Genomic DNA, 57,671 nt, shown 5'->3' on the forward strand with positions numbered 1-57,671 from the left:
TCGGCAGCGCCTCGGCGGTGAGGACCATCGACAGCGTGGTGGGGGTCGCTCCCGGCAGCGCGAGCACGCCGAAGGCGAGGGCGACGGGGGCGAAGCCGGTGCCGAGCACCGAGATCGTACGCGCGGCGAGCAGCAGGGCGAAGCGCCGATCCCGGAGCATGCCGAGATCGCGACGGACGTTGTGCACTGCTGCTCCTCGTTCAAGACCCCCGACCCGGGGTCCATAGTGCCGTCCGCACCCCTGAGCTGTCGCTTCATTTAAAGCTCGGGCCATCCCACGCTCGGGACCGCGTGTTCCGCTGAGCCGGTCCGGCGGGAGCGGGACGGCCGGGCCCGGAGCGAGCCGGGGGAAGAGGTCGCGGCCGGCCGGGGCGATCCATATCTCGGCGCTATGGATTTTTGGAGGGTACCCGCCCTCCCGGCTCTCGGTGTCAGCTTTACGCAGCCCACGTCGTGGGCTCCCCTCACCCCCCTGTAGAGGAGTCACGAGAGTGAATCCCAAGATCAGGCCCGGTGTCGTCGCCGTGCTGGCGACGGCGGTGGCCGCCGCCTCGCTGGCCGCGGCACCGGGCGCATCAGCCGCACGGGCGTCGTCCGTGCCGGCCGGATCGAGTCCGGTCGGATCCGCGCTCGCGGGTTCGGCACTGGCGGCGTCCGCCGCCGACCCCTCCCCGGCCTTCAGCCCGCCGGGCTCGGACGAGCGCAAGCGGGCGATCAGCAGCGCGGGCAGCGCGCTCCTCACCGACGCGGACGAGCTGCACGCGTCCGGCGACGACGCGTTCGAGCTCGAACGGACCGTCGCCGGCACCCAGGGCCTCCAGTACCTGACCTACCGGAGGACCCACCGCGGCCTTCCCGTGTACGGCGGCGACGTCGTGGTCGCCACCGACAAGTCGGGCCAGGTCGTCGAGTCGGTCACGACGGGCCAGCGGGCCGATCTCAAGATCGACCCGAGGACCTCGGTCACCGCCGGCGAGGCCGCGTCCAAGGCCAGGGCCAAGCTGGCCGCCGTCGAGAGCGTCGGCGAGCCCACCCTCCTCGTGCACGCCGTGGGCGAGAAACCCCGCCTCGCCTGGGAGGTCGTCGTCACGGGCACGACGGAGAAGAAGGCTCCGAGCGTGCTGCACGTCTACGTGGACGCCAGGGACGGCTCGGTCTTCGACGCCTGGGACGAGGTCAAGGGCGGCACCGGCAACAGCCACTACAACGGCACGGTGTCGTTCAACACCTCCGGGTCCGGCGCGTCGTACTCGATGACCGACACGACGCGTCCCGGACTGCGCTGCGGCGGCCAGAACGGCACCGCGTACACCAAGACCAGCGACACCTGGGGCAACGGGTCGGGCACCAACCTGGAGACCGCCTGCGTCGACGCGATGTTCGCCGCGCAGAAGGAATGGGACATGCTGCGCGACTGGCTCGGGCGCAGCGGTTTCAACGGCTCCGGCGGCGCCTTCCCCGCGCGGGTCGGCCTGAACGACGTCAACGCGTACTGGAACGGCAGCTACACCAACTTCGGCCACAACTCGTCGAACAGCAAGCAGGCGACCCCGATCGACGTGGTGGCCCACGAGTACGGCCACGCCGTCTTCCAGTACTCCGGAAGCGCGCAGCAGAGCAGCGGCAACGAGGAAGGCGGCCTGAACGAGTCGACCGGCGACATCTTCGGCGCGCTGACCGAGCACTACGCCAACGAGCCCGCGCCGTACGACACGCCGGACTACCTGGTCGGCGAGGGGGTCAACCTCACCGGCAACGGCCCGATCCGCAACATGTACAACCCGGGCGCCCTCAATGACCCGAACTGCTACAGCACCGCGATCCCGAACACCGAGGTGCACGCGGCGGCCGGCCCGCAGAACCACTGGTTCTACCTGCTGGCCGAGGGCAGCAACCCCGGCGGCGGCAAGCCGTCCAGCCCGACCTGCAACAGCACCACGGTGACGGGCATCGGCATCCAGAAGGCGGGCAGGATCTTCCTGTCCGGCCTGCAGACCAAGACGGCCCCCTGGACGCACGCCAAGGCGCGGCGGGCCACGCTGAACGCGGCCAAGTCGCTCTTCCCGAACAGCTGCGTCGAGTTCAACGCGACCAAGGCCGCGTGGGCCGCGGTGAGCGTGCCCGCCCAGTCGGGCGAGCCCACCTGCACGGACCTGCCCGGCAACGACTTCTCGGTCTCGCTCAACCCCTCGTCGGGATCGGTGCGGCCGGGTCAGTCGGTGACCACGACCGTGAACACCGCGGTGACCGGCGGCAGCGCGCAGTCGATCACGCTCAGCACACGCTCGCTGCCGAGCGGCGTGAGCGCCTCCTTCTCGCCCTCGACGATCACCGCCGGGCAGACCTCGACGCTGACGATCAACGCGTCGTCGAACATCGGGAACGGCACCTACCCGGTGACGGTCGTCGGCACCGCCGCGAGCGGCACCAAGGAGGCGGCGTACTCGCTGGTGGTCGGCACTCCCCCGACCGGGGCGCCGGACATCGCGGTCGCCAACGTCACCGCGCACCTGAACCAGTTCCAGTCGATCGCGACCTCCAACGGCGGCACCCGCGCCTCCGGGTCGGCCGGCTACACCGCCTCGCTGAACTACATCAAGGGCAAGCTGGACGCGGCGGGGTACACCACGCGGATCCAGAACTTCACCTACGGCGGCGGCACCCACGCGAACCTGATCGCCGACTGGCCGGCCGGTCCCACCGGCCCGACGGTGATGCTGGGCGGCCATCTCGACAGCGTCAGCGCCGGTCCCGGCATCAATGACAACGGCTCCGGCTCCGCGGCGCTGCTCGAGGTCGCGCTGACCCTGGCCTCCCGCAACCCGACGCTCACCAAGCACGTGCGGTTCGCCTGGTGGGGCGCCGAGGAGCAGGGCATGCGCGGCTCCACCTACTACGTGCAGAACGGCGGCGCCAGCGGCGTCGAGTCGTACCTGAACTTCGACATGGTGGGCTCGCCGAACCCGGGCTACTTCGTCTACCACGACGACGCCGCCCTGGAGAAGGTGTTCACCGACTACTTCGCCTCGATCAACGTCCCGACCGAGCCGGAGACCGGCGCGGACGGACGGAGCGACCACGCGCCGTTCAAGAACGCCGGCGTGCGGGTCGGCGGCCTGTTCAGCGGGGCCGAGGGCGCGAAGACCTCCGCCCAGGCGCAGAAGTGGGGCGGCACGGCCGGCCAGGCGTACGACGCGTGCTACCACTCGTCGTGCGACCGGTACCCGGCCAACGTCAACACGACCGCGCTCGACCGCAACAGTGACGCCATCGCCGCGGCGCTGTGGAAGCTCGCGGCCAGTGGCACGCAGGTCCCGAACGACGACTTCGCGCTCTCGCTGAGCCCGTCGTCGGCCTCCGTCCAGGCCGGCCAGTCGGTCACGGCGACCGCCGGCACCCAGGTCATCAGCGGCAACGCGCAGAGCGTCACGCTGTCGGCCACCGCACCGGCGGGGATCACCGTCACGTTCAGCCCGTCCACCGTCACGGCGGGGCAGACCTCGACCATGACGGTCGCCACCTCGGCCACCACCACGGCGAGCACCTACACGATCACCGTGAACGGCCACGGCACCGCGGCCGACCACTCGGCGACGTTCACGCTGACCGTCGGCGGTGGCGGTCAGGGCGACACCTGGGCGCCGTACACCAACTACAACGTGGGCGACGTGGTGACGTACGGCGGGGAGCGCTACCGGTGCCTCCAGTCGCACATGTCGCTGCCCGGCTGGGAGCCGGCGATCGTCCCGGCCCTCTGGCAGAAGATCTGATCACTGAGCGGTGGGCGGTCACGGGGGACCGCCCACCGCTTCACTCTCCGAATCTGAAATGTCACGCTCCAAACGAAACAGATCGTTATTTCGTGACGTGGCTTGATTGCACAGACAACACAAGCGCCGTACTTTCCGGCTATGGATCTGGAGCTGCGTCACCTGAAAATCGTGACCGCGGTAGCGGAGGCGGGAAGCATCACCAAGGCCGCGACGCTGCTCGGCCTCGCCCAGCCCGCACTGACCGCGCAGCTCAAGCGGATCGAGCGCACGCTCGGCGGCGCTCTCTTCGAGCGCGACCGTTACGGCGCCCGCCCCACGCCCCTCGGCGAACTGGTCCTCAGCCGCGCCCGCGTGGTCCTGCCCGCGGTGCGGGAGCTCCAGGAAGAGGCGGTTCGGTTCGCCAACACGTACGACGGCATCACCTGCTTCCGCATGGGCGCCACCAACGGACCGATCCTCGGCGGCCTCGTCGCCCGGCTGACCACGAGCTGCCCCGAGACCCCGGTGAACACCTACACCTCGTGGTCCGCGCGGGAGCTGACCGGGATGCTGGCCACCGGCCGCCTGGACTTCGCGCTCGTCGGCACCTGCGGGGAGAGTCCGCCCCCTTCAGGCGACCCCGTGTTGTGGAGCACCGTCGGCACCGTCCCGGTCTTCGTCCTGCTCGGCGAGGACCATCCGCTCGCCGGCGCGGACGAGATCGAGCTCGCCCAGCTCGCCGACGAGAGCTGGGCGGTCACCCCCGGGGACGGCTGCTTCGGCGACTGCTTCGCCGCCGCCTGCGCCCGCGTGGGCTTCACCCCGTCCACCATGTACGAGACCGACCTGGCCACCTGCATCTACCTCGCCCAGCTCGGCCGCGCCGTGGTGCTCTGCCAGGCCACCTTCCAGCTCGTGCCCGGGATCGTCATGGTCCCCCTGGCCGGCGCGCCCCTGCACTGGCGGCAGCGCATCGGCTGGCACGCCGACGCCCCCGCCGCCCGGGCCGCGCCCATGATGATCGACCTCGCGATGGCCGCGCACGCCGACGCGATACAACGCAGCCCGCGATGCGCCGAATGGTTCAGGGCGAACCCGCAGTTCCACGCCATTCCATAACACCGAGACAGGGGAAAATCGGTAGATACCCCGGATATGTGATGGCCGTTACCTTGAGGGCATCCCCCACCCCCCTCAAGGAGAAAACGGCATGCTCCGCAGACACTCCGTCATCGCGGGCTGCGCGCTCACCGTCGCCGCACTGGCCTTCCCCGCCACCACGGCGCTCGCACAGCCCTCGACCCCCAGCCAGGAAACGTACGCCGCCCAGCCCGCCCCGCAGCCGCCGCCCGGCGTCGCCGAGGCGATGCAGCGCGACCTCGGCCTCAGCGCCGAACAGGCGCGGACCCGCCTCGCCAACGAGCAGCGGGCCGGCCAGACCGAGGCGGCGCTGCGCGCGGGCCTCGCCGACAACTTCGGCGGCTCCTGGCTGAGCGGGCCCACCGCCTCCCTCGTGGTCGCAACCACCGACGCGAACGCGGTGTCCGGCATCGTGGCGACGGGAGCCGAGGCCAAGGTCGTCAAGCACTCCCTCGCCTCGCTGAACGCCACCAAGGAGGCCCTCGACCGGGCCTCGGCCAAGGCCCCCGGCACCGCACCCGTCTGGTATGTGGACGTGCGGACCAACAGCGTCGTCGTGCTGTCCTCCGAGCCCGCCAAGGCCGAGGCGTTCGTCGCCGCCAGCGGCGCCGACCGCTCCCTCGTACGGGTCGAGAAGTCGGCCGAGCAGCCGCGGCCGCTCTACGACCTGCGCGGCGGCGACGCGTACTACATCGGCAGCGGCACCCGCTGCTCGATCGGCTTCCCGGTGACCCGCGGCGCCACGCAGGGATTCGTCACCGCCGGGCACTGCGGCACCACCGGCAGCTCCACCAGCGGCTACAACCGCGTCGCCCAGGGCACCTTCCAGGGCTCGTCCTTCCCGGGCAACGACTACGCCTGGGTCGCGGCCAACAGCAACTGGACCGCCCGGCCGTGGGTGTACAGCAACGGCGCCAACCTCCCCGTGCGCGGCGCGAACGTGGCGATCGAGGGCGCGTCCGTCTGCCGCTCCGGCTCGACCACCGGCTGGCACTGCGGCACGGTGCTGCAGCGCAACAGCAGCGTCACCTACCAGCAGGGCACCGTCTACGAGGTGACCCGCACCAACGTCTGCGCCGAGCCCGGCGACTCCGGCGGGTCGTTCATCTCCGGCGACCAGGCCCAGGGCGTCACCTCCGGCGGCACCGGCAACTGCGGCAGCGGCGGTGTCACCTACTTCCAGCCGGTCGGCGAGATCCTCGCGACCTACGGCCTCACGCTGACGGTCGAGGGCGGCGGCGGCAACCCCAGCCCGAGCCCCAGCATCCCGCCCGGCGGCACCACCTGGCAGGCCGGCACGTCGTACGCGGCGGGCGCCACGGTGACCTACGGCGGCGTCTCCTACCGGTGCCTCCAGGGGCACACGTCGATTACCGGGTGGGAGCCCCCGAACGTGCCCGCCCTCTGGCAGCGGATCTGATCACACGAAACGGCTCGCGCCGGCCGCCGTCTCCACCGCGGCGGCCGGCCCGCCCACCTGGTACCACCAACGGTTCGAACAGTGAGGACCATCATGACGATCGACGCCGTCGGCCACCTGGAGCGACTCGGCACGGAGCTGGAGCAGCGGCGCTTCGCCGTACGCGTCCGGGCCCGCGAGGGCCACGCCATGCTGAACGTCACCAACGTCGCCGCCCCCGCCCTGGCGGAGAGCGTGTTCACCGCACCGGACGAGGACGGCGACCTCTGGTTCTGGTTCCCCTGGCAGACTCCCATCGGCCCGGTGGCCGACATCACCGCGGCGGCCGACCGCATCGAGCGGGTCCTCGCCGAGGTCGGGCGTCCCGGCCGCGCCCCCGCGACTCCCTGACATCAACGCCGGCGGCGCGCGCATGACACGTCACACCCGGGGTAGGCGGGGGCGACCCCGGTTGCGACGAGTCGAGGAGATGCCGTGGCCACCGCTGATCCCGTACATGTGAGCGAGACCCTCTCGGCCTTCCCCTATCCGGGGACCCGGGAGGACCTCGTCCGCTTCGCGAGGCGCACGGGTGCGGACGAGAGCGTCGTGACGGCGCTGACCAAGCTGCCCGCCGGGCGGTACGCGAACTCCGCCGAGGTCATGCGGGCGGTCGCCGGCGACGACACCGGCCCCGGCCGCTGAGCACCGGCGGACCCGGAGTCCGGCCGGCGGGCCTGGCCGGACCGCGGGCCTGGCCGGACGCGCGGGCCTGGCCGGACGCGCGGGCCTGGCCGGACGCGCGGGCCTGAACCGGGCGGCATGATCAGGTGGTCAGGCGGGCGAGGCCGCCACGGCCACCGGCAGGCGCAGCGTCTCACCTCGGTGGATGTAGCGCACACGGTCCGAGAGACCCGCCCGATCCACTCGGCGGCGGAAGTCGTCGAGCGGCGAGGTGAACGCCTCGTAGTCGTCGTAGTGAATCGGAACGGCGATCCCGGGAGCGATCAGGCGCAGCCAGTCGACACCTTCCCGCCCGTCCATGGTCACGAGCACCCCGAGAATCTTCGTCCCGCCGAGGTGGACGATCCCGAGATCGATGTCGGGATACCGCCGCGGGATGGCCGCCAGCTCGGGGATCATCATGGTGTCCCCGCTGATGTACAGCCGCAGGTTCACCCGGCCGCCGTGGCCGAACTCCACCATGCTGCCCATGACCGGAGGCAGCACCGCCCCCATCGGCCCCCGCGCGTGCCGGCCCGGCATCGCCGTGACCGACAACGTCCGGCCCCCGTCCCCCCGGATCAGGTGCCGCTGCCAGGTGTCCATGCCCCGCGCCCGTCCGAACCCCTGCCGGACGAGACGCCGCGCGGCCTGCCGGGTCGTGATGATCGGCACGTCCCTGTCCAGTCCCCGGCGGGCCACCCGGTCCCAGTGGTCGCCATGCATGTGCGACAGCACCACCGCGTCCAGCGCGGGCAGGTCGCCGACGTCGATCGCCGGTTCCGTACGCCGACGCGAGCTCAGGCCGTAGCCGAGATAGGCCCGCTGACCGCGATGGAGGAAGTTGGGATCGGTCAGCACCGTGAAGCCGCCACACCGGATCACGGTGGTGGCGTTGCCGACGAAGAACACGCTCACATCGTCCAGATCGGTCATGGTCCCCCCGATTTCCGCGTTCCCGCTCTCCTGCTGCGTCTGACCCGGGCCCAGATGACGACCAGGTCGATGGCCGCGACCAGGGCGATGAAGGCGGCGATGCCGGACTCCACGGCCCAGACCCTCTCTCCCGTCGCGGCCGCGACGTACCCGAAGAAGACGGCTGCCGTGAGCGCGATGGGCAGCGCGATCCCGGAGAGGAGCGCCCGGGCGCGGATCGCACTTCGGGCCTCGATCGGTTCGGTGCCCCGTCGCTTGCCCCACATGAAGTCGTCCCCTTCCCCCGGAAGCGGGGGAGACACCCGGCCCGCCGCCGCGCCCCTCGGCCCGCGCCGCAGGCTCCGCTCGTACGGCCTCCTACGGGCACCCACCAACGTCGGCCCTTTAACCGCGCCAGCCCTTGAACCGCGCCGCCCCTTGAACCGCGCCGCCCCTTGAACCGCGCCGCCCTCGAACCGCGTCAGCCCTTGGACCGCGTCAGCCCTTGGACCACATCGGCTTTGGACGGCGTCGGCTTGCGGACCGCGTCGGCTTTTGGACCACGTCAGGATTCTGCGGATGGGGTGGGTCCGAGGGGATCGTGGCCCACCGACATCAGCGTGTGCCGCCACTGGTCGTCCCTGGCCGCCGCGGCCGGAGCCGCCGCCACCTTCTCCCGCACGAAGTCGACGACACGGCGCATCACCACGACGTCCTCGTCGGTCAGGTCGACCTTGCGCTTGCCGAGCACGTGCAGGACGCCACGCCCCAACTCCTGGACGCCCAGGTCCGGTTCGGCCGGAAAGGCGTTCTCACCCGACGCGGAGGTGAGCAGCCAGGAGCGCAGCTCCGCCGACGTCATGTTGACCACCTCGTGGAACTCCTCCCAGAGCAGGTCCACCTCGGGGTCGGAGCGATCGGTCATGAGTCCCCCCTTCGACCAGGCTCGTCTACCCGCGAGCGCCCCACCGATGCCGGGGGCCGGGAGACCGGCGAAGAGGGTCCGGGGAAGGGGTCCGGGGGAGGGGGTCCGGGGCCGGGAGACCGGCGGAGGGGCCCGGAGGAATGGTGCGGGCGCGGAGAAAGACGAGACCCCGCCAGGATGCTCCTGACGGGGTCTCGACGTGTGCGTAACCGGTGCCGGGTCGCCTCTCGGCGAAAGGCACAACGCGGCTCCAGCCGAACGGTAGTCCGCGAAGGCTGAATTAGGTGAGGCCCGGGGACACCTGCACACCGGCCACGATGGATGTAACCACCGGCCATCCGGCTTTGTTCCCCGGCCTCCGAAATTCAGAGGGATGCGGGGTGCCGGCCGAAGCGGCCGCGCCACCCGGTACCACCAGGTCGCCTTCTCCCGCCAGGCTGGGACATGCAGCCACCGCACCACCCGGTCCCCTGCCAGGCAGGGACATACAGCCACCGCGCCCTCCAGTCCCCATCCCTTGCCCGACCAGGACACGCAGCCACCGCGGCACCCGGTCGCCTTCCCTTGCCCAGTTAGGCGCCGCGGCCGTGCGGGTCTTCACCTGAGTCAAGCGGCTCCTGCTCAGCTCCGGTTCTCAGCCGACACGGCCCGTTCGATCGGTGCAAGCGATCAAGCAGCCGTGCCGGGGCCCGAAGGAGCCCGCGCCCTTCCTGCAACCGCCCGCGCGACAGCGGCAGGACCCGCCCCTGCCGTAAGGAGCCGGCGCCCTTCCCACAACCCGGCCGCGCGACAGCGGCAGGCCCCCGCCGCGACGAGCGGGGGACACGTGCCATGTGCCGCACGGCGGGTAGGGCAGACGCATGGTGCACACGATCGACCGCGACGCCGTACAGAACCTGCTGGCCCGCCATGAGGCCCAGCTCGTCGAGGTGCTGCCCCTGGAAGAGTACGAGTGGGCGCATCTCCCCGGCGCCGCGCATCTGCCGCTCGCGGACCTCGACGAGGAGACGGCCGCCAGGCTGGACGCCAGCCGGCCCGTGATCGTCTACTGCCACGACCGGATGTGCGACATGAGCCCGCGCGCCGCCCGCCGGCTCGAACGCCTCGGCTTCGACCGGGTCCACGACTACGCCGAGGGCAAGATGGACTGGATCGCCGCCGGGCTGCCCTTCGACGGGCACGCCGTTATGGTCGCCCAGGCCGTACGGCGTGACCCGGTGATCGCCTATCTCGACGACCCGGTGGACGAGGTGGCCGAGCGGATCATCGCCGACCCGGCCGGGCTCGCCGTGGTGGTCGACAGGGACCGCCTCGTCCAGGGCGTGATCGGCCCGGCCGAGCTGAAGGACGTGCCGGCCGGTGCGACCGCCGAACAGGCCATGCGCGTCGGCGTCACCACCGTACGGCTCAGCGAGGACATGGAGCCCCTGGTCCGGCGCATGGACCGGCACAAGGTTCACCAGATGGTGGTGACCCATCCCGACGGCACCCTGGTCGGCCTGTTCGTCCTCGACGCCGTCCGAGCCCCCGAGTCCGAACCCGACCAGGGATAGCGCTCAGGTGCACTTCGTGATCGTGGTGGTCGCTATGAGGACGGCCGGCGCTGCATCATCACGCCCACGTTCCCCTTGACGCGCCCTGCCCAGGGGCAAGACGCCGCTCATCCCCACTCCGGCCCCGCCGCCCGGCTCACACGGACGGCGGTGCCGGGCAGACCGCGGTCAACCGGCCTGGAGCACTATCCGGGCGATCCGTTCGACGGTGGTGAAGTCGCCCGCGGAGGCGCGGTTCTTCATCACGCCGACGCTGAGACCCGTGGCGGTGTCGGCGAAGGCGGCGGTGCCGCCGCTGCCGGCCATGCCGAACAGGCTGGGGTCCGCGAGTGCCTCGGTCAGGCCGATCGTGTAGCCGAGCCCCCAGGTGGCCGGCGCGCCGGTGACCTCGTCCACGCCTGTGACCGCCGCCGAGGACAGCTCCGCCAGCCGGGCGGGGGAGACCAGCGTCCCGTTCAGGAGCGCGTCGTACAGGCGGGCCACCGCGCGGGCCGTCATCGTCGCCCCCGCCGGGATGTCCGAGGTCAGCACGTCCGAGCGGTTGCTGAACGCCGCGTCCGGAAGCGCCGCCATCGGAGCCGCCGTGTAGCCGTCCACGACGCGGAAGAACGGGATCTCCGCCATCATCTCAGCGGCCATCTCAGTGACCCCCTCCTCCTGCGCTCCCTCCGGGGTCTCGGCGGACGGCTCCATCATGGGGAACGGGGCGTCCTCGATCCTGGCCAATCTGTGGAGCTCCGACGCCGGGACCCCGAAGAAGAGTTCGTCCGCCACTCCGAGCGGCCCGGCGACCTCCTCCCGGAGAACCTGCGAGATCGCCTTTCCGGTCACCCGGCGCACGACCTCGCCCAGGATGTAGCCGTACGTCTGGGGGTGGTAACCGGAGCGGGTGCCCGGCTCCCACCACGGCACGGCGTTCGCGATGACCGCGCACGTCGCGTCCCAGTCGCACAGGTCCTCGGGTGTGGTGCCGACGGGAAGCCCGGGCACACCGGTCGCGTGCGTCAGGGCATGCCGTACGGTCGCCTTGCCCTTGCCACGAGCCGCGAACTCGGGCCAGACGTCCGCGATGGGCGTGTCGTAGTCGAGGGCGCCGCGCTCGGCCAGCACGTGGACGACGGCCGCCGTCACCCCCTTGCCCGTCGAGGTGGCGTAGACCGGGGTGTCGGAGGTGAAGACGCGAGCCGCCTCCGGATCGGCGACACCCGCGACCGCGTCGACCACGAGCACCCCGCGCCGACAGACCGCGACCTGCACCCCGCGCTCGGCTCCCGACGCGACCAGTTCGTCGATCGCGTCCTGCACGTCCCGCTGAAGATCCGCCATTGTGGTTCCTCTCTCTCGTTGGCTCCCTCATGAGACGAGAGCGGCGCGAAAAAGGAATCGGTCATCAGAGCGCGGCAGGCAGGCCGAACCGCGGGAACACCTCGCCTCCGTACGTCGTGACCTGTGTGACCAGGCCGTCCTCGACGCGCAGCACGCCCAGCCAGGACGGCGAGAAGCCGGACTCGCCGCGCCTGCGGAGGTACGCCGCCGCGGCCGGCTGCCGGTTGGCACGAGCGGGCAGCATCCGCCACTCGCCCCACGCCTCGGGACCCACCATCGCCGGTGTCCACGACGCCACGAACGACTCACGTCCGAGGATCCAGATCGGCTCGGGCGGCATGGACTGCCACACGTCCGCCCGGAGGATGCCCGGCAGGATGGACGGATCGGCCCGTTCGACCGCGTCCATGTAGCGCCGCAGGACCGCGCGCTCCTCGGCGGTGGGCTCGGCCGTCGCGGCCCACTCCAGCCGCCGCTCCGGCAGGTGCTCCTTGATGGCCGGTCTGGCCCGCTGCAGGGCGCTCTTCACGGCGGCGACGGTGAGATCGAGCGACTCGGCGGTCTCCTGCGCCGACCAGCCGAGCACGTCGCGCAGGATCAGCACGGCACGCTGCCGGGGCGGCAGGTGCTGGATCGCCACCAGGAAGGCCAGCTCGATCGTCTCGCGGTCGATCACCTCGTCGGCCGCGTCCAGCAGCACGTCCGGGTACGGCTGGAGCCAGGGGACCGCACCGGAGGCGGGCGCCTCGATCCCCGGATCGGCCGCGGCCGGGGCGGAGCGCGGCTGCGGAGTGCGGGGATGCGCCCTGAGATGGTCCAGGCACGCGTTGGTGGCGATCCGGTACAGCCAGGCGCGCAGGCCGGACTCGTCCCGCAGCGCCTCCCGGCGCCGCCAGGCCCGCAGGAACACCTCCTGCACCAGGTCCTCGGCCTCGTCGAAGGAGCCGAGCATCCGATAGCAGTGAATGTGCAGCTCGCGCCGGTGCTCCTCGACCCGCGCCCCGAAACCCTCCATCACCGTCATCCGATCCGCTCCCATCCCGCCCGGCATGCCGTCGAGTCATCCAGGTAAGCACGCGTACGCACCGCATGGGGTGGGAAGCGCGCCGCCCGCGCACGCCGCGCGGTTGTGGAAAGCATGCCGCACGCGCGGCACGTCGTTCCCGGTCGATGCACAGCCTGTGGACAACTCGCGACGGGACCGCGATCAGGTGGCGGCGGCCGCCCTTCGCCGGTCCTCCGGGACGACCATCGGCGTCCCCGTCTGCGGGTCGGGGACGATCTCGCACCGCAGGTCGAAGACCTCCTCGACCAGGGCCGGGGTGACGATCTCGGCGGGGGCGCCCTCGGCGACGATCCTTCCCGCCCGCATGGCGACCAGATGCGTGGCGTAGCGGCACGCCTGGTTCAGGTCGTGCAGCACGGCGACGATCGTCTTGCCTTCGTCGCGCAGTTCCCGGCAGAGCTCCAGCAGCTCGTACTGGTGCGCGATGTCGAGAAAGGTGGTCGGCTCGTCGAGGAGCAGCAGGTCCGTCTGCTGCGCGAGCACCATGGCGATCCACGCGCGCTGCCGCTGACCGCCGGAGAGTTCGCCGACCTGCGCCTCCGCGAGGTCGTTCAGGCCGGTGCGTTCGAGGGCGAAACCGATCGCCGCGTCGTCGTCGGGGGACCACTGGCGGAGCAGGGTGTGGTGCGGGTAGCGGCCGCGCCGCAGCAGTCCGCGAACACTGATCCCGTCCGGGGCGATCGGATTCTGCGGCAGGAGGGCGACCCGGCGGGCCGCCTCCCTGCCCCGGTACGACCAGATGTCCCTGCCGTGCAGCATGACGCGCCCGCCGGCCGGCCGCAGCCCGCGGGCGAACGCTTTGATCATGGTCGACTTGCCGCACCCGTTCGGCCCGATGATCATCGTGAACCCGCCGTCCGGGATCCTGAGGCTGACGTCGCGCACGACCGGGACGGCCCCGTACGAGATCGTGACACCCTCGGCGACCAGACCACTCGCACCTGACGGGGTGTTCATAGGCTTCCCTTCCTCCATTCGCGGGTCAGCAGATAGCCGAGGTAGAGGCCGCCCACGGCCAGCGTGTAGATGCCGACCGGCAGGTTCCCGGGGACGGGCGACTGCTGCGCGGCGAGATCGGCGAGCACCAGCAGAAGCGCGCCGACCAGCGCGGCCGACACCAGATGAGGGCCGGGCCCGCCGGTCAGCCGCCGGGCGATCTGCGGAGCCGTCAGGGCGATGAAGGCGACGGGGCCGGCGACGGACACGGCCCCCGCGGAGAGCACCACCGACAGCACGACGGACACGGCTCTGGTGCGCGCCGGTTCGGCCCCGAGCGCGGCGGCGACCTCGTCGCCCATCTCCCCGATGACGAGGCGGCCCGCCACGAGCACGACCAGGGGCGCCACGACGAGGAGGACCGCCCAGATCGTGGCGGCGTGCTCCCAGGAGCGCGCCGCGAGACTGCCGTTGAGGTACGCGGTGAGAGCGGTGGCCCGGTCCCGCTCGACGGCGTACACGACGTACTGGGTGAACGCCGTCGAGACGGCGGTGACGCCGATGCCGGCGACGATGAGACGCCCAGGGTTGCGGAACCCGGTGCCGGTGGACACGTAGAGCAGGGCCATGGCCCCCACGGCGCCGACCAGGGCGCCGACGGGCACCGGCAGCACGCCGGGCAGGAACAGCGCGACGACGGCGGCTCCCGCCCCGGCGCCCGCGGACAGTCCGATCACGTCGGGGCTGCCGAGAGGGTTGCGGGTGACGGTCTGGAACAGCGCGCCCGACAGCCCGAGCGCGGCCCCCGTTCCCACGGCGACGGCCAATCGGGGCCCGCGCAGGCGTTCGAGCACGAACGCCTCCTTCCCCTCCGCGCCTCCGAAGACGGCCCCGGGCAGGTCCGCGAGGGGGATGCCGAGCCGGCCGAGGGACAGGGTGGCGACCGCGGCCACGACGATCAGCGCCACCGTGACGATCACGACGACGACGGACGCGCGCCCGACCGGGATCGCCACGGCTCGGCCGAATGTGACGACTCCGCGCGGGGAGACGGCGCGGATGGGTGTCATGAGGCGCCCTTCATCCTGCGTACGGCGAGCAGCAGCGCCGGAGCCCCGACGAACGCGGTCACGACGCCGACCATCAGCTCCTGCGGCCGCAGGACCAGCCGGCCCACGACGTCGGCCAGGAGCAGCAGGGCAGGGCCGACGACCGCCGAGAACACGATCCGCAGCCGGAAGTCCACGCCGACGAGCGCCCGCACGATGTGCGGCACCGCCAGGCCGACGAACGCGATGGGCCCGACGGCGGCGGTCGCCGCCGTGCTCAGCAGCACCGCCGCGACGAGCCCGCCCGTACGGGTCAGGGCCGGGTTGGCCCCCAACGCGGACGCGGACTCGTCGCCGAGGGCGAGCGTGTTGAGCGCCGGGCTCAGCAGCACGGCGACGAGGAGGCCGAGCACGGCCGGCGGAAGGACCGCCCCCAGGACGTCGAAGTCCCGCCCGCCGAGGGCGCCGACCACCCAGTAGCGGTAGCTGTCGAAGACGCGCGGCTTGCCCAGGGTCACCGCCTGCACGTACGCCGTCAGCACCGCCGAGACGACGGCCCCGGCGAGGACGAGCCGTACCAGACCGGCTCCGGAGCCCGCGGCGCCGATGACGTGGACGAGGAGACCGGCGAGGAGGGCCCCGGCCAGCGCCCACCACACGCCGGCCCACTGACCCGACGCGCCCAGGAAGGCGGTGGCCGTGACGATCCCCGCCGCCGCGCCGGAGGTGATGCCGAGCAGACCGGGGTCGGCGAGCGGGTTCCGCGTCACCCCCTGCATGAGCGTTCCGGCGACGGCGAGGCAGAGGCCGGCGAACACGCCGAGCGCGGTCCGCGGATAACGGCTCTCGACGACCGTGGCGACGCCGGGGTCCGCGGTGCCGTTCAGCACGGCGAGGACCTCCGAGATCGACGTGGGGCGGCTGCCGAAGGCGACGCTCGCGAACACCGCGAGCCCGAGCACGACGACCGCGACGAGCCCGATGAGCCCGATGAGCGGGAACGACGGCCGCCGCGTGGGGCCGGGGCGCTTCGCGCCGGCCTCACGCGGCGGGGTGCCGGTGCCGGTGACCATGCGGGGCTGGACGGTTCTCAGCGGTCGATGGTCGCGACGGCCTTGTCGATCAGCGGCAGATAGCGGTCGATCACCCACGGCACGGTCAGCGGGTTGATGATCGACGACGCGGTGACGAACGAGGTGTCGTCACTGGCCACGACACCGCCGCGCTTGACCGCCGGGATGGCCGCGTACAGCTTCTGCGCCTCGATCTCCTTGCGGGTCTTCTCGTCCGTGTAGAACGTGAAGAGCAGGTCGCTGCCCTCGAGCTTCTGCGCGTTCTCCAGCCCGATCAGGGCGGAGGCGGTGCCCTTGGTCTCCTCGAAGGAGTTCACCACCGGGTCGACGGTGAGCCCGAGCGACGACACCATCTCGACGCGCTGCTCCTCCGGCTTGAACACGCCCAGGGTGCCGGGGCCGCTCGTGTAGATGTAGGAGAACGTCACGCCCTTGTACTGCGGGCGGCTCGCTGCGGCGTCGGCGAGCTGCTTCCTCACCTGGGCGATGAGGTTCTCACCGTCGGCCGACCGGCCCATCGCCTTCGCCACGATCTTGATCTGCTCGTCCCACTTCGTGCTCCACGGCAGGCCCGGGTACGCGACGGTGGGCGCGATGTCCTTGAGGATGTCGTACTGCTCCTGTGTGATGCCGGACCACGGCGCCAGGATCAGGTCGGGGTCGAGCTCGACGATCGTGTCGTAGTCGATGTCCTCACCGCCGTCGAACTGCTTCGGCAGCGTGCCGCCGGCCTTGGTCACCGCCTCGTGGATCCACGGCAGATAGCCGGTCTTGTCGCTGCCCCACGCGTAGCTCTCGATGCCGACCGGGATCTGTCCGAGCGCGATCACGGTCTCGGTCGACCCCTGCCCGAGGGTGACGATGCGCTTGGGCGCCTCGGGGATCGTCGCCTGGCCGAGGGCGCTGTCGACCGTCACCGGGAACGCGGTGCTCTCGGTCTTCGCCGGCGCTGCCGCGGCGGGCTCCTTCTCCGCTGCCGAACAGCCGCCGAGCGCCAGGACGGCCGTGGCGGCGATGGCCGAGAGGGTGAGCGCACGGCGACGCACGCGGGACAAGCTGAACGACATGGGTGTTCCCTGTTTCTCCTGGACCGCGCGGCCTTTCCCCACCATCACAGGAGAAAGGGAAGGGCCCGGGGACGAGCCCATGCTGAGACTGCGCAGGTCATCACCTGAACTAGAGCAGCTTAGGTAAGGCTAACCTATGAAATGTCGGGTTTTCAATCTACCCTCGCCTTACCCGGCCGCCCCGTCCCGATCAGGCCATGTCGAAGAAGCGGCGCTCCAGGTCGGTCGCGCGCCGGAAGACGTCCAGGACCCCGCCCTGCTCGGCCTCCGAGAGCGCCGGGCCGATCCGGTCCAGTTCCCCGCGCAGGAATCCCACCCAGCCCTCGAAGGCCGGGCCACTGTGCAGGTCGATCCACTCCCGGTACACGAAGTCCTCGGGGAGCGGATCGACCGCGCGTTCCGCCCAGCCCAGGTACGTCCACTCCGCGACGCACAGCACCGCGATGATCCGCGCGTACGACTGACCGTGGCGGGCCTCGTCCATCAACGCGCGGAACTCGACCGTGACCGGCTCCGGCGTCACGGGGGATGCCGGGTCCTCGCCGAGAGCCGCGAGCGCCCGGTGGAAGTAGCCGCGCTCGGCGTCGGCCACGGTGAGCCCGAGGAACCGGGCGACGGGGACGCGCGCCTCGAAGGTGTCCGCGGCCGCCACGGCCGCGCCGAGCAACGCCGTGAAGGCGTCCACGAACTGGAAGTCCTGCACGAGGTACCGGCGCATGTCGGCCTCGCCGCGCAGGATCGCGGCGGCGAACGGATGCGTGACCACGGCGGTCCAGTCGGGCTCGCTCGACGCGCGCAGCCACTCGCTGAACCGGGTATGCCCCCCGGCCGCGCACCAGTCGGCGTATGAGGTGAAAGACGTCATGACTGGCATCGTCTCAAGTCGCCCTCCAGCGGCTACCCGACCAGCGTCGCGTAGCGCTGCCGCAGCGCCTCCTGGTCCCGCGGCGACCAGTCCAGCGTCTCACCGCTCAGACGCGACTCGATCAGGTCGAGGATGTGATGCCAGCCGGCGGCGTTGCGGGAGAGGATGGTGGTCAGGTCGTCGCCCGCCGCGATGGTCGCGGCGGCCGCCCGGATGTCGTCCATGCGCAGCCTGTGGGTGAGGACGAGCAGCGCGCCGGTCGGGGCCGCGTCGATCCGCCAGGTGACGACGGCGCTGGGATTGACGTCCTCGAAATAGGTGTGCTCGAACAGGCGCGGCGGCTCCACCCGCAGGACACGATCCACCACACGATGACCGCCCTTGTGCTGGGAGACGAGAAGCCCTCCCGGACGGAGGTCCAGCTCAGTGCCAGTGCCCGACCATCGCTCGATCTCCGCCGGATCGGTGACGGCGCGCCACACCACGTCGAGAGGCCGCGCCAGGAGGCGCTCGTACCGGAAGGTGAGCTCTTCACCGTGACGCTCGATGGTGCCGTCGGTCATCCCGCTTCCCCCTGTCCGTCCTGAGCGGCCGACACCCGTCTCTCCGGAGGCTCCGCTCTCATCCCCATGGTCCGTCCGCCCGCTCGCCGGATGGAACAGCACGCTGATCCCGGCGGGGGCCTTGATCTAAAAGCACTGGGCGAGCTCCGGGACCGACAGTGGCCCGAGTGCCCGCCCTCCGCCCACTCGCCACGCGGCCACCATCCGAACCGCTGGATCAGGTTTCACAGCCCGCCGGATCCGAGCGCCACCCGGATGGCGGAGGCACGCCCACCTGTGCGGAACATGATGCCCTCAAGAAGCGCCACCGTGGCCGGCTCTCCGAACATCCAGCGACGGGCCGCCAAGCGTCGCCCTTGATCCCCATGAGCACGAACATGCCCTGGGACTGAATGTTGCCGGCGACCAGATCCGTCGAAAGCATGGGAACTGTGGCAAACAAGGGCGGGTTCATCGCGTTATTGGGCGCTTCGGCGAAACTACTGACCAAGAAGTTCCGCACGCCGACCGACTAATGCGCCTCCTGCTGTACGGCTCTCGCCCTGAGTGGATTTCGACGAGTGCCACCCCACCGCGCTTCCCTGACCGTACGAAGGGTCCGTCATGGCGCGGAGGGTCACAGAAGATCAAAAAAGGCAACCCCCGGAGAACGGAAGTTGCCTTTGATCGGGTGGGGCTACCAGGACTTGAACCTGGGACCTCTTCCTTATCAGGGAAGCGCTCTAACCGACTGAGCTATAGCCCCTCGTGCGTGCAACGAACGTTACCCCATCCGCAGGACGGAGGCGAATTCCGTTGCTCGAACGAGAGAAAGCTTACCGTGTCCGGAGGGCTGGTCGTGCCGCCGGCCGGTACGGCCACCGCCGGGAGCGGCAGCCGTACCGGAACGCGCTACTCGGCCTCGCTGAAGGTGACCTCGACGCCGCCGACGAGGCTGGACGACAGGTTGTAGATGACCGCGCCCAGCGTGGACAGAGCGGTGATGAGGACGACGTTGACCGCACCGAGCAGCGCCGTGTAGCCGAGGATGCGGACGGGGTCGAACCACCCCTCGATGCTCTTGGCGAGGTCACTCGTCGCCTTGCCGCCGTCGCCGGAGGTGAGCTGGGTGACCATGTCGGTGATGGTGTCGAAGACACCGAGCGCCGAGAGCACGCCGTACAGCACGGCCACGGCGACGAACAGCACCACGAAGCAGACCAGCGACAGGACGAAGCTGAACTTCATCGCCGACCACGGCTCCACCCGGCGCAGCACCAGGTGGGCCTTGCGCGGAGCGCGGATCCCGGGCTTGCCGTCCGGGGCCGGATCGGTCCGTATGGCGGACTCGGACGGGGAGGCCGCGGCCGCCCCCGGCTTGGGCGCCGAGCCCATGGCGGGCCGGGGGTAGGCGGCGGTCGGGCCGGGACCGGCGACCTGCCTGCCGGGAGCGGAACCACCCGCACCCGGCCCCTTCGCGCCAGGGCCACCGGAACCGGGACCGTTCGCACCGGGACCGCCCTGGGCCGGGTTGCCGGGGCCGGGGTTGCCGCCCGGCCGCTGGGGGCCCGAACCCGGGCCCCCGGGACGCGGCGCGCCTCCGTCGCCGGACGGCTTCCAGGACTGCTCCGGCCCCCCGGGCCGGACGCGGACGGTGTCCCCGGGCTTGCCGTCCTTGCCCGGAGGTGTCACATCATCAGCATCTCGCGCCACCCCAGCGACGTTACCGCTTTCGCCGACCCGCTCGGTCACCTGATCCCGCATGGGTGAGGAGGCGGGACGGGCGCCTCCGGACTTCTTCTTGGGCGCGCCGGCCGCGTTCCCGCCGCTGGAGTTGCTCATGCCTCGTCTCCTGCCCCGTTTTCGTCGGTCTCCAACGACTCGGCATTCCTGGCGAGGGCCACGACGCTGTCGCCTTCGGCGAGGTTCATCAGGCGCACACCCATGGTCTGCCGGCCGGACTGCTTGATCTCACCGGCACTGGTCCGGATCACTCCACCGGCAGAGGTGATCGCGAAAACCTCGTCCTCCGGACGAACCATGACGGCTCCGACCAGCTTGCCACGAGCGCTGACGATTTTCGCCGTCAGCACACCCTTGCCTCCGCGGCCCTGAACCGGATATTGACTCGCTGGCGTCCGCTTTGCATAGCCGCCCTCGGTCGCGACCAGCACGTCCTCACCGTCACTGATCACGTTCATCGCGAGAAGCTCGTCGCCGTCGATGAACCGCATGCCGATCACGCCGCTGGTGGCGCGGCCCATCGGGCGGAGCGCCTCGTCCGAGGCGGTGAACCGGATGGACTGGGCGTTCTTGGAGACGAGCAGCAGGTCGTCGGTCTCCGAGACGAGCCGGGCTGCGATCACCTCGTCGTCCTCGCGCAGGTTGATCGCGATCAGACCGCCGGAGCGCGGCGAGTCGTACTCGGCGAGCCGCGTCTTCTTCACCAGGCCGCTGCGCGTCGCCAGCACCAGATACGGCGCCACGTTGTAGTCGCGCAGGTCGAGGATCTCCATGACGTGCTCGTCCGGCTGCATGGCGAGCAGGTTCGCCAGGTGCTGCCCGCGGGCGTCCCTGCCCGAGTCCGGCAGCTCGTACGCCTTGACCCGGTAGACCCGCCCCTTGTTGGTGAAGGCGAGCAGCCAGTGGTGCGTGGTGGTCACGAAGAAGTGCTCGACGATGTCGTCCTGGCGGAGCTGCGCGCCCCTGACGCCCTTGCCGCCGCGCTTCTGCGCGCGGTAGAGGTCCATGTTGGTGCGTTTGGCGTACCCGCCACGGGTGATCGTGACGACCATGTCCTCTTCGGCGATCAGGTCCTCGATGGACATGTCGCCCTCGTACGCGATGATCTCCGTCTTGCGCTCGTCGCCGAACTTGGCGGCGATCTCGCCGAGCTCCTCGGAGACGATGGACCGCTGCCGCTCCGGCGAGGCGAGGATGCTCTGGTAGTCGGCGATCTGCGCCATCAGGCCGTCGTACTCGTCCTGGATCTGCTGCCGTTCGAGGGCGGCCAGCTTCCGGAGCTGCATGTCGAGGATGGCCTGCGCCTGGACCTGGTCGATCTCCAGCAGCGTCATCAGGCCGCCCTGGGCCTCGGCCGCCGACGGCGACCGCCGGATGAGGGCGATGACCTCGTCCATCCGGTCGAGTGCCTTGAGCAGGCCGCGCAGGATGTGCGCGCGTTCCTCGGCCTTGCGCAGCAGGAACCGGGTCCGCCGGACGACGACCTCGACCTGGTGCTCGATGTAGTACTTGACGAACTGGTCGAGCCGCAGCGTGCGCGGCACGCCGTCCACCAGCGCGATCATGTTCGCGCCGAACGTGGTCTGGAGCTGGGTGTGCTTGTACAGGTTGTTCAGCACGACCTTGGCGACGGCGTCGCGCTTGAGCACGATCACGAGCCGCTGGCCGGTGCGCGAGGAGGTCTCGTCGCGGACGTCCGCGATGCCGGTGATCCGGCCGTCCTTGACCAGCTCGGCGATGGTCAGGGCGAGGTTGTCCGGGTTCACCTGGTACGGCAGGGCCGTCACGACCAGGCACTGCCGGCCCTTGGCGTCCTCCTCGACCTCCACGATCGCCCGCATGGTGATCGAGCCGCGGCCGGTGCGGTACGCGTCGTCGATGCCCCTGCGGCCGACGATGAGCGCGCCGGTCGGGAAGTCGGGGCCCTTGACGCGGGCGATGAGGGCTTCGAGCAGCTCCTCGTCGCTCGCCTCGGGGTTCTCCAGGCTCCACTTCACGCCGGCGACGACCTCGCGCAGGTTGTGCGGCGGGATGTTCGTCGCCATGCCGACGGCGATGCCGGCGGAGCCGTTGACCAGGAGGTTGGGGAACCGCGACGGCAGGACGACCGGCTCCTGCGACCGCCCGTCGTAGTTGGGCTGGAAGTCGACGGTCTCCTTGTCGATGTCCCTGAGCATCTCCATGGCGATCGACGCGAGGCGGCACTCGGTGTACCGCATCGCGGCGGCCGGGTCGTTGCCCGGCGAGCCGAAGTTGCCCTGGCCGTCGACCAGCGGGTAGCGCAGCGACCAGGGCTGCGCGAGCCGTACGACGGCGTCGTAGATCGACGTGTCGCCGTGCGGGTGGTAGGAGCCCATGACGTCGCCGACGACGCGGGAGCACTTGAAATATCCCCGGTCGGGCCGGTAGCCGCCGTCGAACATCGCGTACAGGACCCGGCGGTGCACCGGCTTGAGGCCGTCGCGCACGTCGGGCAGGGCACGCGACACGATGACCGACATCGCGTAGTCCATGTAGCTGCGCTGCATCTCGGACTGGATGTCCACAGGTTCGATGCGGTCAGCGGGCGGTCCAGGCGGAGTGTTCACTTCCGTCACGAAAAGTCAGTCCTTACACGTCGAGGAAGCGGACGTCACGGGCGTTGCGAATGATGAAGTTCCTGCGGGCTTCCACGTCCTCGCCCATCAGGACGGTGAACAGCTCGTCCGCCTGCGCGGCGTCGTCGAGCGTCACCTGGAGGAGGATCCGGCTGTCCGGGTTCATCGTGGTCTCCCACAGCTGCTGGGCGTTCATCTCGCCGAGACCCTTGAAGCGCTGGACGCCGTCGTGCAGGCGCGGGTCGCGCTTGCCGCGCGCGATGCCGTCCTCGATGGTCGCGTCGCGCTCCCGGTCGGAGAACGCGTACGACGCGTCCTCGCCCTTGCGGTCCCACTTGATCTTGTACAGCGGTGGCTGGGAAAGGTAGACGTGCCCTGCCTCGATCAGCGGCCGCATGAAGCGGAACAGCAGCGTCAGCAGCAGGGTGGTGATGTGCTGGCCGTCGACGTCGGCGTCGGCCATGAGGATCAGCTTGTGATAGCGGAGCTTGGAGATGTCGAACTCGTCGTGGACGCCGGTGCCGAGCGCGGTGATCATCGCCTGGACCTCGGCGTTCTTGAGGACCCGGTCGATGCGCGCCTTCTCGACGTTCAGGATCTTGCCGCGCAGGGGGAGGATCGCCTGGAACTTGGGATCCCGGCCGCCCTTCGCCGAGCCGCCGGCCGAGTCGCCCTCGACGATGTACAGCTCGCACTTCTCCGGCTCGGACCACTGGCAGTCGGCCAGCTTGCCCGGCAGGCCGCTCCCGCTCTCCAGCAGCGACTTGCGCCGGGTGAGGTCGCGCGCCTGGCGCGCCGCGATGCGGGCGCGTGAGGCCTGGAGCGACTTGTTGATGATCTCCTTGGCCTCGCCGGGGTTGCGCTCGAACCAGTCGCGCAGGTGGTCGTTGCACGCCTTCTGCACGAACGACTTCGCCTCGGTGTTGCCGAGCTTGGTCTTGGTCTGGCCCTCGAACTGCGGGTCGGCCAGCTTCACCGAGATGATCGCGGTGAGGCCCTCGCGGATGTCGTCACCCGTGAGGTTGTCGTCCTTGCCCTCCTTGAGGAACCTCTGCTCGCGCGCGTACCGGTTGACGATGCTGGTCAGCGCGGCGCGGAAGCCCTCCTCGTGGGTGCCGCCCTCCGCGGTGTTGATCGTGTTGGCGAAGGTGTAGACCGACTCCGAGTACGAGGAGTTCCACTGCATGGCGATCTCGACCGAGATGCCCTCTCCGTGCTCCTCGAAGTCGATGACGGAGCTGTGGATGGGCTCCTTCTTCTTGTTGAGGTGGCCGACGAAGTCGGACAGGCCCCCCTCGTAGTAGTACGTCGCGACGACCGGCTCGCCGTTGACGTGGTCGGGCCGCTCGTCCCTGATGGTGATCGTCAGGCCCTTGTTGAGGAAGGCCATCTCCTGGAACCGGCGCGAGAGCGTCTCGAAGTTCCAGGTGGTGGTCTCGAAGATGTCGTCGTCGGCCCAGAAAGTGATCGAGGTGCCGGTCTCGTCGGTCGCCTCGCCCTTGCGCAGCGGACCGGTCGGCCTGGACCGCTCGTACGTCTGCGACCAGTGGTGGCCGTCGGTGCGGATCTCCACATCCAGCCGTGTGGACAGCGCGTTCACCACGGAGACGCCCACGCCGTGCAGACCGCCGGAGACGGCGTACGACTTGCTGTCGAACTTGCCGCCGGCGTGCAGCGTGGTGAGCACGAGCTCGACCGCGGGCCGCTTTTCCACAGGGTGTTCGCCGACGGGGATGCCACGGCCGTTGTCGACGACCCTCACGCCGTTGTCCGCGAGGAGCGTGACCTCGATGGTGTCGCAGTACCCCGCCAGGGCCTCGTCGACCGAGTTGTCCACAACTTCGTAGACCAGGTGGTGGAGACCGCGCTCGCCCGTCGAGCCGATGTACATGCCGGGGCGCTTGCGGACCGCTTCCAGACCTTCGAGAACGGTGATAGAGCTAGCGTCGTAGGACAAGTGCGAAATCCTCCTGCCGCGGACACGTGGCGAGCGAGACCTCTGCTGGCTGCCCCTGCCGTGCCCGTCACCGTCGTGAATAAGCCCCGTGCGATCACCCAGAGGAAAACCGGCCTCGAACCGGGGTGACGCGCAAGCGGACGTGTCCTTGAGTCCGCGTCCATTCTACTGCGCCCACAGCACTTACGTGGCAATGACGGCCGCTGTGATGCCCTGTAGCGCGACGATCATGTTTTCAGGGACCCCCCCTTAGGGAAGGGGGTCAGTCGCTCAGGCGCAATTATGGAGCCTAGCCGTAGGTGTCGCGGGGTCCGCGGCCGCCGCGGACGCGCAACCCGCCCTGTCGCGGCCCCGCCCCCGGGCCGCGCACCCTCACGCGCTTGACCGTGCCGTCGCCGAGTTCCTCGTTCAGCCGCCTGACCAGCGTGGCCGCGAGCAGCCGCACCTGCGTGGCCCACGCGGTGGAGTCGGCCGCCACGACCACCTCTCCGTCCTCGAAGGACTCCGGCTTCGTGTGCGCGGCCAGGTCGGGTCCCACGATCTCGTGCCAGCGGCCGAACACGCCGCCCATCGCCACCGGCCGCTCCCAGCCGCGGTCGGCGAGCAGGTCTCTGATCGCCTTCGCGAAGGGTTGTGGATCGCCGGCGTCCCGACGCTGCCCGGAGGACCGGCGGCGCGGCTCGCTGCGCGGGAGCTGCCCCCGCCTCGCCGCGTCCGCCTTCGCCTGGGCCAGCTTCTCCCGCGCCAGCGCCGCCCCTTTGGCGGCAGTGTTCATGGCACTCGCTGTGCTTACGGCGCTCGCTTCGCTCGCGCGGTTCGGGGCGCTTTCGAGGCGGCTCGTGCCCTCGTCACGTCCTCGCTCGTCCCTCGCTGCGGGCGTTCCTCGGTTACTTCCCCGCCGCGCCCCGAACAGGTCAGGTGCCTGTGGAAACTCATCGGACACGGGTCGCGTTCCCTTCCGTCACGTCGAACCGCGCGCCGGCCAGCTCGGCGGGGACGTCGTCCGGCACCGCCGCCGTGATCAGCACCTGCTCGGCCGGCGCGACGATCTCGGCCAGCCGGGTCCGGCGGTGGCCGTCCAGCTCGGCGAACACGTCGTCCAGGATCAGCACCGGATCGCCGCCGTCCGCCCTGAGCAGGTCGTACGCGGCCAGCCGCAGCGCCAGCGCGAACGACCACGACTCGCCGTGGCTCGCGTACCCGCGCGCGGGCAGCTCGCCCAACGCCAGGTGCAGATCGTCGCGGTGCGGCCCCACCAGGGTCACGCCGCGTTCCAGCTCCGACTGCCGCGCCTCGGCCAGGCCGGCCCGCAACGCCTCTTCGAGAATCTCCCGAGACCATCCACAGCCTGTGGGCAACTTCACGCCGGTCCGGTATTCCAGATCCGCCGCGGCCGACGCCGGCGCCAGCGTCGCGTACGCCTTGGCGGCCAGCGGGCGCAGCGCCTCGACCAGATCCAACCGGGCGGCCAGCAACTCCGCGCCGTGCCGTACGAGATGGGTGTCCCAGACGTCGAGCGTGCTCAGCAGGTCTCCGGCGCCCGCCGACGCGAACGCCGCCTCGTCGTCCTGCCTGCGCGCGCTCCGCCGCCGCCCCTGCCTGGTCGCCGCGGCCGTGCGCAGCAGCGTGTTGCGCTGCTTGAGCACGCGGTCGTAGTCGGCGCGGACCCCGGCGAAACGGGGGGCGCGCGCCACGAGCAGGTCGTCGAGGAAGCGGCGCCGTTCCGAGGGGTCGCCCTTCACCAGAGCGAGGTCCTCGGGGGCGAACAGGACGGTGCGCAGCAGGCCGAGCGCCTCACGCGGCCGGGGGACGGGGGAGCGGTTCACCCGCGCCCGGTTGGCCCGGCCGGGATTGATCTCCAGCTCGACGAGCGCCCGGCGGTCGTCCCGCGCGACGAGCGCGCGCACGATCGCGCGCTCGGCGCCGTGCCGCACCAGCGGGGCGTCGGTGGCGACGCGGTGGCTCGACTGCGTCGCGACGTACCCGATCGCCTCGACCAGGTTGGTCTTGCCGTGCCCGTTGGGGCCGACGAACGCCGTCACCCCCGGGTCGAGGGCGATCTCGGCCGAGGGATAGGACCGGAAGTCGGTCAGGGACAGGTGGCACACACGCACCCCGAAAGGCTAGTCCCTGCGGGTGACCGCCCGCGGGGCGACGAACTCCGCCGCCGTCACGCCCCGCGCGCTCCGGTCTGTCCACAGCCCGTGGATCAGCGCTGGGCCTCCACCGGCGGGGTCACGTCGGCGCCGGGGGCGTCCGCGCCCTTGCCGGTCTGCCCCTCCTGCGCGGTGACCGCGTGCCCGCCGAACTGGTTGCGCAGCGCCGCGACCATCTTCATCGCGGGGGAGTCCTCCTGCCGGGACGCGAAGCGGGCGTACAGCGCGGCCGTGATGACCGGCAGCGGCACCGCGTGCTCCACCGCGGCCTGGACCGTCCACCGGCCCTCTCCCGAGTCCTGGGCGTACCCCTTGAGGTCGGCCAGGCCGGGATCCTGGTCGAGCGCGCGGACGAGCAGGTCGAGCAGCCACGAGCGGATGACCGTGCCCTGCCGCCAGCTCTTGAACGACCCGTGGACGTCCGTGACGATGTCGGCGGCCTCGAGCAGCTCCCAGCCCTCGGCGAAGGCCTGCATCATGCCGTACTCGATGCCGTTGTGGACCATCTTGGCGAAGTGCCCGGCCCCGATCCGACCGGCGTGGACGAAACCGTCCTCGCCTTCGGGCTTGAGCGTCTCGAAGACCGGCCGGAGCCGCTCCACGTCCTCTGAGGCGCCGCCGACCATCAGGGCGTAGCCGTTCTCCAGCCCCCACACGCCGCCGCTCACACCGACGTCCACGAAGCCGACCCCCTTGGCGGCGAGGTCGGCGCCGTGCTTCTGGTCGTCCACGTAGTGGGAGTTGCCGCCGTCGATCACGATGTCCCCGGGGGAGAGCATCTCGCCCAGCAGCCGGACCGTGCTGTGCGTCGGATCACCGGCGGGCACCATCACCCAGACGGCACGGGGGGTCTCCAGCCGGTCGACCAGTTCCTTGAGGCTGCCGACGTCGCTGAGCCCCGGATCCCGGTCGTAACCGACGACCTCATGACCGCCGCGGCGAAGCCGCTCGGCCATGTTGCCACCCATCTTGCCGAGCCCGATCATGCCGATCTGCATAGAGCAACCCCCCTCAGGGTCGAACATCCACAAGGACGCCGTACCCGGACATACGACCTCCACGCCCGGGAGATCGTACGCCCCCGGGTCAGCTCGACAGCCGGATCGGCATGATCAGGTAGCGGTAGTCCGGGGTCGCGCCTTCGTCCACAGGCTTGCCGCCGGTGAGGATGGCGGGCTTCGTCGACGTGGTGAACTGCAGGCGAGCCACGTCGGAGTCGATCGCTCCGAGGCCCTCCAGCAGGAACTGGTGGTTGAACGCGATGTTGATGTCGTCGCCGTCGAAATCGACCGGCAGCACCTCGACCGCCTGCGCCTCGTCGCCGCTGCCCGCCTCGAGCACGACCTCGTCGCCGCGGAAGGCCAGCCGTACGGGGGTGTTGCGCTCGGCGACCAGGGCGACGCGCTTGACCGCCTCGACGAACGACGCGGTCGGGATGTCGGCCCGCGCGGAGAACTCGGTCGGCAGCAGCGAGCGGTACTTCGGGAACTCGGGGTCGAGGAGCCGCGTCGTGGTCCGCCTGCCCGAGCTGGAGAATCCGATCATGCCCTCGCCGGTGCCGCCGACGGAGCTCAGCGCGATCTCCACCTCGGCTCCGGTGCCGCCCAGCGCCTTGGCGGTGTCCGCGAGCGTACGGCCCGGCACCATCGCGATCGCCTGGAAGTCGGGCTGCTCGGGGTGCCACTTCAGCTCGCGTACGGCGAGGCGGTAGCGGTCGGTGGCGGCCAGCGTCACCGTGTCGCCCTCGATCTCCATCCGGACACCCGTGAGCATCGGGAGGGTGTCGTCCTTGCCGGCGGCCACGGCGACCTGGCCGACCGCGCCGGCGAAGACGTCGCTGCCGATGCGCCCAGCGGCGGGAGGCATCGCCGGCAGGGAGGGGTAGTCCTCGACGGGCATCGTCAGCAGGGTGAACCGCGCGCTGCCGCAGGTGACCACGGCCTTGGCACCGTCCACCACGAAATCCACAGGCTGTGCAGGGAGCGCCCGGGTGATCTCGGCGAGGAGCTTTCCGGAGACGAGGACGACACCCGGCTCACCGGACTGCGGTTCGAGCGTCACCTCCGCCGAGACCTCGTAGTCGAAGCCGGAGAGTTTCAACTGCTGATCGTCGGTCACTTCTAGGCGCATGCCCGCCAGCACGGGCACGGACGGCCGCGCCGGAAGGCTCCGAGCCGTCCACGCGACGGCCTCGGCGAGTACGTCGCGGTCGATCCGGAATATCACGTGGACCAGCCTCCTGGGTATCGCTGCTTGGCATTCTTGCAGGCTTCACTCTCCCGCACCTCCGAGCCCCGAGAACCCTCTATGGCTCTTGAGTTCTTCAGTAGAGAGAGCAAAGCGTCATCGTCATAGGGGGTGTGGATACTGTGGAAATCTCGTTCCCCCGCAGGTCAGAGCCCATTATTCATCCACTGCCGGGTGTGGAGGACCGGTGGATTACCTGGGCATGCCTGGGGATGACCGTCCGTTGCCCACAGGCCGTCCCCAGCCGAGGGGGTCTCTATCCACCGGTTATCCACGAGTTATCCACTGGTTATCCACCGGATAAAAGCACATCTCAGGTGGACATCTTTCCACTACACACAGGCTGTCCCCAGGCTATCCACCAGTCGTCCCCAGGTTGTCCACAGATCTGTCCCCAGGGTACGGGCGCGAATTTCCCCCTGCTGACGGGGTTATTCGACGGCAAGATCGGATGTCGGCGCACGCCGGTCCACAGAGTTATCCACAGCCTGTGTATCGAGGGGCGCCCGATCTGCCCGCGTGATGCCGGAACGCACCGATCGGACGTGTCCGTACGCGTGCCGGAACACGCCCACGGCTCGCGTCCTGCGCCGCTCGTGGGTCACGGTGGCGTCGTCGTCGCGAGGGCCCAGGGCCGGGCAGGTGATGCCGTGAGGCGCGGCGGGGAACCCCGTCAACGCGGGGTGCGGGAGCCCGTCCGCAGGGTGCGGGAGCCCGTCACGCGCTGCGCGCGCGCTGCTTGATCCGGGTCGTCAGCTCGTTGACCTGGTTGTACATCGACCGGCGCTCCGCCATCAGCGACCTGATCTTGCGCTCGGCGTGCATGACGGTCGTGTGGTCGCGACCGCCGAACTGGTGACCGATCTTGGGAAGCGACAGGTCGGTGAGCTCACGGGCGAGATACATGGCGATCTGCCGGGCCGTCACCAGGGCGCGCGAGCGCGAGGTCCCGCAGACGTCGTCGAGGGAGACGCCGAAGTACTCGGCGGTCGTCGACATGATGAGCGAGATGGTGATCTCGGGGGTCGTGTCCTCGCTGATCAGGTCTTTGAGCACGATCTCGGTGAGCTTGATGTCCACCGACTGCCGGTTGAGGCTGGCGAACGCGGTCACCCGGATCAGCGCGCCCTCCAGCTCCCGGATGTTCGTGGAGATCCGGCTGGCGATGTATTCCAGCACGTCGGGCGGCGCGGCCAGGCCCTCCTGGATCGCTTTCTTGCGCAGGATCGCGATGCGCGTCTCCAGCTCGGGCGGCTGGACGTCCGTGATCAGCCCCCACTCGAAGCGGTTGCGCAGCCGGTCCTCCAGGGTGACGAGCTGCTTGGGCGCCCGGTCACTGGAGATCACGATCTGCTTGCTCGCGTTGTGGAGCGTGTTGAAGGTGTGGAAGAACTCCTCCTGCGTCTGCTCCTTGCCTTCGAGGAACTGGATGTCGTCCACGAGCAGGATGTCCACAGCCCGGTAGCGGGCACGGAACCCGTCCGCCTTGTGGTCGCGGATGGAGTTGATGAAGTCGTTGGTGAACTCCTCCGAGCTCACGTACCTGACCCGCGCGCCGTCGTACAGGCTCTGCGCGTAATGGCCGATCGCGTGCAGCAGGTGGGTCTTGCCCAGCCCCGAGTCGCCGTAGATGAACAGCGGGTTGTACGCCTTGGCCGGCGTCTCCGCGACCGCGACCGCGGCGGCGTGCGCGAACCGGTTGCTCGCGCCGATGACGAACGTCTCGAAGGTGTACTTGGCGTTCAGCCGGGCCGGCTCCCCCGCGGTGCGGCCGCCGCGGCTGTCCCACCTGTTCTGCGGCGGCTCCGCGCTCCCCGGCTGCGGTGGCTCGGGAGGAGCGACGCCGTCCTGCGGCTCCTGCGGGCCCTCCTGTGGATAGTCGGACGACGGCGGAGGCGCCGCGCCGGGGCGGGACTGCGGCCCGGGCCCGCGCTGCGGAAAGGAGGGCGAAGGGGAGAAGGAGTCGTGCTTGCGGCCGTCGCCCCCGGTCTCCTGGGGGTCGACCATCACGGCGATGCGCATCGGCCGGCCGAACTCCTGGGAGAGCGCGTGCGCGATGAGCGGCCGGAGCCGGACCTCGATGACTTCCTTGGCGAAATCGTTCGGAGCGGCGAGGAGGATGGTGTCGTTGATGAGCCCGGACGGCTGGGTCATCTGGAGAAACGCCCGCTGTTGTCCTGAAACGCCCTCATCGAGAAGGGTCCTCAGCGCGCGAGCCCACACCTCGTTGAGGTCGTCGGCCTCCATGGTCGGGCACTCCTCCCTAGCGCGGCCCCCGCAGATTCGCCGCGATCCGTTCTTTCACGCAGGTCCCGGCCGGAGGCGGCCCGGCGGGACCAGCCCCCGATACGTGATCCACAGAGGATCCACACGTTATGCACAGGCCGTCGCAAGGTCCCGGGCGCATCCACGTTCGATGGAGGAGGGTCCGGAGGGTTGACAGTAGTGGTGTGCGCGACCTGGGTTCAAGACGTTGTCCACAGCCTACTGGTAGCCGTGGGCGGCTCGTGTGGGCGATGTGCGGACCAGGAGAAGAACCCTCACGCGCGGAGAGAAGGCCACCTCCGGGCGTGCTCCGGTTTGACCTGTGGCAGGATCGCCCCCTAACGTGTGGAGGTCGGCTGGTCACGCGACGGCTCTTTCGCATGTCCACGCACTGGCGAGCCGCATCCTTGGAATGTTGCGCGTCCCGCGGCCTCCTGCGGGCGTATCTGAAGCCTGGAGTCCACTCGTGAGCAAGCGTACTTACCAGCCGAACAACCGTCGCCGCGCAAAGACCCACGGCTTCCGGCTGCGTATGCGCACGCGTGCCGGCCGTGCCATCCTGGCCGCCCGCCGTCGCAAGGGCCGCGCCGAGCTGACCGTCTGACGAGCGAAACCGTTGTCGCCCGCCGTCCCGGTGCCGGCGGGCGACAGTCGTAGTTCGAGGAAGTTTCGGTGCTGCCGTCCGCGTCCCGAATGCGGCGCGGTGATGAGTTCGCCGACGCGATCCGGCGCGGGCAACGCGCCGGCCGCCCCACCCTTGTCGCGCATCTGAACGTGCACGACACCGAGGGGCCGCCGTCGGTGGGTTTCGTCGTGAGCAAGGCCGTCGGTGACGCCGTGACCAGGAACCGGGTGAAACGCAGGCTCAGACACCTGATGCGGACCCGACTCGACCGCCTTCCGCGAGGTAGCCTGCTTGTGGTACGCGCCAACCCTGCTGCCGCGTCCGCGCGGAGCGAGCACCTGGCCGCCGAACTCGACATCGCGCTCGATCGTTTACTCCGGCGGCGGGGGTCCACCCCGCGGACCCTTACGGATGGACGGTCATGACAGTCGAGCAGTCGAGTCCCGGGCGAGCGGGCGCCTCCGACGTGCGACCCACCCTGGCCGCGCGTGTGCTGCTCGTCCCTATCAGGTTCTACCGGGCGTTCATCAGCCCGGCGCTCGGCCCTCGATGCCGATTCGAGCCGTCCTGTAGCGCCTACGGGCTTGAGGCCATCGCCGTACACGGAGCGGTGCGCGGATCGTGGCTGACCATCAGGCGCATCGGGCGTTGCCACCCGTTCCATCCCGGAGGTTTCGACCCGGTGCCCCCACCCCGAGGCCGGTCTCACGACACAACGCAAGGGAGCTAGCTCGGTGGAGCTGTCATTCCTCAACTGGCTGTATACCGCCGTGGCATGGGTGATCACCCAGATCCACGCCGGTTACAGCACCTTCCTCGCCCCGGACAGCGGGTTGACCTGGGCGCTGACCATCATCACGCTCACCGTGCTGATGCGCCTGCTGATCTTCCCCCTCTTCCTCAAGCAGATGCGCTCGTCGAGGAAGATGCAGGAGCTCGCTCCCAAGGTGCAGGAGCTGCGCAAGCGCTACAAGAACGACAAGCAGCGCATGAACCAGGAGGTCATGCGCGTCTACCAGGAGGCGGGCGCCAACCCGCTCGGTGGCTGTCTGCCCATCGTCGCGCAGTTCCCGATCTTCATCTCCATGTTCACGGTCCTCCGGGCGATCGCCGAGGACCAGGACAAGTTCGGTATGACCAAGGAGCTGGTGGACAGCGCGCGGCACGCGCACATCCTCGGCGCCCCGCTGCCCGCGACGTTCTTCACGAGCAGCGCCGACATCGAGGCGTTCGGCGCCGACCCGGTCATGACGAAGATCGTCCTCGCGTGCTTCGTCGCGATCAGCTCGCTCACCACGTTCCTCACGGTGCGGCAGAGCGTGAAGCGGTCGATGCAGCAGATGGTCGACAACCCGATGGCGCAGCAGCAGAAGATCCTGATGTACATCTCGCCGCTGTTCGCCATCTTCAGCCTCAACTTCCAGCTCGGTCTGATCCTCTACTGGGTCACCACCAACGTGTGGACGCTCAGCCAGCAGCACTGGTTCTACAGCCGTCACCCGATGCCGGTCGTGGACGAGAAAGGGAACGTGACGACGCCGCCGCCTTCCCACGGCGTCTTCAGCAAGGTGCTGGGCAAACCGAAGACCCCCTCGGCTCCTCCCGCTCCGCCGGAGCCTAAGATCGTCCGTCAGCAGCCGTCGCGTCAGTCGCGTAGCAAGCGGACCGGCAGCAAGAAGTCGTAGGAGAAGGAGAGACCGGACGTGACCGAAGCCGAGGAGAGCGTCAAGCCTGCTCCCGACGTCGCCGCCCTGGAACAGGAAGGTGAGATCGCCGCCGACTACGTCGAGGGGCTGTTGGACATCGCCGACATCGACGGCGATATCGACATGGATGTCGAGGGCGACCGCGCGGTCGTTTCAGTGGTCGGCGTCAAGGGAAGCGACCTGGTCGGCCCCGGCGGCGAGGTGCTGGAGGCGCTCCAGGAGCTCACCCGGCTCGCCGTACACCGCCAGACCGGCGAGCGGTCCCGGCTCATGCTCGACATCGGCGGTTATCGGGAGCGCCGCAGGGCCGAGCTGACCAAGATCGGCGCCGCCGCCGCGGACGACGTGAAGCGGAGCGGCGAGCCCAAGGCGCTCCAGGCGATGACCCCGTTCGAGCGGAAGATCGTGCACGACGCGGTCGCCGCGGCCGGCCTCCGCAGCGAGTCCGAGGGCGAGGAGCCCCGGCGTTTCGTCGTCGTGCTTCCCGCGTAGTCCCGCTTTCGCATCGAAGGCCGTCGATCCTCCGAGGGTCGGCGGCCTTTGCCGTACCCGGCGGAGGAACGCGAGCCACCGCGGAAGGTATCGAGAGCGCAGGGAAGGAACCATCAGCGGGATCTCCCGCGAGCCCCGTGGGCCGGGATCGGCGAGAGGTGTGCTGGAACGGAAGCGACCATGAAGCCCCGGCCGGAGCGGGGCGGCTACCCTTACCCCGAGAGCATCCATAGATGAGTGAGTGATGACGGAAAGCAACGAACTGCCCGAGGCGCCCGCGATGGCGCGAGAGGTGTTCACCGGTGAGGCATTGGGCAGAGCCGAGGCGTTCGCGAAGCTGCTCGCGGGCCCCGGTGTGGTACGCGGACTGATCGGGCCACGCGAGGTCCCCCGGATCTGGGATCGCCATCTGCTCAACTGCGCGGTGGTGGCGGAGGCCATCCCCGAGGGCGTGCGACTGGTGGACATCGGTTCCGGCGCCGGCCTGCCCGGTCTGGTCCTGGCGATCGTCCGCCCCGACATCACGGTGACGTTGCTCGAACCGCTGCTGCGCCGTACCACCTATTTGGGGGAGTGCGTGGAGGCGCTGGAGCTGGGCAACGTGGAAGTGCTGCGCGGCCGGGCCGAGGAACTGGCGCGCAAGCGCGTTTTCGACGTCGCCACGGCGCGTGCGGTGGCCCCGCTTGACCGCCTGCTTGCCTGGTCCATGCCTCTTCTTGAGGAGGGCGGCGAGCTTCTCGCGATGAAGGGCGAGCGTGCGGCCGAGGAGCTCGACGCGGCCGGGCCGCAACTCAAGGCGTACGGGGCGCGTAGCGCCGAGCTTGTTACGGTGGGGCACGGTAAGGTCGAGCCGCCGACCACTCTCGTTCGCGTCGTCGCGGGCCGATCCCCTGAGCGGAGTGGGAAGGGCGCGCGGCACCGACGGAAGAGGTGAGGGTCGTGGCGGGTGCGGCTGGGGGCCTGGGTTGGCCGGAGAATCACATCGCCGTACCCTTGGAGATCGCGTCGGTAGGTCGGCCATCGGGGGTCGGCTGGCCTTTTATCTCTGTTTCGCAGGGTGAAAGGACGACCACCGTGTCCCAGACCCCCCTTAATCCCGGTGATTCCCCGCTGGTACGAGAGGCACTGAGCTCTGTGGTTTCACGTGAAACAGCGACGGCCGCTCCGGCGGCCGCGCCTTCGATTGGATACTCCACACGGGACGAGGAGGCGTGGCCCCGCCCCCCGAAGTGCCGAGTGATGACGGTGGCGAACCAGAAGGGCGGCGTCGGAAAGACCACGACGACCGTGAATTTGGCCGCCGCCCTCTCCATGCACGGGCAGCGCGTGCTGGTGGTCGACCTTGACCCTCAGGGCAATGCCTCGACGGCGTTGGCGACCGAACACCGGTCGGGGGTGCCGTCGGTTTATCAGGTGCTGGTGGACAATCTCCCGTTGGATTCGATTGTGAAGCCGGTCCCGGAGATGCCGAACCTCTATTGCGCTCCGGCGACACTGGATCTCGCGGGTGCGGAGATCGAGCTGGTGCCGATGGTCGGCCGCGAGACCCGGTTGAAGCGGGCGTTGAGCGCGTTCGACTCGATGGAGCTGGACTACATTCTGATCGACTGCCCGCCGTCACTCGGACTTCTCACGGTGAACGCGATGGCGGCGGCGCAGGAAGTGCTCATCCCGATCCAGTGTGAGTACTACGCGCTCGAAGGGCTCACCCAGCTTATGCAGAACGTCGAGCTGGTGCGGGTTCACCTGAACCAGGAGCTGAACGTCTCGACGATCCTCTTGACCATGTACGACGGGCGTACCCGCCTGGCTTCCCAGGTCGCCGAGGAGGTGCGGTCACACTTCGGGGACACGGTGCTCAAGGCGGTCATCCCGAGAAGTGTCCGCGTGTCGGAGGCGCCCAGCTACAGCCAGTCGGTCATCACGTATGACCCCGGTTCGAGCGGGGCGCTGGCGTACAAGGAGGCCGCGCGCGAGATGGCGCACCGCGGCGCGGCGGTAGCGGGGGCATAGCGGGTTGCGGGCACGGAATGAGCCCGCGCGGCGGTAACCTCTCGTGGTGGAGTGCCCGGCGACTCTGAGATCGCTGGGCACTGCCTTTCGTACGGTGTTGTGCGGTGTTAAGGAGCAGCGGTGTCTCAGCAGCGTCGGGGACTGGGCAAGGGGCTTGGGGCACTGATTCCCACCGGGCCGATCGTCGAGCCGACGATCGCGGCCGGGCCGCCGGCGGCGGAGCCTGCCGACACCGGTCTCCGGCCGGTCGAGGGAGCCTACTTCCAGGAGGTCCCACTCGAGGCGATCGTGCCCAACCCGCGCCAGCCGCGTGACGTGTTCGACGAGGAGCGCCTGGACGAGTTGGCCACCTCCATCTCCGAGGTCGGCCTGCTTCAACCGGTCGTCCTACGCGCCAGCGGAGACGGCCGATTCGAGCTGGTGATGGGGGAGCGGCGGTGGCGCGCCTCGAAGCTCGCCGGCCTGGAGAAGATCCCCGCGATCGTCCGCAGCACCCAGGACGACGAGATGCTCCGCGAAGCGCTGATCGAGAACCTTCAGCGCGAGCAGCTCAACGCCCTGGAGGAGGGGGCGGCGTATCGCCAGCTCCTCGATGACTTCGGGGCCACCCACGAGGTCCTGGCCAAGAAGGTCGGTCGGTCGCGCTCGCACATCACCAACACCCTCCGGCTGCTCAATCTGCCGTCGAACGTCCAGCTCCGGCTGGCGGCGGGGACGATCAGCGCGGGACACGCCCGCGCGCTGCTCGCTCTGGACGATCCGGCGGCGCAGGAGCGGCTGGCGACGCGCATCGTCGCTGAGGGCCTCTCGGTCCGTACGGTCGAAGAGATCGTCGCCCTCGGTGAGGCCACCGCAGGACCGGCCCCGCGCAAGCCGCGTGAGAAGAAGCCGGCGGCCCCCGCGCTCCGCAGGCTGGCGGAGCAGCTTTCCGATCACTTCGAGACCCGGGTGAAGGTCGACCTGGGTTCCCGCAAGGGACGTATCGTCGTCGAGTTCTCCACGATCGACGATCTGGAGCGCATCATCGGCACGATGGCGCCTGAAACGGTCGCCAGCGTACGCGACGGCGACGAATAGTCAGAGCTTGTGCGCGCGCTGTGTTTCACGTGAAACACAGCGCGCAGGTCAAGGGTGAGAAGCATGTCTCCGCACGCCTGACCCGGCCGTTGCCTGCGGCTTGGACACGCGGGGGAGCCGTCGCGTGGTCGGTGCCGGTACTGGTGCCGCCTGGTGTGTGATGACGAATCGGCGCTGCCCCGCTTGAGCGGCGCTGTGATGGGGACGGGTGCCCCACATCACGGAGTACGCCGCGATTGCGGAGGCGAGGGCGCGGCACCGCATCGGCGGGCAGGCGGCCACTGATCTGGCGGCGCGGCAGAAGACTGCGGCGAATCCATCCTGCAAACCGGCTGCCTCGCAGCCCTCCGGCGGACGTACTGTACGACTGCGCCGTCGGCCACACGATCTGGGCGGGTTCTTCGCTCCCGCCCGCCCATCGCCGGAGGAGGCCGAGGCGTGCGCCGTGACGGCCCTCGCCCGTCCGTGGCTTGGCGCGGCACAGCAGGTGAGTACTTCTCCGGTCGGCCGTCACGGTGGCCGGTGAGCGTCGCGGCGAGCCAGGATCTGACGGACGGGGCGAACACGGTCGACATCTCGTCTCCTCTGCGAGAGGTCGTCTGTGTGGGGGGCCGTTTCGTGCGGCATCCCAGGGGACCGGGCAGGCACGTAATCCCAGAGGGACCTGGCGGACGGCGACACTCCCGGCTGTGTGCCTGGGAGGAAGCGCAGCGGCGAGATCTGCGGTGCGCGCGGCATCAACCCCGGGGTCGCGGAATTTCGGGGATGGGGCGGACCGGGGCGGCGAGAGCGGCGAGGGCCCGCGGGCCGCACACTTCCGATGGACCGGTCGCCCCGGCGAAGCGCCGCCCCTTCCAACCGGACAGGCGTGCAATCCCAGAGAGACCTAGCGGACCGGCACCCTGCCCGTCCGCGTGCCCTGGGCCGGGGGAGTGCAGCGGCGAGATCTGCGCCCGGGCGCGGGACTGGCGAAGTCACCGAGTCCCGGGGTGAGGCGGACGGGGGCGGCGAGATGCCCCGTCCGGAGGGCGGCAGGGGAGCTTTTGGAAGGGGGGATGGGGGGAGGGGTTTCACGTGAAACACGGGAGGGGCTGGCCTCCGGCCAGGATCCGTCCAAGAGCCCGGCTGCAGTGGCGTCCACGAAAGAAGCCGGCACCGGCAGAATCCACAAGCAACCTCGGCCCCGCGCGTTAAGGCCCCAAGGAAACCATCCCTTGAACGGATCCAGGGAACGTCCGACGCCCCGCCACCAGCAGGATCCGCCCAGAACCGCGCCCTGGTGGCGTCCTCCATAGAAGCCGGCACCGGCAGGAATTCCAGGCAATTTCGGCTTCGTATGGGGAGACCCCAAGGAGCTCGCTCCCTTGGACGGATCCCGGGAACCGCCCGGCGTTCCGCCACCAGCAGGATCCACAAGCAACCTCGGCCTTGTGCGGAGAGGTCCCAAGGAGCCCCATCCGGACGGATCTCGGAAAGGGCTCCGGGCAGTGGCGATGGCCGCCCGCCTCGAAGGCGGCCGGAATCATGCCCTGGCGGGAGTGTGGAACCTCGGCGCCCCCCCGGCAGGAGCAGAGGGGGGACCCCGAGCAGAAGTAGAGGGGGGACCCCGAGCCGAAGTAGAGGGGGGACCCCGAGCCGAAGTAGAGGGGGGACCCCGAGCAGGAGCAGAGGAGGGACCCCGGGCAGAAGCAGAGGAGGGACCCCGAGCAGGATCCCTCCGGTGGCGGAAGAGTCAGCCTCGACGGGCGGCGAGTTCGAGGAGTCCCTTACAGAGGGTGCCGAGATCGCGCCCGGCGGCCTCGGCGGCCATCGGGAGCAATGAGGTCTCGGTCATGCCGGGAGCGACGTTCACTTCGAGGAAGTAGGGGCGGCCGGTCTCGTCCACGATCAGGTCGGTACGGGAGACGTCCCGCAGCCCGAGCGCCGCGTGTGCGGTGACGGCCATCGCGGCGCACGCCTCGGCGTCCTCCTGTGACAGCCGGGCGGGAGCGAAGAACTCGGTGTGCCCGGCCGTATAGCGGGCCGCGTAGTCGTAGACACCGCCGTCGGGCACGATCTCCACGGGAGGCAGGGCCACCGGACCGTCTCCGAGGTCCACGACGGACACGGCGACCTCCACTCCCGCGATGTACTTCTCGATCAGCACGGTGTCGCCGTACGCGAAGCAGCCGACCATGGCGGCGGGCAGTTCCTCGGCGGACCGCACGATGGAGGCGCCGAGTGCCGAGCCGCCGCGGGAGGGCTTGACGAACAGCGGCAGGCCGAGCCGGTCAACGATGCGGGCGAGCACCGCGCTCGCCCCCAGATCGTGGAAGGTCTCCTTGGGCAGGGCGATCGAGTCGGGCGTGTTCAGCCCCCACGAACGGACGACCGCCTTCGCCGTCGGCTTGTCGTAGGCGACCCGGCAGGCGTCCGGGGTGGCCCCCACGTACGGAACGTCGAGGAGCTCCAGCACGGAACGGATGGCACCATCCTCACCGGCTCCGCCGTGCAACGTCACGAAGACGGCGTCCGGCGGGTCGGCGAGCACGGCGGGAACAAGGGTGGCGTCGGTGTCGCGAGTCTCGACGACCACCCCGGCCGCGCGCAGGACCTCGCTGACCCGGCGGCCGGAGCGGATGGAGACCTCTCGCTCATACGAAAGGCCCCCCGCCAACACCAGCACATGCGCCAAGTCACTCATAGGGAGAGGGCCTTTCTCACTTCGGGATTCCGGTACGGCCAGCCCGAACAGGCTAGCCGTACCGGAACCTCAGGCGAGGTCCGGACCCGGCGTGTCGACTCCGGGGTGCTCGGGCACGGAGCCGGTGCCGAAGGTGTCGCGCAGTTGCAGCTCCTGCTCGATCACGCCGGCGAGCCGGCGTACGCCCTCACGGATGCGCTCGGGCTCGGGATAGCAGTAGGAGAGCCGCATGTGCTGGGCGCCGCCGCCGTCGGCGTAGAAACCGGTGCCGGGGACGAACGCGACACGTTCGGCCACCGCGCGCGGCAGCATCGCCTTGGAGTTGAGCCCCTCGGGAAGGGTCATCCACACGAAGAACCCGCCGGCGGGACGGGTCCACGAGCAGCCGGCGGGCATCAGTACCTCGAGCGCGTCGAGAAGGGCGTTGCGCCGTTCCCGATACAGCTCTCGGAAGGATTTGATCTGCTCGCGCCACGGCTGGGTGGCGAGGTACTGCCCGACGGCGAGCTGGGTGAAGGTCGAGTGCGACAGCACGGCCGACTCCATGGCGAGGACCAGCTTCTCGCGGACGGCATGCGGCGCGAGCGCCCAGCCCACCCGGAAACCCGGGGCGAGAGTCTTGGAGAACGAGCCGAGGTAGACCACGCCGTCCGGGTCGTCGGCCCGCAGCGCGCGCAGCGGCTCGCCGTCGAACCCGAGCAGCCCGTACGGATTGTCCTCGACGACCAGGACGCCGGCCCGCTGGCAGATCTCCAGCACCTGCCTGCGGCGGACCTCGTTCAGGGTCACGCCGGCCGGGTTCTGGAAGGTCGGGATGGTGTAGAGGAACTTGACCCGCCGACCGGCGGTGTGCAGCGCGTAGATCGTCTGCGCGAGCGACTCGGGCACGATGCCCTGGTCGTCCATCGCGATGTGCACGACCTTGGCCTGGTAGGCGCTGAAGGTGCCCAGCGCACCGACGTAGGAGGGCCCCTCGGCGAGCACCACGTCGCCGGGGTCGATGAAGATCCGGGTGATCAGGTCGAGGGCCTGCTGGGAGCCCACGGTGACGACGACGTCGTCCGCCCCGGCCTCGATGCCCTCCATCCGCATGACCTCGCAGATCTGCTCGCGCAGGTCGGGGTCACCCTGGCCGGAGCCGTACTGGAGCGCGACCGGGCCGCGCCTGGCGACCAGGTCGGCGACCAGTTCGCCGACCACGTCGAGGGGGAGGGCCGTGACGTACGGCATGCCGCCGGCGAGCGAGACCACCTCGGGCCTGGACGCGACGGCGAAAAGAGCTCGAACCTCGGAGGCGACCATCCCGGTAGCTCGTGCGGCGTACCGATCGACATAGGCGTCAATTCGCGACCCTTGGGGCGCGGTCGTCCGACCGTGATCGAGCTCGTGCGTCACGGTCCACCTCCGTTCACGTAGCCGAGAAACCAGACTACGGCAGCGCCGCCGTTCCGACGCCGCCGGGTTGCCCTCCGGTGACGGCACGCGACGCCGGACGTGGGCGCGGGAAGCCGTCGCGGGTACGGCGACCGGGCGCGTTCGCTGAGTTACGATGCCAGCGGAAGGCGCGATGGTCGTGTGGTTTTCCACACATCCGACGGCGTTTTCGGGGGCTCATGTACTCCTCTCGGGGATTGGGGCAACAGGTGTCGCGTCGGCTGGCCAACGTCACTCTGGACAATCTCGACGATCTGCCGCGGCGATGTCGGCGCTGCGTCTTCTGGGAGCTCGATCCCATGAGCGGTGAGCGCGCGGTGCAGGCGGGCGATCCCGGCCTGGAGAAGGAGGCCTGGATCTCCGCGACCCTGCTGGAGTGGGGGAGCTGCGGCAAGATCGCGTACGTGGACGGTGTCGCGGCGGGTTTCGTGCTCTACGCGCCGCCGCTGTACGTGCCGCGGTCGGTGGCGTTCCCGACGTCCCCGGTCAGCTCGGACGCGGTGCTGCTGATGACGGCGCACATCATCCCGGAGTTCTCGGGAGGCGGCCTCGGCAGGATGCTCGTCCAGGGGCTCGCCAAGGACCTCACCCGTCGCGGCGTGCGGGCCATCGAGGCGTTCGGCGACCTGAAATGGGAGCAGCCCAGTTGCGTGGTGCCCGCCGAGTACCTGCTCTCCGTGGGGTTCAAGACGGTGCGTCCGCATCTGAGGTTCCCGCGGCTCCGGCTGGAGCTCAAATCGGCCGTCTCGTGGCGTGAGGACGTCGAGGTGGCGCTGGAGAGGCTGCTGGGGTCGATGAGTCCGGAGCGGGCGCTTCGCCCCGTCTGAGGCGATCTCAGCGCGTTCCGGCGCCCCGATACGCGGAAGCCCCCTGCGCCGTGATCGGCGAGGGGGCTTCGCTGTGGGTGGGTGCCGCCGGGAAGGCGGTGGTACGGCTCGCGCCGCAGGGGGCACCGGTCAGATGATGCCCTCGAGCTCGCGGAGCAGCATCGCCTTCGGCTTGGCGCCGATGATCTGCTTCACGACCTCTCCACCCTTGTAGACGTTCATCGTCGGGATCTGGAGTACGCCGTAGTCCCGAGGAGTCGACGGGTTCTCGTCGATGTTCAGCTTGACGATGGTCAGCCGGTCGGCGTTCTCGGTCGCGATCTCCTCCAGGATCGGCGCGACCTGGCGGCACGGACCGCACCACTCCGCCCAGAAGTCGACGAGGACGGGCTTGTCGCTCTTGAGTACGTCGGCTTCGAAGGTGGCGTCGGTCACGCTCTTGATGGCGCCCAATGTTCTCTCCCCTTACTCGGTGTGGAGGGTTCAACCGCGGGGCCGGGCCCCGCATTCCCCGGGCTAGCTGTTGTGATGGGCGAGCCAGCGCTCGGCGTCGATGGAGGCGGCGCAACCCGTGCCCGCGGCGGTGATCGCCTGGCGGTAGGTGTGGTCCACGACGTCGCCCGCCGCGAAGACGCCCTCGATGTTGGTGCGGGTGCTCGGAGCCTCGACCTGGATGTACCCGTCGGCGTCCAGGTTCACCTGGCCCTTGACGAGCTCGGTGCGCGGGTCGTGGCCGATCGCGACGAACAGGCCGCCGACGGCGAGCTCGCTCTCCTCGCCGGTCTTGCGGTTGCGGATCCGCACGCCGGTGATCTTGGTGTCGCCGAGCACGTCTACGACCTCGCTGTCCCAGATGAAGCGGATCTTGTCGTTGGCGAACGCCCGGTCCTGCATGATCTTGCTGGCGCGCAGCTCGTCGCGCCGGTGGACGACGGTCACCGAGGTGGCGAAACGGGTGAGGAAGAGCGCCTCCTCCATCGCGGTGTCGCCGCCGCCGACCACGACGATGTCCTGGCCGCGGAAGAAGAAGCCGTCGCAGGTGGCACACCAGGAGACGCCGTGCCCGGAGAGGCGCTTCTCGTTCTCCAGGCCCAGCTCGCGGTAGCCCGATCCGGTGGCGAGGATGACGGCCTTCGCGTAGAAGGTGCCGCTGTGGGTCTTGACGACCTTGGGGTTGGCGTTCAGGTCGACCTCGACCACGTCGTCGGCGACCAGCTCGGCCCCGAACCGCTCGGCCTGCTTGCGCATGTTGTCCATGAGATCGGGTCCCATGATGCCGTCGGGGAAGCCGGGGAAGTTCTCCACGTCGGTGGTGTTCATGAGGGCGCCGCCCGCGGTCACCGACCCCTCGAACACCAGGGGGTTCAGTTCCGCGCGGGCCGAGTAGACGGCCGCCGTGTAGCCGGCGGGCCCCGACCCGATGATGATCACGTTACGGACGTCGCTCAACGGTCTGCCTTTCGATCCGGGTGATGCCAGTCGCGTCAACAGATCCTAGGCGTCCGGGATTCCCTCCACCCCTTTCCGCCGCTCCGGCCGACAAACGAGACAGCCCCCACCGTCGTGGCGGGGGCTGTCCGGAGGTCGTACGTACGGTGGGTCACTTCCAGGTGGCGAGGCTTTCGGGCCGGAGACTCTTGCAGGAGGAGTCGACCACCACCACGCGCACCGCGTTGATGTTCTTGTCCTCCCAGAAGGCCATGATCGTGGCCTCGTTGCCGTTGTAGAACGCCTTGTCGACTCCGATGGGCTTGCGGTCGAGCTGGTCGGAGAACCGCTTGACGCACTTGTCGAGCGGCGCGTCGTCCACCGTGTCCGACGCCGGACCGGCGCCGAAGTAGCTGAGCAGCGGGCCGTTCAGCTCCCGGCTGGTGTAGTTGTACTTGCTCTCGGAGACGGTGTAGGCCAAGGCCGGCGTGCCGGCCGAGGGGCTGCCGTCCGATCCCACGTACTCGACCGCGGGGGTCGAGCCGCCCTGGGCGGACAACACCGTCGTGGCCACCCCGGTGCCGCCGATGACGACCGCCGCCGCGGCCGCCGCCACAGCCGGTATCCGCCACGGTCTCCGCCGCCTCCTGGGGACGACGGGCACGACTGTGCCGTCGTCCGCGACGACGCCGAGAGTGGCCGCGGCGGGCGCGTCCTCCTCCTTGGGCGCCGCCGTCTCCCACGGCGCGTCCCGCATGATCCGGCCCCAGTCGGGGTTCTCCACGACGCGGAGCCCCTGTTCGCCGGCGTCGCCGACGTGGTCGAGGTCCCGGGACGCTTCGGCGGCCAGCGCGCGATCGATGCGCATGGCGACGCCCAACGGCATCGCCGGCACCGGGACCGCGGCCAGCACCTCCCGAACCGCCGCCAAGTCGGCAAGGCTCTCCCCGCAGGGGTCGCAGACCGCGAGATGCTCGCGGACCCGCCGTGCCGTGGCGTCGTCGAGGAGACCTTCCGCCAACTCGGCGAGGATCTCCAGGTCGTAGTGCGTATCACCCGTCACGAAGTTCTGCTCCCTTCGCGGATGAGACGCGAGTCCGGTCGGATCGGTTCCGCAGATGCGAAAGAATCGGGGCAAGTTTCGCGCGTCCGCGAGCGCAGCGGCTCTTCACGGTGCCTGCGGGAACGCCGAGCACACCGGCCGCGTCCTCCACGGAATAGCCCATCATGTCGACCAGGACCAGGGCCGCGCGCTGGTCCGCGGGCAGCACCTTGAGCGCGGACGTGACGTCCATCGACACCTCGCGCTCGCCGGCCTGGTCGGGCATGGGCATGTCCCGCTCGGCGGCTTCGATCAGCTCGTCGTCGGCCACCGGCCGTACGGACTTGCGGCGCATCCTGTCCAGGCAGGCGTTCACCACGATGCGGTGCAGCCACGTCGTGACCGCCGCCTCGCCGCGGAAGCTCTCCGCCTTGCGGTAGGCGGACACGAACGCATCCTGTACGGCGTCGGCCGCCTCGTCCGGGTCGCCGAGGGTCCGCAGGGCGACGGCCCACATGCGGTCCCGGTGGCGCTTGACGATCTCGCTGAACGCATGGGGATCGCCGCCGATGTGGCGGCTGAGAAGGTCGGCATCGCTCACCGACCGGGCGGCGTGCTCAGCCGGTGGGAAGTTATCAGGTGGGGGATTCACTTGGCCTGCTATGCCGATCCAGGGGAATGCACTATTACGTCATAGATGGTGCCACGATATCTACCCTCATGGGGCGGAAGCCGGGTGAACCAGATCAAAACGTACTGACCGGTGACCGGCTTGCCGGGCGTGAGGGTCACCGTCCCCGAGACGTTCTTGACCTCGGCCACGGTCTTCAACGCGCTCAGAGTGGCGGAGTTGCCGACCTTGAGCTGCACGGACGCGCCCGGGGTGTCGGCCAGCGTCACCATGACGTCGGAGATCGAGACCGGCTGGTTCATGTCGAGGATGAGCCCGACACCCTCCTTCAACCGGCCGAAGTCCGCGCTGTTGTAGCTCGTGGTGTGCCACTCGGTCGACGGCTTGCCGTCGATGGCGTTCGAGGAGAACTGCGGGTTCTCCTCCTGATCGTCCCCGAGCGGGTCGAACCCGACCGCGCCGACCGGCTTGACGACCACCGGCTTGAGGGTGGCCGTCGGCGCCACGGTCGGAGCGGGCGTGGCGACCGGGCTGTTCCCGATGCTCCTGCCCACCGTCCACGCGCCGATCCCGACGGCGAGCATGATCATGATGACCAGGGCGGTGACCAGGACCCGGCTGAGCGTCCCCGACGAGGTGCGGGGCGGCACGCCGGCGTTCGTCATCGTCGTCATCGCCATCGGCGGCATGGTGGACGACCGCGAGCTCAGCGTGTCAGGGGCCTCGGACTGCAGCACTGCCGGCGGCACCGGGCCCACCGGTACGGGGGAGGGGCGCGGCACCTCCGCCAGCGCCTCCGCCATCTGCGCCGGGGTGGACAGCGGCGCCAGCCCGCGCCTGCTCTCGGGCAGGAGCGCGCGGCAGGTGATGGCGTCCAGGTAACCCGGCACACCCGCGGTCACCTGGCGCGGGGTGCACACCTTGTCGTCGTCCAGCGGCGCCGAGGGAAGCCCTGTGTCCTCGTCGCTCGGCCAGTGGCCGGTCAGCGCCGCGTACAGCAGCCGCCCCAGGCCCTCGGCGTCGTCCCGGGCGGGGTCGTCGCTGGTGAGGCCGACGATCGCGGCGTCCACGGCCAGCCCGAGCAGCTTGACCGTGCCGCTGGAGGTCCACAGCAGGCGGGCGGGCGTGAGCTGGAGATGCGTGAGCCCCGACTCGTGCGCGTGCGCCAGCGCCTCGGCCGCCTCCGCGACCAGGGCGGCGCCGCGCTCGGGCTCCAGCCCCCCGGCGGTGATGAGGTCGGCGAGCGAGTCGCCGCTCACCCACTCGCTCACGACGTACGCGGTGTCGTCCTCGTGGGCGGCGTCGAACACCTGGGTCAGGCGGGGGTCGGTGAGGCGGCTGGCCGCGCGCGCGGCGGTCACGACCTCCTGCACCCTGTCGAACTCGGGCGAGAACGTGTGCACCGCGACCGGCCGGGCCAGGATCTCGTCGATGGCCTTCCAGAGGGTGACGCCGTTGGACTCGCTCACGCGGTCTTCGAGCCGGAACCGATCGGCCAGACGAGACCCCGGTTCGACCGTGGACATACTCATCAGGCCGCCTTACCCCGCAGCCGGCCGGCACGCATCAGACGATGCCGGGTGGATCCGTCCACGCCTTCTCGCTTCCGCTCGCCGGTCGAAGTCTTGGCGCACCATGCTAGTGCCGTACCGGTCCTGCCCGCCTTCCCCTTGGGCGACGCCTCACACCGGGCGGGCGGACATTAGCGCCTTACCCGTCCCGCCACCAGTCCAATGATGGAGCTGACCTCCGGGATCCGCATCATGTGCGCCGTGCCGAGGTAAAGCAGCAGACCGATCCCGCCGCCGGCCGCCAGCACGATCGCCGAGGTGAGCGCGGTGATGTCGGCGAACTGCCGGGTGACCCACAGGGCGGCCAGCGCGACCAGCGCCGCCGGGATCGCGGCGAAGTACATCTGCGAGAGCCCCGCGGCCACCTCCCTGCCGCCGAGACCGCCGACCTTGCGGCTGGCGAGCGTCCAGGCCACACCCGTGCCCAGCACGTACGCGATCATGAACGAGAACGCGAGGCCGATCACGATGTAGCGCGCGGGGAGCACGAGGTAGGCGACGAGGCTGAGCGCCGCGTTGATCAGGACGTTCACCCCGCCGAGGATCGTGGGCGTCCGCGTGTCGCCGAAGCTGTAGAACACCCGCAGCAGGAGCTGGAAGATCGAGAACGGCACCAGCGCCAGCCCGAAGACCTGCAGCACGTTGCCGATGTAGAGCGCGTTGCCTCCGGTCATCCGGCCCCAGGAGAAGATCAGGGTCGTCACCGCCGGGCCGAGCACCATGAGCAGCAGCCCGGCCGGCACGATCACCGACGAGATGAGCCGCACCGCCGACCCGAACTCGCCGCGTGCCGAGTCGAGCTCGCCGTCCGCCACGTACCGGCTCATGCGCGGCAGCATCGCGGTGATCACCGATACCGCGATGATGCCGTACGGGAGCTGGAAGAGCTGGAAGGCGTAGGCGTACGCGCTGTTGCCCGCGCCCGGCGCCCGCTCGCCCGCGCCGGTGGCGAGCTTGGTGGTGACCAGGAAGCCGAGCTGGGTGATGCCGACGTAGAGGAAGGTCCAGCTCGCCGTCCTGGCGGCCTCGCCGAGGCCGGTGTCGCGCAGCCCGAAACGCGGGCGGAACCGGAACCCGGCCCGGTGCAGGGCGATGACGAGGATGATCGCCTGGGCCACGATGCCCGCCGTGGTGCCCAGGCCGAGGAGCAGCAGGTCGCGGTCGGTCACCTCGTCGATGTTCGCCGAGGCGCCGCCGATCACGATGTAGGCGATGCCGACGCCGATGACCACGATGTTGTTCAGCACCGGAGCCCACATCGGGGCGGCGAACCTGTCGCGGGTGTTGAGGATCGCCCCCGCGAGCGCGCCGATCCCGAAGAAGGCGATCTGGGGGAGGATCAGCATCGCCAGCGTCGTCGCGACCTCGACCTTGCGCGGCGTCCAGTTGTCCGCCGTGTAGAGCTGCATGATCGGCCCGGCCAGGAGCACGCCGAGCACGGCGATCACAGTCAGGATGAGGATGGCGAGCGTCATCAGCCGCTGCTCGAACGCCTCGCCCGCGTCCTCGTCATGTTTCTGCGCCCGTACGATCAACGGCACGATCACGCTGCTCAGCACACCGCCGATGAGCAGGTCGAACAGGATGTACGGGATCTGGTAGGCCGCGTTGTACGCGTCGCCGAGCGCCCAGGTGCCGATCGCCGCCGCGATCACCGCGGTCCGCAGGAAGCCGGTGAGCCGGGACACCATCGTCCCGGCCATCATGATCGCGCTCGCGCGCAACATCCTGCTCATGCCGCCCCCTCGCCTGGCGGCTCGGGGCTGCATTCGCAGAGTGCGCTGTGTTTACTGATTCGCTCGCTCCGCTCGCTCATGCTTTCCCTTCGCCCGGCGGCTCGGCACGCCGTTCGCGGGGCGGGCCGTGCTCACCGGTCCGCTCGGGCGCCGGCGCCGTGCGGCGGGCGGCGGCGGGCCTGTCGGTTCGCTCGCTCAAGGCTTGTCTCCGTGGTCGGCGGGAACGGCCCGCTGCTCCACGGGCGCCGCGGCGTCGCGGGGGAGCGTCTTGCCGGACCGGCGCCGCAGGATGCGCATGACCACGGCGGCCAGCATGATCGCGAGGGCGGCGCCGACGATGACGAGGGCGATGCCGGTGTAGCCGGTGGCGCGGACGGTCACGTGGACCTGCTTGCCGTACGGCCTGCCGTCGGCGGTGAGGAGCTGCACGGCGATGGTGCTCTCACCGCCGTCGCCGTGCACGGTCACCGGGACGTTCACCAACTGGCTGCGGTTGTCGAGGATGTTGAGCTGCTCGGTCTCGTACACCCCTCCGCGCGCGTCGATCCCGAGGCGCGACTTGTCGTCCGACGTCACCCTGATCTTGAGCGCGATGCTCTCGGACAGCGAGTTGTCCACGCTGACCGGCACCTGGCCGTTGGCGCCCGCGAGCGCGCGGGGCGTGTCGATGACCGACACCTGGCCGGTCCGCTGCTCGATGGACGCGCGCACCTGCTTGACGAACCCGCTCGCCCGCTTGGCCTCGCCCCGCCAGGAGGCCGAGGCGAGCCGGAGGACGGCGTCGCCGAACAGGTTCTGCCGCTTGGTGGTCACGGTCTCGGCGATGTCCGCCTGGCGGCCGAGCTTCTTCACGCCGCCGAGGTAGGTCCGGGGCAGCTCGGCCTCGCGGTCCTGGTCGGTGTACACGAGGTCGGACCGCGGCACCTGCGCCTTGCCGGGCCGCACCGAGCTCAGCGCGGTCATCTGCAGCCACGGCGCCGACGAGGCGGCCTTGATCAGTCCGGACACGAACTCGGGGTCGGGGTTCCACAGGCGCGTGGAGGGCGCGGCGACCACGGTCCTGACCGGCTGCTGCGGTTGCCCGGACTGCTGCTGGCCCGTGCCCGACTGCTGCCCGAGCCCGCCCTGCGCGCCCTGCGGTTGCTCGAACGCGATCATCGCGGTCTCGGCGAGGAAGCGCTGCCGCGCGAGCGTGCCGGCACCGGGAACGGACGTGTCCGTGTCGAGGGCCTCGCTGAGCGTGGGGTCGGTGAGCAGCGCGGTGACCGGCCCGGAGACGGTGTCGAGGGTCGTCGCCGTGTCCGGGGTCGTGGCGACTTGAGGGTCCGGCGGCAGGGTGGAGCCGGACAGCAGGACGGTGCGCACGCCCGCGGTCGCCAGCTCGTCCAGGCCGTCGCGGTCGAGGGCGCCGCCCACCGGCCACGCCGTCGCCGTCGAGATCTCGCGGCCGAGGACATCGCCCGCGACCTCGGCGCCCCGCTTGACCGCGTCCTGCGTGGGCGTGTCCAGCCCGGCATGAACCAGCGCCGTAACGTCGGGATCCGCGTACGGCGTGGCGATCACGGGCCTGCTCGTGAGCGCGGCGCGCAGGCCGTCGAGCCAGCGGCGGGCGGACGGGTCGGCGGCCTTCTTCGCGCCGCCGCTCGCGGTCTTGACCGTGTACTCGCCGGTGGCGGTGCGGCGGGCGTCGTCGAGCAGCGCGGGGTCGACGAACCAGGTGACCGTGCGACCGCTCTTCTGCACGAGGTCGAGCAGCGAGGCGAGGCGGCCGGTGGAGACCGACGCGCGCAGGTCGTCGTCCATGAAGTCGGAGTCGCCCGCCCGGTGCGGCCGGTCCACGATCGGCATGGCCAGGGCGAGCTTGACCTTGGGCACGGGCTGCTCGGGCGGCACGTACGTCAGGAAGGTGCGCTCGATCTCGATCGGCTGCAGGCTGACCCCGTCCTGCACCTCGATGGCCAGGGGGTAGACGCCCTGGCGCGACATCCCGAGGTCGCGGGGGGTCAGGGCGAACTCGAACCGCAGCTTTCCCGCGCCGTCGAGCGGCGTGGCCTGCACCATGGTGCGGTAGGAGGGCGTGGGATAGCCCTGGCCGGCCGTGAAGGCCGCCATCTGTTCACGCGCCTGGAACGGCTGCCCCCAGTGGACGACGACCCGGACCGAGGCCGACGGCGTGCCGGTGACCACGCCGGAGATCGTCACGGGTGCGGCCGGATCGCGCAGCACCGCGGAGCTGATCTGCTCCACCACCAGCGGATCGGTCGCCCGGGTCGCCGTGGCCGTCGCGGCTCTCGTCGCCGCCGTGCCCGCGACAGCCGTACCGGCCATGCTCGTCGGAGCGAGCAGGGCGGACAGCAGGATCAGCGGAGCGGCCTTACGAATCACGTGCGGGCCAGGTGTGAGGATCGGCGCACGCCCAGAATGGTATGGCCTAAGCCGTCCTCATTGGGCTTGCCAGGGGTGTCAGAACGCGCGGCCGGGGCACCGCGAGGTCCGCCGGTGTGCCCGTCACCAGCGAGAAAAGGTGCCGGGCGCGGATTCGCAGCGCGGTGCGGCGCTCGCCCGTGACGGTGTGGACGAACTCGTCGGGATGGATGCCGTCGGCGAGTCGCCGGTCGACGAGGACCGTCAGCCCGTCGGGGAGCAGCAGCGGGCAGACGAGCCCGTCGGCGTAGTCGGTGACCGAGTTCACCACGAAGGCGGACGCGGCCGAGACGCGGTCGGCCCCGAGCACGGCCGCCACCGCGGACGGTGCGGGGGCCGTCCCCGCCGCCCCGACCACGGCCACCGGCGCGGCGGACCCGCGGGTCACCGCCTGGAAGACCGTGACGCGGACGCAGTGCGAGGCGGGGGCGCCGAGGACCTCCGGCAACTCGTCGGCGCATGTCAAGGGACGCGGAAGACGTACGATCTCATGGTGGATCTGGTGGGCGAGGAGCCAGCGGTGAATGGCGAGAGCGTCCTTCATCTCATTGCTCCTTGCCTCGTCCCAGAGCCCCCGGCACAGCCGTAAGAGGTGATCGCAGCGTGTCGGGGGAAACCTGTTCCGTGACCGAAGGACGTACCCAGCCTTGTCCGTTTCAAATCTGAGCGACATTCAGAAACGCTCCGTGGACGACCTGTTCCGGCGGATCGCTCCGGTCGCCGACGAGATCGGCCAGATGTTCGCCGCGCGCGGCCACGAGCTGGCCCTCGTCGGAGGGTCCGTCCGTGACGTCTTCCTCTCCCGCATCGGGAACGACCTCGACCTGACCACGGACGCCAGGCCCGAGCAGGTGCTGGAGATCGTCAAGGACTGGGCGGACGCCATCTGGACGATCGGCATCGACTTCGGCACGGTGGGCATCCGCAAAGGCGGCTGGATGCTGGAGATCACCACCTATCGCGACGAGGCGTACGACCGGACCTCGCGCAAGCCCGAGGTGGCGTACGGCGACACGCTGGAGGGCGACCTGGCCCGGCGGGACTTCGCGGTCAACGCGATGGCGGTGCGGCTGCCCCAGCACGAGTTCGTGGATCCGTACGGCGGGCTCTCGGACCTGATGGCCAGGGTGCTGCGGACGCCGGGCACGCCGGAGCAGTCCTTCGACGACGACCCGCTGCGGATGCTGCGCGCGGCGCGGTTCGCCTCCCAACTGGAGTTCACGGTCGATCCGAAGGCCGTCGAGGCCATGACGGCGATGGCCGGACGGATCGAGATCGTCTCGGCCGAGCGGATCCGCGACGAGCTGGACAAGCTCCTGTGCGGCGCGCACCCGCGCGCGGGCCTGTCGCTTCTCGTGGACACCGGGCTGGCCGCCCACGTCCTGCCCGAGCTGCCCAAGCTGCGTCTGGAGATCGACGAGCACCACCGGCACAAGGACGTCTACGAGCACACGCTGATCGTCCTGGAGCAGGCGATCGCGCTGGAGGAGGCCGGTCCGGACCGCGTGCTGCGCTGGGCCGCGCTGCTCCACGACGTGGGCAAGCCCAAGACCCGCAGGAACGAGTCCGGCGGCCGGGTGTCGTTCCACCACCACGAGGTCGTCGGCGCCCAGATGGCCAAGAAGCGGCTGTCGGAGCTGCGGTTCCCCAAGGACGTCGTGTCGGACGTGTCCCGGCTCGTGGAGCTGCACCTGCGCTTCCACGGGTACGGCACCGGCGAGTGGACCGACAGCGCCGTGCGGCGTTACGTGCGCGACGCCGGGCACCTGCTCGACCGCCTGCACAAGCTCACCAGGGCCGACTGCACCACCCGCAACAAGCGCAAGGCGGCCGCCCTGTCGCGGACGTACGACCAGCTCGAGGAGCGCATCGCGCGGCTGGCCGAGGAGGAGGAGCTGGCCAAGATCCGGCCGGAGCTCGACGGCAACGAGATCCAGGAGATCCTCGGCGTGTCCCCGGGCCCGGTGGTCGGCCGCGCGTACAAGCACATGCTGGAGGTGCGCATGGACCAGGGTGTGATCGGCAAGGAGGCGGCGCGCGAGGAGTTGCTCGCCTGGGCGAGGGCGCAGGACCTCGTGCCCTGACGTCCTGGAGGGCGCCTGCGGCCAAGCGGGTTTCCTGGGGTCAGCACGCCTCGTGCCTGACGCCCCGGAGGGCGCCTGCGGCAGCCTCAGGCGCTCTTCGACGTCTCGACGGGGGCGGTGCGGGCCGAGGGGACGAGCAGGCGGTATCCGAACGCCCCCAGCACGTACGCGCCGGCGATGACGCACAGAGCGGCGTAGGACCGGCCGTTCGGCGGGAGGATCGTCGCCGCGATCACCGCGCCGAGCACGGTCGAGCCGTTGAAGAGCATGTCGTAGATCGAGAACACCCGGCCGAGATAGACGTCGTCGATGTCCCGCTGCACGACCGTGTCGGCGCAGATCTTGACGCTCTGGCCGCCCACGCCGAGCATGAACCCGGCGACCAGGAACCCCCACTGCTGGAACGGCAGGCAGAGCACCAGCTCCAGCACTCCGCAGCCCGCCAGCATGGCCGGCACCCAGTTCTCGATGCCGAACCGCTCGGCCCCCCACGGCGTGATCAGCGCGGCGACGAAGAACCCCGCACCCGAGGTCGCCACCACGAGCGTGATGCCCTTGAGCGCCACTTCGGCGTCCGTCGTGAAGTAGTACCGGTACAGCATGACCACCAGCGCGATGGACATGCCGTACAGCAGGCGGTGGGTGGCCATGGCGCCGAGCGCGGCCGCCGCCGGGCGGCGCGAGAGGATGTGCCGCGTGCCGTTCGCGAGCCCCACGAGGACGTCCCGGATCACCTCGCTCGCCCGCGGCCGGTCCGGGTCGTACGGCGGGCCGAGCAGCTCGCGCGGCATCGTGCGCGCGATCAGCGCGCTGAAGCCGAAGGCCAGGCCCGAGACGGCGAGCAGGACGACGGTGCCGCCGGTGTGCGGGCCGAGCCCGAAGCGGAGCAGCAGCCCGATGCCCGCGCCGACGAAGGTCAGTACGGTGCCCGAGGTGGGGGTGACCGAGTTGGCGATCATGAGTCGCTCGGCCGGTACGACGTGGGGGAGCGACGCCCCGAGTGCGGCGAGGAAGAAGCGGTTGACGCCGAGCACGGCGAGCGCCGCGGTGTAGAAGACCGCTTCCGAGGCGCCGCCTGCCAGCAGGGCCGCGGTCAGGAGCAGCAGCGTGCCCCGGACGACGGGCGCGACGACCAGGATCTGCCGGCGTGACCACCGGTCGATGAACACCCCGACGAACGGCCCGAGCAGGCTGTACGGCAGGAACAGCACGGCCATGCCCGCGGCGATCTCCGCCGCGGTGGCCTGCTTCTCCGGGCTGAAGAAGGCGAAGCCGGCGACGGCGGCCTGGAAGATCCCGTCGGAGAACTGCGACACCAGGCGGGTTCCGAAGAGCCGCCTGAAGTCCCGCCCCCGCAGGACAACGCGCAGATCTGAGACGTAGGACACGCGGGACAGCCTACGTGGGGCGGCCGGACCGGCGTATCCGGATCATCCCTGAACCATCCCTGAAAACATTCATCACTAATTTCCCTTTTGTCGGGAAATCGGGTCATGTGGGAAGGGGGCTCGTGGAGCGATAACGGCTGTTCGCGAGGTTTCCGCGGGCGGACACCGTAACCTCGGTCGTGTGACCAATGACGAACATGTCGTGCTGGTCGACGGCGAGGGAAACCCCGTGGGCACGGCGCCGAAGGCAGAGGTGCACGGCACCGACACGCCGCTGCACATGGCGTTCTCCAGCTACGTCTTCGACCACGAGGGACGGCTGCTGCTCTCCCAGAGGGCCGGGCACAAGCAGACCTGGCCGGCGCAGTGGACGAACAGTTGCTGCGGGCATCCGCTGCCGGGCGAGGCGCTTCCCGACGCGGTGATCAGGCGGCTGAGGTACGAACTCGGGCTCGTCGTCGAGAGCGTCGATCTCCTGCTGCCCCGGTTCGCGTACCGGGCGGTCATGGACAACGGGACGGTCGAGAACGAGCTGTGCCCCGTCTACCGGGTGGTCGTCTCGGAGGAGCCGGCACCCAACGCCGACGAGGTCGACGCGGTGCGGTGGATGCCGTGGAAGCAGTTCGCCGACACGGTGCTCAGCGGCGAGCTGGACATCTCGCCCTGGGCGCGGGAGCAGGTGCCGCAGCTCGTGGCGCTGGGCCCCGACCCGCTGGCGTGGCCCGCCGGCGACCCGGCCGCGCTGCCCGCCGCCGTGCGGTGAGCTCTCGGCGGGACTCTCTGCGGAACACGGAAAACGCCCCGGCTCTCCGAAGAGCCGGGGCGCCCGGTACGGCTGGTCGACGGCGCCGGGTCAGCGGTCGGCCTCGCCGCGGATGAACCGCTCGACGGCCTCGCGGGCGTCGTCGTCGGAGTACTGCTCCGGCGGCGACTTCATGAAGTAGGACGACGGCGACAGCAGCGGGCCGCCGATGCCCCGGTCCAGCGCGATCTTGGCGGCGCGGACCGCGTCGATGATGATGCCCGCGGAGTTCGGAGAGTCCCAGACCTCCAGCTTGTACTCCAGGTTGAGCGGGGTGTCGCCGAAGGAGCGGCCCTCCAGGCGCACGTAGGCCCACTTGCGGTCGTCGAGCCACGGCACGTGGTCGGACGGGCCGATGTGGACGTCGGCCTTGGACATCTCGTGCGGGATCTGCGAGGTGACCGACTGGGTCTTGGAGATCTTCTTGGACTGGAGCCGCTTGCGCTCCAGCATGTTCATGAAGTCCATGTTGCCGCCGAAGTTGAGCTGGTACGTGCGCAGCAGCTCGACCCCGCGGTCCTCGAACAGCTTGGCCATCACGCGGTGGGTGATGGTGGCGCCCACCTGGGACTTGATGTCGTCGCCGACGATCGGCACGCCCGCCTCGGTGAACTTGGCCGCCCACTCGGGGTCGGAGGCGATGAAGACCGGCAGCGCGTTCACGAACGCCACCTTGGCGTCGATGGCGCACTGGGCGTAGAACCGGTCGGCCTCCTCGGAGCCGACGGGCAGGTAGGAGACCAGGACGTCGACCTTCGCGTCCTTGAGGGCCTGCACGACGTCGACCGGCCGCTCGTCGGACTCCTCGATGATCTCGCGGTAGTACTCGCCGAGACCGTCGAAGGTGTGCCCGCGCTGCACGGTGACGCCGAGGGGCGGCACGTCGCAGATCTTGATGGTGTTGTTCTCGGAGGCCACGATCGCCTCCGACAGGTCCCGGCCGACCTTCTTGGCGTCCACGTCGAAAGCGGCCACGAACTCGACGTCGCCGACGTGATAGTCGCCGAACTTCACGTGCATCAGGCCCGGCACTCGGCTGGCCGGGTCGGCGTCCTTGTAGTAGTGGACACCCTGCACCAGCGACGCGGCACAGTTCCCCACACCCACGATGGCTACGCGTACCGAACCCATCGCACTCGCTCCTTTACTCATCTGCCTCGGGCATATCCGCCCTCTTGGTTCCGTCCTGTACGGCATGCGGTCGTTCTGTCGTGCTCGGGTCCTCACGGGCCGTGGTGCCGCGCCGTTCGGAGTCGATCAGCTCGTTCAGCCACCTGACCTCGCGCTCGACCGATTCGAGCCCGTGGCGCTGGAGCTCCAGCGTGTAGCTGTCGAGCCGCTCCCTCGTCCGGGCGAGAGCCGTACGGACGCTGTCCAGGCGCTCTTCCAGCCGGCTGCGGCGGCCTTCCAGGATGCGCAGGCGCACCTCCGCCTCGGTGTGGCGGAAGAAGGCGAAGCGGATGCCGAAGCTCTCGTCCTCCCAGGAGGAGGGGCCCGACTGGGTGAGCAGCTCGTGCAGCCGTTCCTTGCCCTCGGCGGTCAGCTTGTACACGATCTTCGACCTGCGGCCGATGACGGTGTCCGCCGGCGGCTCCTCTTCGGTGATCAGACCGTCGTTGAGCAGGGCCCTGAGACAGGGGTACAGCGAGCCGTACGAGAACGCGCGGAACATCCCGAGCAGGGTGTTGAGCCGTTTCCGCAGCTCGTACCCATGCAGGGGGGTTTCGTGTAGCGAGCCAAGGACGGCGAGCTCCAGCATTCCACCACGCGGGCCGGTCACCGGAACACCTCCTTGTATCTCGCAGATGTATCGAACCGATACATCCGCAGGATACGTCCGCCTGGCATACCGTGCAACGTGTCAACGGCGGGGCACGATCCGGTAAAGAGCCGTAATCTGTGTCACATGCGGTCAGACTGGACGTCCTGGTCTCCTGGACGCGCCAAGCGGACGGCGTACTCGCCGGTCCGCGATGCCCGCATGGAATCGCGCGCTTCCCCAACCTGCGGGCGGTACCCCGTTCCTTCACCCTTTGTCGCCGATGTGAGCAAGATCACGCCAAATGTCGGTGATCACGGCGAACAATCGGGCGGCCAGGGTAAAAGCCGCGCCATTCCCTCCCGCGACTCCCCGGGAATGAGGAGAACTTCCCGTCCATGTGGTTCGGGTCTGCCATGGTTGGGGCTGGAACCACAGGCACGCCGCGACCGTCGTCGATACGGGCGGCGATCCTCAGGTTCGGGGTGGTCTCCTCAGTTCGTGAGGAGACGAGCCGCCCGCCCGCCGGCCCGACGTCGGCGACTTTCCCCTGATGACTGAACGAGGACGCGTGACCAACAGCAACTATGGACCGGAGCCGACCGGCCGTCCCGAGGGTCCCTCGGGCTCCGGTGGATCAGCCCGCCCTGGGC

Annotated in this window: 50 protein-coding genes and 1 tRNA gene (1 of these 51 cut by a window edge); 17 read left to right on the forward strand and 34 right to left on the reverse strand. The window is 70.0% G+C overall.

Annotation, left to right across the window (positions count from 1 at the left end; all coding sequences use genetic code 11):
• Positions 1–187, reverse strand: the beginning of a protein-coding gene (locus AWQ70_RS10695) for an MFS transporter (RefSeq protein WP_084516792.1). The gene continues 1,100 nt to the left of window position 1, outside the view; the window shows 187 of its 1,287 coding nt (coding positions 1–187); its start codon is at positions 185–187; its stop codon lies beyond the left edge, outside the window.
• Positions 188–491: 304 nt separating this feature from the next.
• Here AWQ70_RS10695 and AWQ70_RS10700 point away from each other — a divergent pair, with 304 nt between their 5' ends.
• From AWQ70_RS10700 to AWQ70_RS10720, 5 genes are all read left to right on the forward strand, one after another.
• Positions 492–3,770, forward strand: a complete 3,279-nt coding sequence (locus AWQ70_RS10700) for a M28 family peptidase (protein WP_084516794.1) — start codon at positions 492–494, stop codon at positions 3,768–3,770.
• A gap of 141 nt (positions 3,771–3,911) precedes the next feature.
• Entirely contained in the window at positions 3,912–4,871 is a 960-nt protein-coding gene (locus AWQ70_RS10705; RefSeq protein ID WP_067173681.1) for a LysR family transcriptional regulator, read from the forward strand.
• A gap of 91 nt (positions 4,872–4,962) precedes the next feature.
• Entirely contained in the window at positions 4,963–6,312 is a 1,350-nt protein-coding gene (locus AWQ70_RS10710; RefSeq protein WP_067173685.1) for an alpha-lytic protease prodomain-containing protein, read from the forward strand.
• Between the two features lie 93 nt (positions 6,313–6,405).
• Positions 6,406–6,702: a hypothetical protein gene (locus AWQ70_RS10715; RefSeq protein WP_067173688.1), complete on the forward strand. Its 297-nt coding sequence runs from the start codon at positions 6,406–6,408 to the stop codon at positions 6,700–6,702.
• 84 nt (positions 6,703–6,786) lie between these two features.
• Positions 6,787–6,996: a DUF2795 domain-containing protein gene (locus AWQ70_RS10720; protein ID WP_067173691.1), complete on the forward strand. Its 210-nt coding sequence runs from the start codon at positions 6,787–6,789 to the stop codon at positions 6,994–6,996.
• Between the two features lie 129 nt (positions 6,997–7,125).
• Here the strand turns inward: AWQ70_RS10720 and AWQ70_RS10725 are convergent, their stop codons facing one another.
• The 3 genes from AWQ70_RS10725 to AWQ70_RS10735 form a co-directional block, all read right to left on the reverse strand.
• The gene (locus AWQ70_RS10725) at positions 7,126–7,950 is read right to left on the reverse strand and encodes an MBL fold metallo-hydrolase (protein ID WP_067173696.1); all 825 of its coding nucleotides are present in this window, start codon (positions 7,948–7,950) and stop codon (positions 7,126–7,128) included.
• Entirely contained in the window at positions 7,947–8,216 is a 270-nt protein-coding gene (locus tag AWQ70_RS10730; RefSeq protein WP_067173699.1) for a DUF6343 family protein, read from the reverse strand. The genes AWQ70_RS10725 and AWQ70_RS10730 overlap by 4 nt, the downstream gene beginning before the upstream one ends.
• 278 nt (positions 8,217–8,494) lie before the next feature.
• On the reverse strand, positions 8,495–8,854 hold the full coding sequence (locus tag AWQ70_RS10735; RefSeq protein WP_067173702.1) for a DUF3140 domain-containing protein: 360 nt from the start codon (positions 8,852–8,854) through the stop codon (positions 8,495–8,497).
• Between the two features lie 860 nt (positions 8,855–9,714).
• Between AWQ70_RS10735 and AWQ70_RS10740 the strand changes: the two genes are divergently transcribed.
• On the forward strand, positions 9,715–10,407 hold the full coding sequence (locus AWQ70_RS10740) for a rhodanese-like domain-containing protein (protein ID WP_067173705.1): 693 nt from the start codon (positions 9,715–9,717) through the stop codon (positions 10,405–10,407).
• A 168-nt stretch (positions 10,408–10,575) separates the two neighbouring features.
• On the opposite strand, the gene AWQ70_RS10745 is transcribed toward AWQ70_RS10740, so the two are convergent.
• The 17 genes from AWQ70_RS10745 to dnaA all read right to left on the reverse strand — a co-directional run bounded on the left by AWQ70_RS10745 (position 10,576) and on the right by dnaA (position 31,278).
• Positions 10,576–11,733, reverse strand: coding sequence for a serine hydrolase domain-containing protein (locus tag AWQ70_RS10745; protein WP_067173708.1), 1,158 nt, complete (start codon positions 11,731–11,733; stop codon positions 10,576–10,578).
• Positions 11,734–11,797: 64 nt separating this feature from the next.
• A complete protein-coding gene (locus AWQ70_RS10750; protein WP_067173712.1) occupies positions 11,798–12,757 on the reverse strand; it encodes an RNA polymerase subunit sigma-70 in 960 nt (319 codons plus the stop codon).
• Between the two features lie 183 nt (positions 12,758–12,940).
• The gene (locus tag AWQ70_RS10755) at positions 12,941–13,756 is read right to left on the reverse strand and encodes an ABC transporter ATP-binding protein (RefSeq protein WP_067173715.1); all 816 of its coding nucleotides are present in this window, start codon (positions 13,754–13,756) and stop codon (positions 12,941–12,943) included.
• Complete coding sequence (locus AWQ70_RS10760; RefSeq protein ID WP_067173718.1) at positions 13,753–14,805, reverse strand: FecCD family ABC transporter permease; 1,053 nt, start codon at positions 14,803–14,805, stop codon at positions 13,753–13,755. Before AWQ70_RS10760 ends, AWQ70_RS10755 begins: the two co-directional genes overlap by 4 nt.
• Positions 14,802–15,857 (reverse strand): FecCD family ABC transporter permease, encoded by a 1,056-nt coding sequence (locus AWQ70_RS10765; RefSeq protein WP_067173721.1) that lies wholly within the window; start codon positions 15,855–15,857, stop codon positions 14,802–14,804. The genes AWQ70_RS10760 and AWQ70_RS10765 overlap by 4 nt, the downstream gene beginning before the upstream one ends.
• Before the next feature lie 17 nt (positions 15,858–15,874).
• The gene (locus tag AWQ70_RS10770) at positions 15,875–16,924 is read right to left on the reverse strand and encodes an iron-siderophore ABC transporter substrate-binding protein (protein WP_067173724.1); all 1,050 of its coding nucleotides are present in this window, start codon (positions 16,922–16,924) and stop codon (positions 15,875–15,877) included.
• 190 nt (positions 16,925–17,114) lie between these two features.
• Positions 17,115–17,789: a TenA family protein gene (locus AWQ70_RS10775; protein ID WP_067173727.1), complete on the reverse strand. Its 675-nt coding sequence runs from the start codon at positions 17,787–17,789 to the stop codon at positions 17,115–17,117.
• A gap of 32 nt (positions 17,790–17,821) precedes the next feature.
• The gene (locus tag AWQ70_RS10780; RefSeq protein WP_067173728.1) at positions 17,822–18,352 is read right to left on the reverse strand and encodes an SRPBCC domain-containing protein; all 531 of its coding nucleotides are present in this window, start codon (positions 18,350–18,352) and stop codon (positions 17,822–17,824) included.
• 671 nt (positions 18,353–19,023) lie between these two features.
• A tRNA-Ile gene (locus AWQ70_RS10785) sits at positions 19,024–19,097 on the reverse strand.
• Positions 19,098–19,243: 146 nt separating this feature from the next.
• Positions 19,244–20,173 carry a DUF3566 domain-containing protein gene (locus AWQ70_RS41105; protein WP_306303398.1) on the reverse strand — a complete coding sequence of 310 codons (930 nt, stop codon included), beginning with the start codon at positions 20,171–20,173 and terminating at the stop codon, positions 19,244–19,246.
• Positions 20,170–22,671: a DNA gyrase subunit A gene (gyrA, locus tag AWQ70_RS10795; protein ID WP_067173731.1), complete on the reverse strand. Its 2,502-nt coding sequence runs from the start codon at positions 22,669–22,671 to the stop codon at positions 20,170–20,172. The genes AWQ70_RS41105 and gyrA overlap by 4 nt, the downstream gene beginning before the upstream one ends.
• Before the next feature lie 13 nt (positions 22,672–22,684).
• Positions 22,685–24,628, reverse strand: coding sequence for a DNA topoisomerase (ATP-hydrolyzing) subunit B (gyrB, locus tag AWQ70_RS10800; RefSeq protein WP_084516800.1), 1,944 nt, complete (start codon positions 24,626–24,628; stop codon positions 22,685–22,687).
• Positions 24,629–24,917: 289 nt separating this feature from the next.
• Positions 24,918–25,403: a DciA family protein gene (locus AWQ70_RS10805; protein WP_067173737.1), complete on the reverse strand. Its 486-nt coding sequence runs from the start codon at positions 25,401–25,403 to the stop codon at positions 24,918–24,920.
• 157 nt (positions 25,404–25,560) lie between these two features.
• Entirely contained in the window at positions 25,561–26,742 is a 1,182-nt protein-coding gene (gene recF, locus AWQ70_RS10810; RefSeq protein WP_067173740.1) for a DNA replication/repair protein RecF, read from the reverse strand.
• Between the two features lie 95 nt (positions 26,743–26,837).
• Positions 26,838–27,782, reverse strand: a complete 945-nt coding sequence (gene gnd / locus AWQ70_RS10815; protein WP_067173743.1) for a phosphogluconate dehydrogenase (NAD(+)-dependent, decarboxylating) — start codon at positions 27,780–27,782, stop codon at positions 26,838–26,840.
• Between the two features lie 88 nt (positions 27,783–27,870).
• Positions 27,871–29,010: a DNA polymerase III subunit beta gene (dnaN, locus tag AWQ70_RS10820; RefSeq protein ID WP_067173745.1), complete on the reverse strand. Its 1,140-nt coding sequence runs from the start codon at positions 29,008–29,010 to the stop codon at positions 27,871–27,873.
• Between the two features lie 738 nt (positions 29,011–29,748).
• Positions 29,749–31,278 (reverse strand): chromosomal replication initiator protein DnaA, encoded by a 1,530-nt coding sequence (gene dnaA / locus AWQ70_RS10825; protein WP_067173748.1) that lies wholly within the window; start codon positions 31,276–31,278, stop codon positions 29,749–29,751.
• Between the two features lie 484 nt (positions 31,279–31,762).
• Between dnaA and rpmH the strand changes: the two genes are divergently transcribed.
• The 8 genes from rpmH to AWQ70_RS10855 all read left to right on the forward strand — a co-directional run bounded on the left by rpmH (position 31,763) and on the right by AWQ70_RS10855 (position 37,209).
• Positions 31,763–31,900, forward strand: coding sequence for a 50S ribosomal protein L34 (gene rpmH / locus AWQ70_RS37510; protein ID WP_015772801.1), 138 nt, complete (start codon positions 31,763–31,765; stop codon positions 31,898–31,900).
• Between the two features lie 68 nt (positions 31,901–31,968).
• Entirely contained in the window at positions 31,969–32,346 is a 378-nt protein-coding gene (gene rnpA / locus AWQ70_RS10830) for a ribonuclease P protein component (RefSeq protein WP_067173750.1), read from the forward strand.
• On the forward strand, positions 32,343–32,651 hold the full coding sequence (gene yidD, locus AWQ70_RS37515; RefSeq protein ID WP_084516804.1) for a membrane protein insertion efficiency factor YidD: 309 nt from the start codon (positions 32,343–32,345) through the stop codon (positions 32,649–32,651). The genes rnpA and yidD overlap by 4 nt, the downstream gene beginning before the upstream one ends.
• A 4-nt stretch (positions 32,652–32,655) precedes the next feature.
• Positions 32,656–33,606, forward strand: coding sequence for a membrane protein insertase YidC (yidC, locus tag AWQ70_RS10835; RefSeq protein ID WP_067173753.1), 951 nt, complete (start codon positions 32,656–32,658; stop codon positions 33,604–33,606).
• Between the two features lie 18 nt (positions 33,607–33,624).
• The gene (locus AWQ70_RS10840) at positions 33,625–34,119 is read left to right on the forward strand and encodes a Jag family protein (protein WP_067173755.1); all 495 of its coding nucleotides are present in this window, start codon (positions 33,625–33,627) and stop codon (positions 34,117–34,119) included.
• Positions 34,120–34,363: 244 nt separating this feature from the next.
• Positions 34,364–35,053 (forward strand): 16S rRNA (guanine(527)-N(7))-methyltransferase RsmG, encoded by a 690-nt coding sequence (rsmG, locus tag AWQ70_RS10845; protein ID WP_067173758.1) that lies wholly within the window; start codon positions 34,364–34,366, stop codon positions 35,051–35,053.
• Between the two features lie 305 nt (positions 35,054–35,358).
• Complete coding sequence (locus AWQ70_RS10850; RefSeq protein WP_084516824.1) at positions 35,359–36,132, forward strand: ParA family protein; 774 nt, start codon at positions 35,359–35,361, stop codon at positions 36,130–36,132.
• 120 nt (positions 36,133–36,252) lie between these two features.
• Complete coding sequence (locus AWQ70_RS10855) at positions 36,253–37,209, forward strand: ParB/RepB/Spo0J family partition protein (RefSeq protein ID WP_067173763.1); 957 nt, start codon at positions 36,253–36,255, stop codon at positions 37,207–37,209.
• Positions 37,210–38,941: 1,732 nt separating this feature from the next.
• Here the strand turns inward: AWQ70_RS10855 and AWQ70_RS10860 are convergent.
• Together AWQ70_RS10860 and AWQ70_RS10865 are read right to left on the reverse strand one after the other, a co-directional pair.
• Entirely contained in the window at positions 38,942–39,892 is a 951-nt protein-coding gene (locus AWQ70_RS10860) for a D-alanine--D-alanine ligase family protein (RefSeq protein ID WP_067173766.1), read from the reverse strand.
• Between the two features lie 69 nt (positions 39,893–39,961).
• Positions 39,962–41,194, reverse strand: a complete 1,233-nt coding sequence (locus tag AWQ70_RS10865; RefSeq protein WP_067173769.1) for an aminotransferase-like domain-containing protein — start codon at positions 41,192–41,194, stop codon at positions 39,962–39,964.
• Between the two features lie 431 nt (positions 41,195–41,625).
• Here AWQ70_RS10865 and AWQ70_RS10870 point away from each other — a divergent pair, with 431 nt between their 5' ends.
• Positions 41,626–42,153: a GNAT family N-acetyltransferase gene (locus AWQ70_RS10870; RefSeq protein WP_245646899.1), complete on the forward strand. Its 528-nt coding sequence runs from the start codon at positions 41,626–41,628 to the stop codon at positions 42,151–42,153.
• Positions 42,154–42,282: 129 nt separating this feature from the next.
• Here AWQ70_RS10870 and trxA read toward each other — a convergent pair whose 3' ends face one another.
• From trxA to AWQ70_RS10910, 8 genes are all read right to left on the reverse strand, one after another.
• Positions 42,283–42,606 (reverse strand): thioredoxin, encoded by a 324-nt coding sequence (gene trxA, locus AWQ70_RS10875; protein WP_067173774.1) that lies wholly within the window; start codon positions 42,604–42,606, stop codon positions 42,283–42,285.
• Positions 42,607–42,669: 63 nt separating this feature from the next.
• Positions 42,670–43,602, reverse strand: coding sequence for a thioredoxin-disulfide reductase (gene trxB / locus AWQ70_RS10880; protein WP_067173777.1), 933 nt, complete (start codon positions 43,600–43,602; stop codon positions 42,670–42,672).
• Positions 43,603–43,753: 151 nt separating this feature from the next.
• Positions 43,754–44,644, reverse strand: a complete 891-nt coding sequence (locus AWQ70_RS10885) for an anti-sigma factor family protein (protein WP_067173778.1) — start codon at positions 44,642–44,644, stop codon at positions 43,754–43,756.
• Positions 44,634–45,224, reverse strand: coding sequence for an RNA polymerase sigma factor SigM (gene sigM, locus AWQ70_RS10890; protein ID WP_245646900.1), 591 nt, complete (start codon positions 45,222–45,224; stop codon positions 44,634–44,636). The genes AWQ70_RS10885 and sigM overlap by 11 nt, the downstream gene beginning before the upstream one ends.
• Positions 45,225–45,283: 59 nt before the next feature.
• On the reverse strand, positions 45,284–46,786 hold the full coding sequence (locus tag AWQ70_RS10895; protein ID WP_067173784.1) for a protein kinase family protein: 1,503 nt from the start codon (positions 46,784–46,786) through the stop codon (positions 45,284–45,286).
• Positions 46,787–46,956: 170 nt separating this feature from the next.
• Positions 46,957–48,561, reverse strand: a complete 1,605-nt coding sequence (gene murJ / locus AWQ70_RS10900) for a murein biosynthesis integral membrane protein MurJ (RefSeq protein WP_067173788.1) — start codon at positions 48,559–48,561, stop codon at positions 46,957–46,959.
• Positions 48,562–48,756: 195 nt separating this feature from the next.
• Positions 48,757–50,946, reverse strand: a complete 2,190-nt coding sequence (locus tag AWQ70_RS10905; protein ID WP_067173791.1) for a hypothetical protein — start codon at positions 50,944–50,946, stop codon at positions 48,757–48,759.
• A 46-nt stretch (positions 50,947–50,992) separates the two neighbouring features.
• Positions 50,993–51,529 carry an aminoacyl-tRNA deacylase gene (locus tag AWQ70_RS10910; protein ID WP_067173793.1) on the reverse strand — a complete coding sequence of 179 codons (537 nt, stop codon included), beginning with the start codon at positions 51,527–51,529 and terminating at the stop codon, positions 50,993–50,995.
• Positions 51,530–51,671: 142 nt separating this feature from the next.
• Here AWQ70_RS10910 and AWQ70_RS10915 point away from each other — a divergent pair, with 142 nt between their 5' ends.
• Positions 51,672–53,069 (forward strand): CCA tRNA nucleotidyltransferase, encoded by a 1,398-nt coding sequence (locus AWQ70_RS10915; RefSeq protein WP_281196886.1) that lies wholly within the window; start codon positions 51,672–51,674, stop codon positions 53,067–53,069.
• An 86-nt stretch (positions 53,070–53,155) separates the two neighbouring features.
• On the opposite strand, the gene AWQ70_RS10920 is transcribed toward AWQ70_RS10915, so the two are convergent.
• Positions 53,156–54,457: an MFS transporter gene (locus tag AWQ70_RS10920; RefSeq protein ID WP_067173798.1), complete on the reverse strand. Its 1,302-nt coding sequence runs from the start codon at positions 54,455–54,457 to the stop codon at positions 53,156–53,158.
• A gap of 181 nt (positions 54,458–54,638) precedes the next feature.
• Between AWQ70_RS10920 and idi the strand changes: the two genes are divergently transcribed.
• Positions 54,639–55,220 (forward strand): isopentenyl-diphosphate Delta-isomerase, encoded by a 582-nt coding sequence (gene idi, locus AWQ70_RS10925; protein ID WP_067173800.1) that lies wholly within the window; start codon positions 54,639–54,641, stop codon positions 55,218–55,220.
• A 90-nt stretch (positions 55,221–55,310) separates the two neighbouring features.
• Here idi and AWQ70_RS10930 read toward each other — a convergent pair whose 3' ends face one another.
• Together AWQ70_RS10930 and AWQ70_RS10935 are read right to left on the reverse strand one after the other, a co-directional pair.
• On the reverse strand, positions 55,311–56,390 hold the full coding sequence (locus AWQ70_RS10930; protein ID WP_067173803.1) for an inositol-3-phosphate synthase: 1,080 nt from the start codon (positions 56,388–56,390) through the stop codon (positions 55,311–55,313).
• 13 nt (positions 56,391–56,403) lie between these two features.
• A complete protein-coding gene (locus AWQ70_RS10935) occupies positions 56,404–57,039 on the reverse strand; it encodes a PadR family transcriptional regulator (protein WP_218004491.1) in 636 nt (211 codons plus the stop codon).
• Positions 57,040–57,671 lie beyond the last annotated feature (632 nt).

The organism is Microtetraspora niveoalba (assembly GCF_001570405.1).
Taxonomy (GTDB): domain Bacteria; phylum Actinomycetota; class Actinomycetes; order Streptosporangiales; family Streptosporangiaceae; genus Microtetraspora; species Microtetraspora niveoalba.

Bases quoted from the DNA above. Each gene is read 5' to 3' on its own strand.
- AWQ70_RS10705 (WP_067173681.1), top strand. From the start codon at position 3,912: ATGGATCTGGAGCTGCGTCACCTGAAAATCGTGACCGCGGTAGCGGAG.
- AWQ70_RS10710 (WP_067173685.1), top strand. From the start codon at position 4,963: ATGCTCCGCAGACACTCCGTCATCGCGGGCTGCGCGCTCACCGTCGCC.
- AWQ70_RS10715 (WP_067173688.1), top strand. From the start codon at position 6,406: ATGACGATCGACGCCGTCGGCCACCTGGAGCGACTCGGCACGGAGCTG.
- AWQ70_RS10725 (WP_067173696.1), bottom strand. From the start codon at position 7,950: ATGACCGATCTGGACGATGTGAGCGTGTTCTTCGTCGGCAACGCCACC.
- AWQ70_RS10730 (WP_067173699.1), bottom strand. From the start codon at position 8,216: ATGTGGGGCAAGCGACGGGGCACCGAACCGATCGAGGCCCGAAGTGCG.
- AWQ70_RS10735 (WP_067173702.1), bottom strand. From the start codon at position 8,854: ATGACCGATCGCTCCGACCCCGAGGTGGACCTGCTCTGGGAGGAGTTC.
- AWQ70_RS10740 (WP_067173705.1), top strand. From the start codon at position 9,715: ATGGTGCACACGATCGACCGCGACGCCGTACAGAACCTGCTGGCCCGC.
- AWQ70_RS10745 (WP_067173708.1), bottom strand. From the start codon at position 11,733: ATGGCGGATCTTCAGCGGGACGTGCAGGACGCGATCGACGAACTGGTC.
- AWQ70_RS10750 (WP_067173712.1), bottom strand. From the start codon at position 12,757: ATGACGGTGATGGAGGGTTTCGGGGCGCGGGTCGAGGAGCACCGGCGC.
- AWQ70_RS10755 (WP_067173715.1), bottom strand. From the start codon at position 13,756: ATGAACACCCCGTCAGGTGCGAGTGGTCTGGTCGCCGAGGGTGTCACG.
- AWQ70_RS10760 (WP_067173718.1), bottom strand. From the start codon at position 14,805: ATGACACCCATCCGCGCCGTCTCCCCGCGCGGAGTCGTCACATTCGGC.
- AWQ70_RS10765 (WP_067173721.1), bottom strand. From the start codon at position 15,857: ATGGTCACCGGCACCGGCACCCCGCCGCGTGAGGCCGGCGCGAAGCGC.
- AWQ70_RS10770 (WP_067173724.1), bottom strand. From the start codon at position 16,924: ATGTCGTTCAGCTTGTCCCGCGTGCGTCGCCGTGCGCTCACCCTCTCG.
- AWQ70_RS10775 (WP_067173727.1), bottom strand. From the start codon at position 17,789: ATGACGTCTTTCACCTCATACGCCGACTGGTGCGCGGCCGGGGGGCAT.
- AWQ70_RS10780 (WP_067173728.1), bottom strand. From the start codon at position 18,352: ATGACCGACGGCACCATCGAGCGTCACGGTGAAGAGCTCACCTTCCGG.
- AWQ70_RS41105 (WP_306303398.1), bottom strand. From the start codon at position 20,173: ATGAGCAACTCCAGCGGCGGGAACGCGGCCGGCGCGCCCAAGAAGAAG.
- AWQ70_RS10805 (WP_067173737.1), bottom strand. From the start codon at position 25,403: ATGAACACTGCCGCCAAAGGGGCGGCGCTGGCGCGGGAGAAGCTGGCC.
- gnd (WP_067173743.1), bottom strand. From the start codon at position 27,782: ATGCAGATCGGCATGATCGGGCTCGGCAAGATGGGTGGCAACATGGCC.
- dnaA (WP_067173748.1), bottom strand. From the start codon at position 31,278: ATGGAGGCCGACGACCTCAACGAGGTGTGGGCTCGCGCGCTGAGGACC.
- yidD (WP_084516804.1), top strand. From the start codon at position 32,343: ATGACAGTCGAGCAGTCGAGTCCCGGGCGAGCGGGCGCCTCCGACGTG.
- rsmG (WP_067173758.1), top strand. From the start codon at position 34,364: ATGACGGAAAGCAACGAACTGCCCGAGGCGCCCGCGATGGCGCGAGAG.
- AWQ70_RS10850 (WP_084516824.1), top strand. From the start codon at position 35,359: ATGACGGTGGCGAACCAGAAGGGCGGCGTCGGAAAGACCACGACGACC.
- AWQ70_RS10860 (WP_067173766.1), bottom strand. From the start codon at position 39,892: ATGAGTGACTTGGCGCATGTGCTGGTGTTGGCGGGGGGCCTTTCGTAT.
- AWQ70_RS10865 (WP_067173769.1), bottom strand. From the start codon at position 41,194: ATGGTCGCCTCCGAGGTTCGAGCTCTTTTCGCCGTCGCGTCCAGGCCC.
- AWQ70_RS10870 (WP_245646899.1), top strand. From the start codon at position 41,626: ATGAGCGGTGAGCGCGCGGTGCAGGCGGGCGATCCCGGCCTGGAGAAG.
- AWQ70_RS10895 (WP_067173784.1), bottom strand. From the start codon at position 46,786: ATGAGTATGTCCACGGTCGAACCGGGGTCTCGTCTGGCCGATCGGTTC.
- murJ (WP_067173788.1), bottom strand. From the start codon at position 48,561: ATGAGCAGGATGTTGCGCGCGAGCGCGATCATGATGGCCGGGACGATG.
- AWQ70_RS10910 (WP_067173793.1), bottom strand. From the start codon at position 51,529: ATGAAGGACGCTCTCGCCATTCACCGCTGGCTCCTCGCCCACCAGATC.
- AWQ70_RS10930 (WP_067173803.1), bottom strand. From the start codon at position 56,390: ATGGGTTCGGTACGCGTAGCCATCGTGGGTGTGGGGAACTGTGCCGCG.